The organism is Ancylobacter polymorphus, from assembly GCF_030813495.1.
GTDB classification, from domain to species: Bacteria; Pseudomonadota; Alphaproteobacteria; order Rhizobiales; family Xanthobacteraceae; genus Ancylobacter; species Ancylobacter polymorphus.
In genome coordinates this window covers 56,555-113,214 of the sequence record NZ_JAUSUI010000012.1, presented here as the reverse complement: position 1 = coordinate 113,214, position 56,660 = coordinate 56,555, and the positions used below count along the sequence as shown (strand labels likewise).

The window sequence follows — 56,660 nt, the reverse complement described above, 5'->3', positions numbered from 1 at the left end:
TCTCGCTCACGCTTTCGCTCACCGTATCGCCTTCCACTGCGGCCGGTGCCTTCTCGCGCACCGTCGAACGGCGGCGGCGGGGCTTGGGTTTCGCGTCGGCAGCTTCCGCCGCTTCGGCCGCCGGGGTTTCGACAGCCGGCGCTTCCACAGCCGGCGCTTCCGCGGCAGGGGCTTCGGCAGCCGGCGCTTCGGCTGCCTCCGTGCTGGCCTCGGCCGCCGCCGCCTTGGTGCGGCGTCCGCCGCCGCGACGGCCGCGACGCGGCTTCTCGTCCTCGACGGGTGCGGCTTCCGCCGCGGCCTCGGTCACGGCTTCAGGGGCCGGCTCCGCCGCAGCCATGTCCTGCGCCTCGGCCGGCGTGATCGCCGTGTCCTCGGGCAGAGCCTCGGCCGGCGCGTCGGTTGCCGGCACCTCGGCGACGGCTTCCGCAGTCACCTCGCCCGCGACCGCGGTGGTCTCTGCGGGCTCGTCGCCTTCGCCGTCCTCGCCGTCATCCTCGAACTCGACGCCGGACATGTCCGAACCGGCCTCGCCCTCGGCATGGCGCTCGCCATTCTCGCCATTGCCGCCACCGCCGCGCCGACGCCGGCGCCGGCGGCGCCGACGGCGTCCGCCTTCGCCGGACGTGTCGCCGGAGGCGGTGGGTGCCGGGTCGCGGGTCTCGCCGGCCTCGGGCTCGGCGGCGGCTTCAACCGGCGCCTCGGTCTCGACCTCGTCCTCGCTCTCCTCGCCGACGATCTCTTCCTCCGGCTCGAACACCAGCTCGGGCGGACGCGGCAGCGGGATCGGATTCGGCACCGCGTCGCCCTTGTCGATGGCGAACGGGGTGAGCCCGGTCAGCGACGGGTCGGCCGCGATGGTGATCAGGACACCGAAGCGCTCTTCCAGCTCGTGCAGATGCGCGCGCTTGTGGTTGAGCACATAGAGCGCGTTTTCAGCGCGGGTGCGGATGATGAGGTTATGCGTGTTGGAGCGCTGGAGAATGTCCTCGGCGCCGCGCAGCATCTGCAGCGCGACGGACGCGGACGAGCGCACATGGCCGGTGCCGCCGCAATGCGGGCAGACCTCGGTGGAGGATTCGAGCACGCCGGTGCGGATGCGCTGGCGGCTCATCTCCATCAGGCCGAAATGCGAGATGCGGCCGAGCTGGATGCGGGCGCGGTCGTTCTTCAGGCAGTCCTTGAGCTTGCGCTCCACCGCCCGGTTGTTGCGCTTCTCGTCCATGTCGATGAAGTCGATCACGACAAGGCCGGCGAGGTCGCGCAGGCGCAGCTGGCGGGCCACCTCCTCGGCGGCCTCCAGATTGGTCTTCAGCGCCGTGTCCTCGATATTGTGCTCGCGGGTCGAGCGCCCGGAGTTCACGTCGATGGAGACCAGCGCTTCGGTCGGGTTGATGACGAGATAGCCGCCAGACTTCAGCTGCACCTGCGGCAGGAACATCGCGTCGAGCTGGCTTTCCACCCCGAAGCGGGTGAACACCGGCTGCAGGTCCTTGTAGATCTTCACGTTCTTCGCATGGCTCGGCATGAGCATGCGCATGAAGTCCTTGGCCTCGCGGTAGCCATCCTCGCCGGCGACGAGAACCTCGTCGATATCCTTGTTGTAGAGGTCGCGGATGGAGCGCTTGATCAGCGAGCCTTCCTCATAGACCAGCGACGGTGCGGTGGAGCCCAGAGTAAGCTCGCGCACATTCTCCCACAGGCGCAGGAGATATTCGAAGTCGCGCTTGATCTCCGGCTTGGTGCGGTTGGCGCCGGCGGTGCGCAGGATGACGCCCATGCCCTCCGGCACTTCGAGGTCGGAGGCGACCTCCTTGAGCCGCTTGCGGTCCTCGGCCGAGGTGATCTTGCGGGAGATGCCGCCGCCGCGCGCGGTGTTGGGCATCAGCACCGAATAGCGGCCGGCGAGCGAGAGATAGGTGGTGAGCGCCGCGCCCTTGTTGCCGCGCTCTTCCTTGACCACCTGCACCAGCATCACCTGCCGGCGCTTGATCACTTCCTGGATCTTGTAGGTGCGGGCCCGGCCGCGCGGCGGGGCGCGCTCCGGCATTTCTTCCATGGCGTCGTCGGAGCCGACCTCGTCGACGATCTCTTCCTCGTCGGCGATCTCCTCGACCTCGCCGCCCTCGCCACCGCCCTCTTCATCGGACGAGCGGCGACGGCGCGAACGCCGCGCCGGGGCGGCGTCGCCCTCGGTCTCGCCGGACGTTTCGGTCGTGGCTTCCTCGGAAACGCTCTCGTCGCCCTCGGCGGACTTGGCGGCGCCGCGCGGCCGGCGGGGCCGGCCCTTGGGCTTGTCCTCGTTCTCGGCTTCGGCGTCGCGCCGCTGCTGGCGCTCTTCCTCGGCCAGCAGGGCCTGCCGGTCGGCGACCGGGATCTGGTAATAATCGGGATGGATCTCGCTGAAGGCGAGGAAGCCATGCCGGTTGCCGCCATATTCGACGAAGGCGGCCTGGAGGGAAGGTTCTACCCGCGTGACCTTGGCGAGGTAGATGTTGCCGCGCAGCGGCTTGCGATTGGCGGCTTCGAAGTCGAATTCCTCGACTCGGTTGCCGCGCACCACCACCACCCGAGTCTCCTCGGGATGGGTGGCGTCGATGAGCATCTTGTTGGCCATTGAACTCTCATATGGGGCAGCGGCCGCGTCGACGTCGCCAGCGACGCCGGACGGCTCGGACCGTGCCAGTAAGCGGAAACTGAAAGCGCGAAGGGGATGCGGCGGGCAGGACGGGGAGCCTCGCAGGCGGGGCGCCGACGCGGTGCGCAGGTCGCGGGCCTGCGGGCAGGTGCGCAGCGGTGAACCGCCTTGCGCACGAGACCCACACTTGCCGGCTGACGCATCATCGTTGGTTGCCGTCCTTACACGACCGAACAGGGCGAGCCGCGACCGCGCGCGGTCCGGCTCACGTCAGATGGCCGCGAAGACCGTGGAACACGACACGGCGAAAAGCACCGCGCGCAAGCCCCACGTCCAATCGTCCGTGAATGACAAAGCCGGACCGCGTTCCCCGGGCGCGCAGTCATGACGACCGCCGAGGCACGGCTACGGGTCCTGAACGGAAATCGCGCCTTGTGCCGGGCCCACCATCGCTGGATAGCCCTTCGCCGCAGGGGCCGCGAAAGCCGGACGTCGACGAGCGACCGGAATGCGAACCATATGCATGCTCTTAATAGCGGCACGCATGGCGATTTGGCAAGGATCGCGTCCGACATGCCGCGCGCCGGGCGTTGCCCGCCGGCCACGCCCGGCCGGCGAAACGGGGTTGGGCGCAAGGGCTGGTTAACCCTTCCTGCGTAATTCGCTAGAAAGGCGGGGCACGCGCTCCACCTTCATGGCGGACAACCGGGATATGAGGAGACACGGGCAGCCATGGCGTGGCCAAGGGGTATGCGGACGATCTGGCTCGCAGTGGCGCTCGCGCTGCTGCCGGCGTGGTTCTCCACGTCCCAAGCCGCCGGCGCCAGCGAGCCGGTGGTGGCGACCGATGCGCGTCTTGCCGGCGACGACCAGCGCACAAGGCTGGTGATCGATCTCTCGCGCTCGGTCCCGCTCGGCGCCTTCACGCTGGCCGATCCCTATCGCGTCGTCATCGACATTCCCGATGTCATCTTCGCCCTGCCGGCCTCGGCGGGGCAGGAGGGGCGGGGCCTCGTCTCGGCCTATCGCTTCGGCCTGTTTGCGCCGGGCAAGGCGCGCATCGTGCTCGACGCGACGGCGCCGGTGAAGGTGGACAAGGCCTTCGTGCTCGACCCCATGGACGACCAGCCGGCGCGGCTCGTCATCGATCTCGTCAAGACCGACCGCGCCAGCTTCCTGCAGGCCGCTGCGGCCCCGCAGCGCGCCGCGGAACAGCCGGACATGCCGAAGGCCGAGGCCGCCGTCGCGGGCGATACGCGCCCGGTCATCGTGCTCGACCCCGGCCATGGCGGCATCGACGCCGGCGCGGTCAACGCCAAGTTCGGCGTCAATGAGAAGCAGCTGGTGCTCGTCATCGCCCGCCAGCTGCAGCGGCGGCTTGAAGACACCGGCCGCTACCGCGTGCTGATGACCCGCACCAAGGACACCTATGTGTCGCTCGGCCAGCGCGTGCGCTTCGCCCGCGAAAACGGCGCCCGGCTGTTCATCTCGCTGCACGCCGATTCGCTCGGCTCGAAGGACGGCGATGTGCGCGGGGCGACGATCTACACCATCTCCGACCGTGCCTCCGACGCCGAATCGCAGCGCCTCGCGGATTCGGAAAACAAGGCGGATCTCATCGCGGGAATCGACCTTTCCGAGGAGCCGGCGGATGTCGCCGGCATCCTGTTCGACCTCGCCCAGCGCGAAACGCGCAATTTCTCCTCGCTTTTTGCCCGCAGCCTGGCGGGGAGCGTCAGCGGCGTGGCGCGGATGCACAAATCGCCGTTGAAATCGGCCGGCTTCAAGGTGTTGAAGGCGCCGGACGTGCCCTCCGTTCTGTTCGAACTCGGCTATCTCTCCAGCGCCAAGGACCTCGAACTCATGACATCGGCCGCGTGGCAGGCTAGTGTCACCGAGGCCATGGTCGTGGCGATCGATGCCTATTTCGCCGCTCAGGGATCCGTCGAGGGTACCCCCGTGGCTCTGCCGGTCAGCGCGGGCCGGACAGGCGGCGACCCCCTGGCCGCGACCGTGCCTTGAACGGTCGCGATTAGGCCATAGTTGCCGCGCACACGCTGCCCTTAGGGCGACGACGGACACTGGACTCGCATCGTGCTGGCGCGCGGTGGCGTCCTCAGCTTATGGGGGCCTGGCCGCATGCGGCTGCTTCTGCGGTTTCTGGGTTTCATGTTCGCGCTGGGCACGATCGTCTTCGTGGTCGGTGGCGCGGCGGCCGGCTATTTTGCGTGGAAATTCTCGCAGGACCTGCCAGACTACAGCCAGCTGCAGAATTACGAGCCGCCGGTCATGACCCGCGTTCACGCGGCGGACGGCTCGCTGCTGGCCGAATATGCCCGCGAGCGCCGGCTTTATCTGCCGATCCAGAACATTCCGCCGCTGGTGAAGGAAGCCTTCATCTCCGCCGAGGATAAGAACTTCTATTCCCATGGCGGCATCGACCTCACCGGCATCGGCCGTGCGGTCTATGCCTTCGTGCAGAATTACGGCTCCGGCCGCCGCCCGCAGGGCGCGTCGACCATCACCCAGCAGGTGGCGAAGAACTTTCTTCTCACCAACGAGGTCTCCATCGACCGCAAGGTGAAGGAGGCGCTGCTGGCGCTGCGCATGGAGCGCGCCTATTCCAAGGACAAGATCCTCGAACTCTATCTGAACGAGATCTATCTCGGCATCGGCTCCTATGGCGTCGCTGCCGCCTCGCTGCTCTATTTCGACAAGTCGGTTTCCGAGCTGACCATCGCCGAGGCCGCCTATCTCGCCGCCCTGCCCAAGGGCCCGAACAATTATCACCCGTTCCGCCGTCACGACGCCGCCGTCGAGCGCCGCAACTGGGTGATCGACCGCATGGCCGAGAACGGCTACATCACCGAGCAGCAGGCCGAGGAGGCGAAGAAGACCGACCTCGCCGTCACCGTGCGTCCGACCGGCGCCCACATCTTCTCCGCCGAATATTTCGCCGAGGAAGTGCGCCGCGAGATCTTCGAGCGCTATGGCGAGGACAAGCTCTATGGCGGCGGCCTGTCGGTGCGCACCACGCTCAACCCCAAGCTCCAGCAATATGCCAAGCAGGCGCTGCTCGACGGTCTGACCCGCTATGACGAGCAGCGCGGTTTCCGTGGCCCGGTGACCCGCATCGAGACCACGGGCGACTGGGGCGCGCGCCTCGCGGATGTGCGCACCTTCACCGACATTCCCTGGCGCCTCGCCGTGGTGCTCGATTCCGACGCCAAGGGCGCGCGCATCGGCCTGCAGCCGCAGCGCGACCGTTCCGGCGTGCTGAGTTCGCAGCGCGATGTCGGCATGATCACCGCCGACGGCGCCAAATGGGCGATCCGCAACGCCAAGGGCGGCGTCGCCGGCGTGCTCAAGCCCGGCGATGTCGTCTATGTCGAGCCGGTCGACGGCAAGCCCGACCAGTGGCGCCTGCGCCAGCAGCCGCAGATCGAGGGCGCGCTGGTGGCGATGGACCCTTCCACCGGGCGTGTGCTGGCCATGGCGGGCGGCTTCTCCTTCGACGAAAGCCAGTTCAACCGCGCCACCCAGGCGATGCGCCAGCCCGGCTCGTCCTTCAAGCCCTATGTCTATGCGGCGGCCATCGACAATGGCTACACGCCGTCCAGCGTCATCATGGACGCGCCGTTCGAACTCGCGCAGCAGGGGCAGGCGACGTGGCGGCCGGAGAATTATTCCGGCAAGTTCTACGGGCCGCAGACCCTGCGCTTCGGCATCGAGCAGTCGCGCAACGTGATGACGGTGCGGCTCGCCAATGATCTCGGCATGCCGCTGATCGTGGAATATGCCAAGCGCTTCGGCGTCTCCGACAATCTGCTCCCCGTTCTCTCCATGTCGCTCGGCGCCGGCGAGACCACGGCGCTGCGCATGGCCGGCGGCTATTCGATGTTCGCCAATGGCGGCAAGCGCATCAAGCCGACGCTGATCGACCGCGTTCAGGACCGATACGGCAAGACCATCTACCGCCATGACGAGCGCGAATGCCGCGGCTGCGACGCCGCCGGCTGGCAGGGTCAGAGCGAGCCGGTGCTGGTCGACCGCCGCGAGCAGGTGCTCGACCCGATGACCGCCTACCAGATCACCTCGATGCTGGAAGGCGTGGTGCAGCGTGGCACCGGCACGGCGCTGAAGGTGCTGGGCAAGCCGATCGCCGGCAAGACCGGCACCACGAACGAGGAAAAGGACGCCTGGTTCGTCGGCTACACCCCGGAACTGGTGGTGGCGGTCTATCTCGGCTTCGATACGCCCAAGCCCATGGGCAAGGGCTCGACCGGCGGCCTGATTGCCGCCCCGGTCGTGCGCGACTTCATGAAGCTCGCTCTGGCCGACCGTCCGGCGGTGCCGTTCCGCGTGCCGCCCGGCATCAAGCTGATCCGCATCAACCCGAAGACCGGCCTGCGCGCCGGGCCGGGCGAAGCGTCCATCCTCGAAGCCTTCAAGCCCGGCACCGCGCCGCCGGACAGCTATTCGATCATCGGCGCCACCGATGCGGCGGGCAACCCGATCGGCATCAACCCGGATGCCGACCGCGCGGTTGGTGCCAGTGGCACGGGCGGGCTCTACTGAGCCACGCCCGGCGGCGCCTCAGCCATCATAGGGCCACGCCTTGAACGCCTCCTGCGCCTCGGCGCGGGCGGCGAGCCGGGCGACGGCCGGGAAGGCGTCAGCCGGCATCACCTCGGGGATCATCCGTGTGGTGAAGGTCCAGGCGACGGCGGCGGTGATGTCGGCCTGCAGCGGGCTCGCCCCGAACAGCCAGCCTTCCGTGGTGCCGATCTCGTGTTCCAGCAGGCGATAGGCGGCGAAGAGCTGTTCCTTCACCCGGTCGAGCCAGGGCTGGTGCAGCTTCTCCGCCGGCCGTAGCTGATGCTCATAGACGATCTGCACGCTCTTCTCGCAGGCGGCGAGCGCCAGCCCGATGATGCGCTGCGCGCGGGCATGCTCGGCAAGATCGTTGGGCGCGAGCGAGCGGCCGGGCGCCGCCAGTTTCTCGGCATGTTCGAGGATGAGGGTCGAGTCCATCAGCACCACGCCGGCATCGGTCACCAGGGACGGGGCCTTCACCACCGGATTGATCTCCTGGAACCGGGGGTAATGACGGAACACCGACACGGATTCATGGGTGAAGGGCAGGCCGAGAGTGGTGAGCGACACCGCCACGCGGCGCACATAGGGCGAATCGAGCATGCCGACGAGGTGCATCGGACGTTCCTTGTTGCAACGGGGGCCACATCCTAGAACCGCCGCCGGCACCTGCAAGCCGCCCGCAACTCACGTGCAAGGCAGCCCTGAGCCGTCAAGCCGGGGCCGGGGCGTTTACACCTGGGGGCAACGCCTCTATTTTCCGCCGCCTTCAACGTCCTATCGAGAGTAGCCATTATGCGCGCCGAGCTCGCCGCGAGCGTCGACGAAATCCGGGAAGCCGCAAAGTTGCTGCGGCAGCACATCGATTTCGACCGTTCCAAGGCCCGCCTTGCCGAGCTGAACGCGCTCGCCGAGGACCCGAATCTGTGGAACGATCCCGAGCGCGCGCAGAAGCTGATGCAGGAGCGCGGCACGCTGGAGGACGGTCTCGGCGCGCTGGAGCGCATCGAGCGCGAACTGGCGGACAATGTCGAGCTGATCGAGATGGGCGAGGCCGAGGGCGACGCGTCCATCGTCGACGAGGCCGCCTCTGCCCTGGTCAAGCTGAAGGCCGAGGTCGCGCGCCGCCAGCTCGAAGCGCTGCTGTCGGGCGAGGCGGACGCCAATGACAGCTATCTCGAAGTCCATGCCGGTGCCGGCGGCACCGACAGCCAGGACTGGGCGCTGATGCTGCTGCGCATGTACACGCGCTGGGCGGAAGGGCGGGGCTTCAAGGTGGAGCTGGTGGACGAGCAGGCCGGCGAAACCGCCGGGCTCAAATCCGCGACCATTCTGGTGAAGGGCCACAATGCCTATGGCTGGATGAAGACCGAGGCCGGCGTGCACCGGCTGGTGCGTATCTCGCCTTTCGATTCCAATGCCCGCCGCCAGACCTCTTTCGCCAGCGTCGATGTGTATCCCGTCATCGACGACCGCATCGTCGTCGACATCAAGGAAAGCGACCTGCGCATCGACACGATGCGCTCCGGCGGCGCGGGCGGCCAGCACGTCAACAAGACCGAATCCGCCGTGCGCTTCACCCATATTCCCACCGGCATCGCCGTGGTGGCGCAGGGCGACCGTTCCCAGCACAAGAACCGCGCCACGGCGTGGGAGATGCTGCGTGCCAAGCTCTATGAGATCGAGCTGAAGAAGCGTGAGGCGCAGGCCGCCGCCGACCAGGCCGCCAAGACCGATATCGGCTGGGGCCACCAGATCCGCTCCTATGTGCTCCAGCCCTATCAGCTGGTGAAGGATCTGCGCACCGGCGTCACCTCGGGCACCCCGCAGGAGGTCCTCGACGGCGATCTCGATCCGTTCATGGAAGCGGCGCTGGCACAGCGCGCCTATGGCGGCGGGCCGGCCAGCGTCGAGGATGTGGACTGAGGGCGGAGGCGGGGCGCGCGCTGCGCCCCGCCGCGCCTCACAGTGCCCGCGCCGCCGCCAGAACCTCCTCGGCATGGCCGGCGACCTTCACCTTCGGCCAAAGGCGGGCGACCTTGCCCTCGGCGTCGATCAGCACGGTGGTGCGCTCCACGCCCATATACTTCTTGCCGTACATGGATTTCTCCGCCCACACGCCATAGGCTTCGAGCATGGCGTGGTCCTCATTGCCGGCGAGCGGGAAGGTCAGCCCCTCCTTGGCGCGGAACTTGGCGAGCGCCTTGTCCGGGTCGGGCGAGACACCGACGACAAGCGTGCCGGCCGCGTCGAAATCCGGCTTCAGCCGGTTGAAATCATGCGCTTCCACCGTGCAGCCGGAGGTGCCGGCCTTGGGGTAGAAATAAAGCACCAGCTTTCGGCCGCGGCAGCCGGCGAGCGACAGCACCTCGCCCGAATCGGTGGTCAGGGTGAAGTCAGGAGCGGGGGCGCCCACGGCAATCTCGGTCATGTGCCTTCCTTTCGGCGTGTTTGGGGGTGATCGGCAGGGGGGGAACGGTGCTGAGGGGGAGGGCCCATGACGCGCCGGACGCACATTGTGCCGGGCGATGAGCGGGATGTCAGCACGGGCGTGGATAAGCTGTCGCCGCCCGCCGCGCACACGGGCATTATGCCTCGAATTCAAGGATTCGTGCCGTAGATGAGAGAGCAGACGACGCACAGGTCGCCGACGGCCGGCAAGCGCCAGGTGAAGCGCCTTCGCGTCAAGCGACCGCCCAGGGTCTGCGCGGCGCCCGCGCGCCGGCGGCGCTGGTTGCGGCTGTGCGCCTGGTCGGGCGGCTCGGCCTTCCTCATCGCTGCGGCGACCATCGTCAGCGTCTATCTGCTGTTCAGCGCCGGCATTCTCACCGTCGACATGGCGCGGCCCTATGTCGAGCGCACGCTGGAGGCGCGTCTCGGCGCCGGGCGCACGGTGCAGATCGGCGCCATCATCGCCGAGCGGGCGAAAAGCGGCGGCATCGTGCTTCACGCCAACGACATCACCGTGCGCGACGACGATGGCGACCTCATTGCCACCGCGCCGCAGGCCGAAGTCGCGCTGCAGGACAGCTGGCTGCCCTGGCTGATGCAGCCGGAACGGGTCGATCTGGTCGGCGTGCGGCTGAACGTGTTCATCGACGCGGAGGGCCAGCTCGCCATCTCCACCGAGGCCAACGCCCCGGACGGGGCCCGCGCGCAGCCCAAACTCCTCGCCACCGTGCCGACGGACGAGCCCGCCGCGGCGGCGCCCGCCGAGGCGACGGCTCCGACCGATCCCGGCGCGGCGGACGCTGCCCCGCAAGCGCAGGTGGACACGCCGTTCGGCCCGCTGCGCATCGCCAGCCTTGCTGCGCTCGCCCGTCAGTTCGATCAAGGCGGGCTTGATGGCGGCACGCTGAGCGAGATCGGCCTCAAGGAAGGCATCGTCGTCATCCGCAACGAGGTCAGCGGCCGGGAATGGACGTTCGACGATATCGACCTGTCGCTGTCGCGGCCGGCGGAGGGGGGCGTTACCTTCGATATCAAAGCCGGCGGCATGGACGGGCCCTGGTCGGCACGCGCCACGCTCGGCGCGCTGGTCGAAGGCCGGCGCGACCTCGAACTGGACGTTCGTGACCTCGCGCCGCGCGATCTGCTGATCGCCGCCGGCAAGGCAGGCGCGGACATTCTCGCCGACTCGCCGCTTTCGGCGTACCTCGCCGCCACCATCGACGCGCGCGGCGTCGTGCTCGCCGCCAACGGCCGGCTCGCTGTCGGGGCCGGCGAATTGCAGCTTGGCTCCGACGAAGAAGGGCGGATGCTGATCGACGAGGCGTCGCTGGTCTTCACGCTCGATCCGGCGGCGCGGCGGATCAACCTCACCTCGGTGACGGCGCAGGCCGGTCCCTTCGCCATGGATCTCGCCGGCACGGTGGAGATTCCCGCCGATCGTGCCGGCCTGTGGCGGCTGCACACCCAGGCGGCGCGCGCCAGTTTCCTTGGTGGCGGGCCGCATCAGAACGAGGTGCCCCCCTTCGTGCTGGACGACATCGTGATCGATCTCTCCTTCGATCCGGTGGCGCAGCGCGCCAGCATCGACCGTGGCGACCTCAAGGGGCCGCAGGGCGGGATCACCCTTGGCGGGGCGCTGGAACTCGCCGGGCCGACACCCTCGCTGTCCATGAACGTCAATGCGACGCCCATGACAGCCACCTCGCTGATCCGGCTCTGGCCGGCCGTGGCCGCACCGGCACCGCGCAAATGGGTCTATGATCATCTGATCTCCGGCGATGTCAGCCAGGCCAGCATCTTCTTCAACGCGCCGCTGGATTCGATCGGCAAGAAGGACAACCCGCTCGCCGATGACGGGCTGAACATCGCCATCTCCGGCACCAAGGGGCGCTTCATCCCGGTGCCCGGCTTGCCGCCGGTCATCGATGCTGACGTCGTGGTCAAGATCACCGGCCGCACCGCGCATGTGTCGGTGGCGAAGGCGGCCATGGAGACGCCCGGCCAACGCCGGCTGGAAATCGCTGAAAGCATCTTCGACATCTCTGACACCGCTCCGCCCAAGCCGGAGGCGAAGGTCCAGGTCAAGGTGAGCGGTCCGGCGGCCGCGGCCATCGAACTGGCGGGCATCCCGCCGCTGCGCGGGCCGACCTATGTGCCGATCGATCCCCAGGCCGTTTCCGGTACGGTCGACGGTACGGCGCAGATCAGCGTGAAGCTGTCCGACAACATCCAGCCTTCCGATATCGACTATGCGTTCGACGCCACGCTGGAGGACTTCGCCGCCGCCAAAATGGTGTTCAACCAGAATCTCACCGACGCCACCGTGCGGGCTTTCGTGACCCAGGCGGCGACGGTGGCGCGCGGCGAGGGCAAGTTCGGCGGCGCGCCGGCCAGCTTCGAGTATAATCGCCCCGCTACGGGGGATGTCACTTTCGCCGTCGCCGCTTCGCTCGACGATTCCGCGCGGCAGAAGCTCGGTTTCGAACTGCCGGGCATGGCGGGCCCGCTCGGCGTCAAGCTTGCCGGCGTGGTCGGCGCCAAGGTGAAGACGGTGGATGTCGAGCTCGACCTCACCAAGACCAAGCTGGTCGACCTCGTGCCGGGTTGGACCAAGCCCGCCGGCAAGGCGGCCAAGATGACTGCCAAGGCCCACATCACCGACAAGGTCACCCGGCTCGACGATCTCGTGGTGAGCGGGCAGGGGGTCGACATACGCGGCACGGTTGATCTCGATCCCAAGGGTGGGGTGCTGAGTGCCAATCTGCCGACCTTCAAGCTCGCCGATGGCGACAAGGCCAATCTGAAGCTGGAGAATGTCGACGGTACCTATAAGGTCACCGTGCGCGGCGAGGTGATCGAGGCCCGTGCCTTCCTCAAGCAGCTGACCGACACGCCGCCCAGTGGTCCCGGCACGGCGCGGCCGCCCGATGTCGACCTCGACGTGAAGCTCGGCGTGGTCGCGGGCAATAATGGCGAGACCATGCGCGACCTCGTGCTGGTGCTCTCGCGCCGCGCGGGCGAGTTGCGCAGCTTTTCGCTTGGCGCGCTTGTGGGCCGTTCCGGCGGCGTGACCGGCGAGCTGAGAACGCAGGGCAATGGCCGCCCGCAGCTGCGCGTGGCCACCAGCGATGCCGGGGCGCTGCTGCGCTTCATCGATCTCTACCCGAAGATCCAGGGTGGCGACCTCTGGGTCGATGTCGACGCCCCCGGTGGCGGCCGGCCGCAGAGCGGCGTCATCAATGTGCGCGATTTCGTCATCCGTGGCGAAGCCGGCCTCGACCGGCTGATCGCCGCCGCGCCGCAGACCGTGCGCGACGGACGCCCGCAGCCGGGATCGGCCATCGCCTTCCGCAAATTGCAGGTCAATTTCCAGCGCTCGGCGCAGCAGATCACCCTGCGCGACGGCGCCATCTGGGGGCCGTCCATCGGCTCGACCTTCGACGGTACGCTCGATCTCGCCAATGACCGCGTGTCGGTGCGCGGCACCTATGTGCCGGCCTATGGTCTGAACAATCTGTTCAGCCGGCTGCCGGTCGTCGGCTTCTTCCTCGGCGGCGGGCCGAATGAGGGGCTGGTCGGCGTGACCTATGAGATCGTCGGCCCGGTGTCGGGCCCGACGCTGCGGGTCAACCCGATCTCGGCGGTGGCGCCGGGCTTCCTGCGCAAGATCTTCGAGTTCCGCCAGGCGCCAGACCCGACCCCGCCGGCGGTGGTGCCGACGCGGTAGGGATCGGTCCTACACCGCGCACGTCGTCATCCCGGCCGGAGGCGAAGCCGTAGAGCCGGGATCGATCTCCCAGCTGGGCGCGATCCCGGATCGGCCTATGGGCCGTCCGGGAGGACGCGTGGAGGCGAAGCCCTCACACCGGCTTCAGCAGCACATGCTTCTTCTTGCCGAGCGAGAGCTTGATGACGCCTTCGGGGGTGAGGTCGCGCTCGCTCAGCACCGCCTTGTCGTCGGTGACGGTGGCGTCGTTCACCTTCAGCCCGCCGCCCTTCACCTGGCGGCGTGCCTCGCCATTGGAGGCGACGAGGCCGGTTTTCTCGGCGAAGGCGGCGAGCACGCCGATGCCGCCCGCGAGTTCCGCCGCCGGCACTTCCACGGTCGGCAGGTCGGCGGCGATGCCGCCTTCCTCGAAGGTCTTGCGCGCCGTCTCCGCCGCCGCTTCCGCCGCCGCGCGGCCGTGGAGAAGGGCGGTAATTTCGGTGGCGAGCAGCTTCTTCACCTCGTTGATCGCCGAGCCCTTCGCCTCCTGCGCCAGCCGGGCGATCTCGTCCATCGGCAGGGTGGTGTAGAGCTTGAGGAAGCGCTCGACATCGGCGTCCTCGGTGTTGCGCCAGTACTGCCAGAACTCATAGGGGCCGAGCATGTCGGCGTTCAGCCACACCGCGCCATTGACCGACTTGCCCATCTTGGCGCCGGAAGCGGTGGTGAGCAGCGGCGAGGTCAGCGCGTAGAGCTGCTTGGTGCCCATGCGGTGGCCGAGGTCGATGCCGTTGACGATGTTGCCCCACTGATCCGAGCCGCCCATCTGCAGCCGCACATCGTAGCGCTTGGCCAGTTCGACGAAGTCATAGGCCTGCAGGATCATGTAGTTGAATTCGAGGAAGGACAGCGACTGCTCGCGGTCGAGCCGCGTCTTCACGCTGTCGAAGGACAGCATGCGGTTGACCGAGAAATGCCGGCCGACATCGCGCAGGAATTCGAGGTAGTTGAGCTCGCGCAGCCAGTCGGCATTGTTGATCATCCGCGCGTCGGTCGGGCCCTCGCCATAGGTGAGGTAGTTGGAGAACACGCGCTTGATCGAGGCGATGTTGGCTTCGATCGTCTCCACCGTCATCAGCTGACGGGCATCGTCCTTGAAAGAGGGATCGCCCACCATGCCGGTGCCGCCGCCCATCAGCGAGACGGCGCGGTGGCCGGTCTTCTGCAGCCAGTGCAGCATCATGATCTGAATGAGCCCGCCGGCATGCAGGCTCGGCGCCGTCGGGTCGAAGCCGATATAGGCCGTCACCGTTTCCTTGGCGAAGAGAGCGTCGAGCCCCTGTTCATCGGAGATCTGATGAATGAAGCCGCGCTCGCTGAGGGTGCGGAGGAAATCGGATTTGAAGCTGCTCATCTCGGGCCTGCGGACATCAACGCCATGTTAGGATTGGCCGGTCATGTATCAGCTTCCCGCCGCGAACGCACCCCGGACGGTGGGCGCAGGACGCGGGAGGACGCGCGGTGAAGGCGATCGGGCTGATGAGCGGCACCTCGCTCGATGGGGTCGACGTGGCGCTGATCGACACCGATGGCGAGGCTGTCGCCGCCTTCGGACCCGCGTCGACCTATCCCTATAGCGCGCAAGACCGCGCCCTGTTCGTCGCGGCGCTGGAGGGAGCGCGCGCGCTGACCGATCGTGACGCCCGTCCGGGTGTTCTCGCCGACGCTGAAGCGCTCCTCACCACGCGGCACGCGCAGGCATTGGCAGCCTTCCTCGCAGCCCATCCGCAGCATCGGGACGTGGCCGCCATCGGCTTCCATGGCCAGACCGTGTTGCACCGGCCGGAGATCGGGCTTACGGTTCAGATCGGCGACGGGCCGGCGCTGGCGCGGGCCGTGCGTGCGATGACTGTCGCGCCGGGGCCGGCACTGGTCTACGACCTGCGCGCCGCCGATGTCGCGGCGGGCGGGCAGGGAGCGCCGCTGGTGCCGGTCTATCACCGAGCGCTGGCGCGGGGGCTGGCGGAAAAGGGCCCGCTGCTGGTGCTCAATCTCGGTGGCGTCGCCAACATCACCTATCTCGACGGGGACGCCGACCCGATCGCCTGCGACACCGGCCCGGCCAATGCGCTGATCGACGATTTCATGCAGGCGCGCACCGGCGAACCGCTCGACCGCGATGGCGCGATGGCCGCCGCCGGCACGGCGGACGAGGCCGCGTTGGCCCGGCTGCTCGACCACCCCTTCTTTGGGCAGCGTCCGCCGAAATCGCTCGACCGTAACGCTTTCCGCGCCTGGGTGGCGGAGCGGGGCGGGGTTGAGGCGATGAAAACCGCCGATGGTGCCGCGACGCTGACGGCGCTAAGCGCCGCCTGTGTCGCCGCCGTGCTGCCGCATCTCCCGCGCCGGCCGGAACTCCTGATCGCAGCGGGGGGAGGGGCGCATAACCCGACGCTGCTGCGCATGCTCGGCGGGCGTCTCGGGCTGCGCGTGCTGACCGCGGAGGCCGTTGGCTGGTCGACCGACGCGTTGGAAGCGCAGGCCTTCGCCTTCCTCGCGGTGCGGGCGCTGCGCGGCCTGCCGCTGAGCTTTCCCACCACGACCGGTGTTGGGATCCCGCTGAGCGGCGGCCGGGTGATCGCGTCGGCGTGAAGAGAAGCTGAAGGCATAATTCAGAAAAACTGAATAGGCACACAGAATGTCGCAGTATTCCTGAAATGCAATGGTGCGATGCGCAATCTGATGATGCGGTGCACAATATTCCATGTAGTTTGAGGGCTCCCGGAAGTCCGGCTCGCCAGGCAGGCAGCTTCCTCTTCAACACGCCTGGACAGAAACTTTGGAGCCTTCGACATGCGCAGCCTCAGCCGCGATATCCTGCCGCTTGCCGTCGCCGGCGGCCTCATCGCCGTCGCCGTCATCGCCCCCGTCCGTGCCGCCGATAAGGCTGCCGGCCTGAAGCCGGCCACCGCCCAGACGATAAATATCGGCTATGTGAATGGCGTTGCGTATTACACCCCGCAGAATGACGGCTATCACGTCGTCGCGACGCTGAGCGTCGCCGGCGGCGCCCCCGTCCGCGTTGCCGCCACGCTCAAGCCCGACCAGGCGGTCAGCGTTTCTGTTCCCGGTGCCGTCGACACGGCGGCGAGCATCGTCGAGATCGCCCGCGAGGGCGACGTGGTCACGGTAACCAACCCGCCGCGCCTCGTGCTGAACTGATCCCCCACCGTCTCCCGCAAAAGCAAAAAGCCCGGCGCGTGCTGCGCCGGGCTTTTTCGTGTCCGGGCCGAGACCGACGCCTCAAGCGGCGCTGGTCTTCTTGGCGGTATCGGGCAGGCGCTTGTCGAGATAGGCGCCGACGACTTCCATCAGTTCCTCGGTCCGGCCGTCGAAGAAGTGGTTCGCGCCGGGCACGGTCTGCTGGTCGATGACGATGCCCTTCTGAGTCTTCAGCTTCTCGACGAGGCCGGTGACGGCGGAGAACGGCACCACCGCATCCTTGTCGCCATGCACGAACAGGCCGGAGGACGGGCAGGGGGCGAGGAAGGAGAAGTCGTAGAGATTCGCCGGCGCGGCGATGGAGATGAAGCCTTCCACTTCCGGGCGACGCATCAGCAGCTGCATGCCGATCCACGCGCCGAAGGAGAAGCCGGCGATCCAGCAGGCGCGCGCATCCGGGTTGATCGACTGCGCCCAGTCCAGCGCGGCGGCGGCATCCGCCAGTTCGCCCTGACCGTGGTCGAACGCGCCCTGCGAGCGGCCGACGCCACGGAAGTTGAAGCGCAGGGTCGAGAAGCCGCGGTTCACGAACTGGTAATAGAGATTGTAGACGACCGGATTGTTCATCGTGCCGCCGAACTGGGGGTGCGGGTGCAGGATGATGGCGATGGGCGCGTGGCGCTGCTTGGCCGGCTGGTAGCGGCCTTCCAGCCGCCCCTTCTCGCCGGTGAAGATGACCTCAGGCATGAAGTTCGAGACCTTGACTGCGGCGGGGCAAGGCGAAAGTGGTCCGGTGGGCCGCTGAACCCGTACCGGATTGCGTCCCGAAAGACCGCCTTACCGCATGCGCCTTGACGACCTGGGGCGGGAGCCCTAACTTATTAGAATAATTCTAAACATCTACGTCAAGTTGCGGTTGCGTCGCAGTCAACCAGCGCGCGACCGAAAGCCCAACGAAGAAGACGGGACGGTCAGCTATGACGGACGGCGCCTGAATTTGCAAGCATTAGCCGAAGGGAAGGGGCAGACGCCGCCGCGCCTTCCTATATAGGAGACGGAAAAGGAACTGCGAGCCTCCGAACCCATGAACGCACGCACCTATCTCGATCATAACGCGACCTCGCAAGTGCGCCCGGAAGCGCGGGAGGCCCTGCTGGCGGCACTCGACGCCACTGGCAACTGCTCCTCCGTGCATGCCGAGGGCCGCGCCGCGCGCGGCACGATGGATGCGGCGCGGGCACGGGTGGCGGCTCTGGTGGGGGCGAGTCCGGCGGGGGTGGTCTTCACCTCCAGCGGCACGGAGGCGGACGTGCTGGCGCTCACGCCCGACTACCGGCGCGGTGAAACGCCTCTCGTCTTCGACGCGCTGCTGGTGAGCGCGGTGGAACATGCCGCCGTTCTGCGCGGCCATCGCTTTGCGCCGGAGCAGGTCGAAGTTCTGCCCGTGGATGCGCGCGGAAGGCTTCGGCTCGACGGGCTCGATGCGGCCCTGGCGCGCCACGCCGCCGCCGGGCGTCGGGTGCTGCTGTCGCTGATGGTGGCGAATAATGAGACGGGCGTGTTGCAGCCGGTGGCGGAAGCCGCCCGCCGCGCCCATGAGCAGGGCGCCCTGGTTCATACCGATGCCGTGCAGGCGGCCGGGCGCATTCCGCTCTCCATGTCTGCACTCGGCGTCGATCTGATGTCGGTGTCTGCGCATAAGCTTGGCGGCTCGCCGGGGGCGGGGGCGCTCATCCTCGCCGAGCCGGATCTGCGCCCCGCCCCGCTCATTGGCGGCGGTGCGCAGGAGCGTGGCCGGCGGGCAGGCAGCGAGAACGTGCCCGCCATCGCCGCCTTCGGCGCGGCGGCCGAGCGCGCGGGCGCTTCTGTGGACGCCGACGGCGTGCGCATCAATGGCTTGCGCGAACGGCTTGAAGACGCTCTAAGGTGCGAGTTTCCCGAGCTTGTCCTGCTCGTGGGCGATGTCGACCGGCTGCCGAACACTTCGTGTTTCGCGCTGCCGGGCGTGCCGGCCGAGACCACCGTGATCGCCCTCGATCTCGCGGGCCTCGCGGTGAGCGCCGGTGCCGCCTGCTCGTCGGGCAAGGTCGCGGCCTCGCATGTGCTGGGGGCGATGGGCGTGCCCGAGCGCATTGCGCGTTCCGCGTTCCGCCTGTCCTTCGGCTGGTCGAGCGGGGAAGAGGATGTCGACCGGGCGCTCGGCGTGCTTCGCCGGGTGTTGCCCGGTCTTTTGCGTCGCCGCGCGGCGGCGTGAGGCAAGGCGCCGCCTGTGGGCGGCGAGACGGCGCGGGAGCGGCTTCGGCGGCTTCCGCGGAGTGGTTGACCTGACCCGCGGGCCTTGACCCCGCGTGGGAGAGGAGATGAGACGATGCCGGCCGTACAGGAGACAGTGGACCAGGTCCGCTCCCTTGATGTCGATCAGTACAAGTACGGGTTCTTTACCGAGATCGAGTCCGAAAAGGCCCCCAGGGGCCTGACCGAAGATACGGTCCGCTTCATCTCGGCGAAGAAGAACGAGCCCGAATGGCTGCTGGAATGGCGGCTCGACGCCTTCCGCCGCTGGCAGACCATGCGCGAGCCGGACTGGGCGCGGGTGAGCTACCCCCCCATCGACTATCAGGACCTCTATTACTATTCCGCGCCCAAGGCGAAGGAAGCGCTGTCGATCGACGATATCGACCCGGAGATTCTCGCCACCTACGAGAAGCTCGGCATTCCTCTGCGCGAGCGCGACGCGCTGCTCGGCATCGAGAGCGGCGCCACCAAGGTGGCGGTTGACGCGGTGTTCGATTCGGTCTCGGTGGCGACCACCTTCAAGGAGGAACTGGCCCGGGCCGGCGTCATCTTCATGCCGATCTCCGAGGCGGTGCGCGAGCATCCCGAGCTGGTGAAGAAGTATCTCGGCTCGGTCGTTCCGGTGACCGACAACTATTTCGCCACGCTGAATTCGGCGGTGTTCTCCGACGGGTCGTTCGTCTATGTGCCCAAGGGCGTGCGCTGCCCGATGGAGCTCTCGACCTATTTCCGCATCAATGAGCGCAACACCGGCCAGTTCGAGCGCACGCTCATCATCGCCGATGAAGGCGCCTATGTGAGCTATCTCGAAGGCTGCACGGCGCCGATGCGCGACGAGAACCAGCTGCACGCCGCCGTGGTCGAACTGGTGGCGCTGGACGACGCCGAGATCAAATACTCGACGGTGCAGAACTGGTATCCCGGCGACAAGGACGGCAAGGGCGGCATCTTCAACTTCGTCACCAAGCGTGGCGACTGCCGTGGCGACCGCTCGAAGATCTCGTGGACGCAGGTGGAGACCGGCTCGGCCATCACCTGGAAGTACCCGAGCTGCATCCTGCGCGGCGACAATTCGCAGGGCGAGTTCTACTCCATCGCCATCTCCAACGGGCGCCAGCAGGTCGATAGCGGCACCAAGATGATCCATCTCGGCAAGAACACGTCGAGCCGCATCATCTCCAAGGGCATCGCGGCGGGCTATTCCGACAACACCTATCGCGGCCTCGTCACCGCCCACCGCAAGGCCACCGGCGCGCGCAACTTCACCAATTGCGACAGCCTGCTCATCGGCGACAAGTGCGGGGCGCACACCGTGCCCTATATCGAGTCGAAGAACTCTTCCGCCCAGTTCGAGCACGAGGCCACCACCTCGAAGATCTCCGACGACCAGCTGTTCTACTGCCGCCAGCGCGGCCTCGATCCGGAAGAAGCGACGGCGCTGATCGTCAACGGCTTCGTCAAGGACGTGCTGCAGCAGCTGCCGATGGAGTTCGCGGTGGAAGCGCAGAAGCTGATCGCGGTGAGCCTTGAGGGCTCGGTGGGCTGACGCCCTTTCATCGTCATCCCGGACGCGGCGGCGCCGCGCTCCGGGATCGCTCGCAGATTTCAGCGCGCTCCCGGCTCACCGCTGCCGCCGGTCGACGCGCCCAGACACGGAACAGATGACATGGCTATGCTCGACATCGACAATCTCCACGCCAAGATCGACGGCGAACACGGCAAGGAGATCCTCAAGGGCCTTTCGCTCAAGGTGAACCCGGGCGAGGTGCACGCCATCATGGGGCCGAACGGTTCCGGCAAGTCCACGCTCTCCTACATCCTCGCCGGCAAGGAGGATTATGAGGTGACGGACGGCTCCGTCACTCTCGACGGCGAGGACCTGCTGGAGATGGAAATCGACGAGCGCGCCGCCAAGGGTGTGTTCCTCGCCTTCCAGTATCCGGTGGAAGTGCCCGGCGTCGCCACCATGACCTTCCTGCGCGCCTCGCTGAACGCGCAGCGCAAGAAGCGCGGCGAGGCGGAAATCTCCACGCCCGATTTCCTCCGCCTCGTCAAGGACAAGGCCGCTCATCTCGGCATCAACCAGGACATGCTGAAGCGCGGCGTCAATGTCGGCTTCTCCGGCGGCGAGAAGAAGCGTGCCGAGATCCTGCAGATGGCGATCCTGGAGCCGAAGATCTGCGTGCTCGACGAGACCGATTCCGGCCTCGACATCGACGCGCTGAAAGTCGTCTCCGAGGGCGTCAACGCCCTGCGCTCGCCCGACCGGGCGATGATCGTCATCACTCATTACCAGCGCCTGCTGAACCACATCGTGCCCGACTTCGTGCATGTGATGAACAAGGGCCGCATCGTGCGCTCCGGCGGCAAGGAACTGGCGCTGGAGCTCGAAGCCAATGGCTATGCCGAGTATCAGCAGGACGCGGCGTGAGGTGGCTGACATGAACGCAGACATCCGTCCGATCCGCACGCCGGCCGAACAGGCGATCCTCGCCTCGCTCGGCACCGTGCCGGAAGGCGGCGACCGGCTGGCCGATCTGCGCCGCGCCGCCGCCCGCGCCTTCGAGGAGAACGGCCTGCCGCATCGGCGGGTTGAGGAATGGAAATATACCGACCTGCGCAGCCTTATGCGCGAGGCGGTTCCTGTTGCCGGCGCGGCCGCTGTGGCCGAGGCGGATGCGCGCGCGCGCCTGCTGCGCGGCGTTGAAGCCCGCCGCATCGTCGTCGCCAATGGCGCCGTGGTGCCGGAACTGTCCGACCTCGCCGATCTGGAGTCCGGGCTTACCGTCACTACCCTGTCCGCCGCGATTGCGGCGGGCGACGAGGTGCTCAGCCGTCTCGGCGGCATCCAGCCGGGCCGCTATGATGCCGCGCTGGCGCTCAACACCGCGCTGGCCAAGGATGGCGTGGTGGTCACCGTCGCGCCGGGGGCGACAATCGAGCGGCCGCTGCATGTGGCGCATGTGTTCGCTGGCGCCCATGCGGCGGCGAGCTATGCCCGTTCGCTGGTCGTCGTCGGGGAGGGCGCCGCCTTCACCTATGCCGAGAGCTTCGAGGGGCCGGACGGGCTTGCCTATCAGGCGAACGCCGCCACCGAGTTCGTGGTCGGCGATGAAGCGCATCTCGACGTGGTGAGGCTGCAGGAGGATGGCACGGGCGCCTTCCACCTCGCGACGATGCTGTTCGCGGTCGGCCGGGAATCGAAAGTTCACACCTTCAGCTTCTCGCTCGGCGCCGGGGTGGCGCGGACCTCGCTCTATGCCACGCTGTCGGGCGAGAACAGCCATGTCGGCTTCAACGGCGCCTCGCTGCTGAAGAACCGTCAGCATGCCGACACCACGCTCTATGTCGACCATCAGGTGCCAGGCTGCGAGAGCCGGGAACTGTTCAAGCACGTGCTCGACGATTCCTCGCGTGGCGTGTTCCAGGGCAAGATTGTCGTCCGTCAGGCGGCGCAGAAGACCGACGGGCGGATGATGAGCCGCGCGCTGGTGCTCGGCGACGACGCAGAGATGGACAACAAGCCGGAGCTGGAGATCTTCGCCGACGATGTGCAGTGCGGCCATGGCGCCACCTGCGGCGCCATCGATGACGAACTTCTGTTCTATCTGCGCGCCCGCGGCATTCCGATGAAGGAGGCGCAGAGCCTTCTGGTGCAGGCCTTTGTCGGCGAGGCGGTGGAAACCGTCGAGCATGACGGCCTGCGCGAGGCGCTGGTCGAGCGCGCGGAAGCCTGGCTCGCTTCGCGGGCCTGAGGCGGATTGGACGGAGCGAGCATCCTTCGAGGCTCGCTTCGCTCGCACCTCAGGATGACGTTGCCTTTGTGCACCACGTCATCCTGAGGCGCCGGCCAGAGGCCGGCCTCGAAGGATGTTCGCCCGTGTGGCGCCAGAAAGGTCGACCGATGACCATCACCCTCCATCCCGCCGTCACCGACGGCACCTATGACGTTGCCCGCGTGCGGCAGGATTTTCCCATCCTGTCCAAGCAGATCTATGGCAAGCCGCTGGTCTATCTCGACAATGCGGCCTCGGCGCAGAAGCCGGTGCAGGTGCTGGACCGGATGCGCTTCGCCTATGAGAACGAGTATTCCAACGTTCATCGCGGCCTGCACTTCCTCGCCAATGCGATGACCGAAGCCTATGAGGAGGCGCGCGAACGCTGCCGCGCCTTTCTCAATGCCCCGACGCTGGACGAGGTGATCTTCACCCGCTCCGCCACCGGCGCGCTCAACCTCGTCGCCTCCTCGCTCGGCCAGTCGATCGGCGAGGGTGACGAGATCGTGCTCTCGATCATGGAGCACCATTCCAACATCGTGCCGTGGAACTATCTGCGCGAGCGCAAGGGCGCGGTCATCAAATGGGCGCCGGTGACCGAGGACGGCGCCTTCGACCTCGCCGCCTTCAAGGCGCTGCTTACCGAGCGCACCAGGATCGTCGCCATCACCCACATGTCGAACGTGCTCGGCACGGTAACGCCGATCAAGGAGATCGCGCGCCTCGCCCATGACGCCGGCGCAATGGTGGTGGTCGACGGGTCGCAGGCCGCCGTGCACATGCCGGTGGACGTGGTGGACCTCGATGTCGATTTCTACGCTGTCACCGGCCACAAGCTCTACGGGCCGACCGGCATCGGCCTGCTCTATGGCAAGCGGGCGCTGCTGGAGAAGATGCCCCCTTATGAGGGCGGCGGCGAGATGATCCGCACCGTCACCGAAGAGGGCGTCACCTATGGCGAGCCCCCGCACCGCTTCGAGGCCGGCACGCCGCCCATCGTGCAGGCGATCGGGCTCGGCGCGGCGCTGGCCTATATGGAAAGCCTCGGCCGCGACCGTATCGCCGCGCATGAGGCGTCTCTGGGCGCCTATGCCCGCGAGCGTCTGGCGCAGATCAATTCCGTGCAGGTCTATGGCGATGCGCCGGGCAAGGGCGCCATCTTCGCCTTCGACGTGAAGGGCGCGCATGCGCATGACATCGCCACCGTGATCGACCGCGCCGGCGTAGCGGTGCGCGCCGGCACCCATTGCGCGATGCCGCTTCTAGGGCGATATGGTGTGACGGCGACGTGCCGGGCGTCGTTCGCGCTCTACAACACGCATGAGGAAGTCGACATTCTCGCCGACGCCCTCATCAAGGCTCAGGATCTTTTCGCATGAGCGAAGCCCAGACCTCCGACACGCCGAACACCCCGGCTGTGAACGCCGCCATTCCGGAAGCGGAGCTTGAGCGCCTGACCGACGACATCGTCGCGGCGCTCAAGACCGTCTATGACCCGGAAATCCCGGTCGACATTTACGAGCTCGGCCTCATCTACAAGGTCGACATCGCCGACGACCGTCAGGTCGCGGTGGAAATGACGCTGACCACGCCCAACTGCCCCTCGGCGGCCGAACTGCCGGGCATGGTGGAAGGCGCGGTGGCCAGCGTCGGCGGTGTCGCCGGCGCGACCGTCAACCTCACCTTCGATCCGCCATGGGATCAGGGCCGCATGTCGGAAGAGGCGCGGCTGGCGCTGAATCTGTGGTAAGCGAAACGCCCGTCGCGCCGCCGCTGTCCGGCGTGCTGGAAACCGGTCTCTATGTCGACGACATGCCCCGCGCCCGCGCGTTTTATGAGCGGGTGCTGGGGCTGGAGCCGATGGTCGCCGATGACCGGTTCTGCGCCTATCGCGCCGGGCCGGGCAGCGTGCTGCTGCTGTTCCTGCGCGGCGCGACGCTGGAGCCGGTGGTGATGGCGGAGGGCACCATCCCGCCGCATGACGGCAGCGGCGCGCTGCATTACGCGCTGGCGATCCCCGAGAGCTCTCTGGCGCATTGGGAGCAGCATCTCGCCGCCCATCGCGTGCCGGTGGAAGGCCGGGTGAACTGGAAGGGGGGCGGGGTCAGCCTGTATTTCCGCGACCCGGACAATCACATGGTCGAACTCGCCACGCCCGGCCTGTGGCCGAATTACTGAAGCGGCTCGTTTGCGTTGGCGCCGTCATCCTGAGGTGCCCGGCCATGGGCCGGGCCTCGGAGGATGATCGGTTGGGTGCGCCCGAGCGACCATCCTTCGAGGCTCGCTTCGCTCGCATCTCAGGATGACGTGGCGTGACCCGGCGAAGCACCGCGCCTTCGCCCTTGCCGGGGCCCGGCGCATCCCCCACATTAGGCGGGACCGATCCGCCGGCCTTGAACCGGCGTCGATGTGGAGACAGTGAACATGACCCAGCCCCGCCCCCGCCCCAAGGTGATGACCTTGACCGACGCCGCCGCCGAGCGCGTGCGGCAGGTGATCGCGCGCTCGGAAAAGCCCGTTGCCGGGCTTCGCATCGGCGTCAAGAATGGCGGCTGCGCCGGCATGGAATACACGATGGAATTTGCCGAAGAGGCGGGCAAATTTGACGAGGTGGTCGAGGATAAGGGCGTGAAGGTGCTGATCGACCCCAAGGCGATCCTGTATCTTCTCGGCACCGAAATGGACTTCAAGGCCGACAAGTTCGCTGCCCAGTTCGTGTTCAACAACCCCAACCAGACCTCGGCCTGCGGCTGCGGCGAATCTGTCGCCATCACCCCCGTACGGCCCGAGACCGCCGGCGCCAGCGCCTGATCCCTCGCGGTGTGCGATGGGTGAGGCCGACATCGCCGATCTCTTCGCCTCGTTTGGGCCTGTGCGTACCCGCCGCCTGTTCGGCGGGCTTGGCCTCTATGCCGATGGCGTGATGTTCGGCCTCGTGATCGACGCGCGCATCTATCTCAAGACCGACGCGGCCTTCGCCGCTGATCTCGCCGCTGCGGGCGCCGAGCCGTTCACCTATTCCCGCAAGGACGGCAGGCAGGTGAGCGTGGGTTACTGGTCGCTGCCGGAGCCGGCGCTCGACGATGGCGAACTCGCCGCCGCGCTCGCCCATCGCGCTCTTGCCATCGCCCGCGCGGCCGGTGCTCCCGCCGCTCCGCGTCGTTCCAGCCGGCGCTGAAACACGTGCGCGGCGGGAACCCTCCCGCGTCGCATGTGTTTGCCGATGGTCCCGGCGGTGCCGGGCTCCCTGATGCGCACGGAGCGATGACCGATGGATCTCGACAGCTATCGCGGCCTGAACGGGCTGGGCGATCTCATTATTCTATACGGGCTGAACATGCTCTACGCCCTGGCGCTGCTCGTCATCGGCTGGTGGCTGGCGAGCGTGGTCGACCGGCTGGTGACCCGCGCCCTGAACGCCACGCATCGTGTCGACCCGACCATTGTCGGCTTCCTTTCCAGCCTCGCCCGCTACACTGTGCTGGTGTTCGTCGGGCTCGCCGTGTTGCAGCGCTTCGGCATTCAGACCACCAGCCTGATTGCGGTGCTGGGGGCCACCTCGCTGGCGGTGGGGCTCGCCTTGCAGGGCACGCTGTCCAATGTCGCCGCCGGGGTGATGCTGCTGCTGTTCCGCCCGTTCAAGGTCGGCGATTCCGTCGAAGTCGGCGGGCAGAGCGGCACGGTGAAGGCCATTACCCTGTTCACCACCGAACTTGCCGCCGGCGACAATGTGCAGGTGCTGATGCCGAACGGCCGGGTCTGGGGCTCGCCGATGGTCAACCGCTCGGTCTATGGCGCCCGCAGCTTCAGCTTCGCGCTGGAACTGAAGCCGGACGACGACATCGAGGGCGTGATGGAAAAGGGCCTGACCTTCCTGAAGAACGACCCGCGCGTGACGAAGGAACCCGGCCCATCCGCGTCCATCGCCAAGATGGCGCTGGACCGGGTGGAGATCGGCTTCTCCGGCTGGGCCGCGTCGGGCGATGCCGGCGGGGTGCGGGGCGACCTGATCAAGCGTCTGCGTGAGGCTGTCCGCGCGCCGGCCACGCCAATGGAGGCGCCGGCCGCGTTATCGCCGCGCCGCGTGCGCGCGGCGAAGCCCGTGGCGGCTGTGGATCGGGCGGAAGCCGCTTCCGCCCTTCCGCAGCCCAAGGCGGGCGAGCCGTTCAGCCGGCCTTGATCTTCACCGGCCGCAGCAGGAAGGCCGGCAGATGCGAGGTATCGGCCGGCTCGTCCATCGGCGCCCGGTCGGGGCGGCGATGGGTGAGCGGGGTAACCGGCGCGCGCGCCGGAGTGGGGGCTGCCTTCTCGCGACCACGCCCGCGCGGAGCGTTCGCCGGAGCCGAGGCCGCCACAGGTGGAGCGGCGGGCGCGACGGCGGCCGGAGCGGCTTCCGCTTCGGCCGCGCGAGAGCGGCGCCGTGCCGGCTTGGTCGGAGCCTCAGCCGCTACCTTCGTCTCGACAGCCTCGACCGGCGGGCTGGCCGGCTCGGCCTCGCGGCGGCGGGCGGGGCGGGCGCCACGGCTCTCGCCGCCATCTTCCCGCTCGCGATTGCGGCCGCCACGGCCCTTCTCGCGGGCAGGCTTCTCGCCACTCGTCTTTTCGCGGCCCGGCCGGGCGCGCGTCTCCACTGCCGGCACGGTGTCGAGGCCGGCACCGTCCTTCCAGTCGATCGGACGGCCGATCAGCTTCTCGATCGCCGCCAGCGACTTGACCTCGCCTGCGGTGACGATGGTGAAGGCCGCGCCCGCACGCCCGGCGCGACCGGTGCGTCCGATGCGGTGCACATAGTCCTCAGCGTGATGCGGCGTGTCATAATTGAACACATGGCTCACGGCGGGAATGTCGAGCCCGCGCGCGGCAACGTCGGACGCCACCAGCAGCGTGGCCTCGCCGGTGCGGAACTGGTCGAGCGCCTGCATGCGCGAGCGCTGGTCCATGTCGCCATGCAGGCACACCGCCTTGTAGCCATGGCGCAGCAGCGACTTGTGAACCACCGCGACTTCGCTCTTGCGGTTGCAGAAGATGATGCCGTTCTGCAGGTTCTCGGCGCTGTCGATCAGCCCCCGCAGGACCTCGCGCTTGGCGAAATCCTCCTTGGGAGAGGCGACCAGCAGCTGGGTGATGGTCGAGGCGGTGGAGGAGGGGCGGGAAGCCTCGATCTGCACCGGGTTTGACAGGAACTGCGCGACGAGGCGCTGGATTTCCGGCGGCATGGTCGCGGAGAAGAACAGCGTCTGGCGGGTGAACGGCACCAGCTTGCACACGCGCTCAATGTCCGGGATGAAGCCCATGTCGAGCATGCGGTCGGCTTCGTCGATGACGAGGATCTCGATGCCCGAGAGCAGCAGGCGGCCGCGCTCCACATGGTCGAGCAGCCGGCCCGGCGTGGCGATGAGGATGTCGACGCCGCGCAGCAGCTTGGCATCCTGGTCGCCGAAGGAGACGCCGCCGATCAGCAGGGCGACGTTCAGCTTGTGGTTCTTGCCGTAGCGCGTGAAGTTCTCTTCGACCTGCGCCGCGAGTTCGCGCGTGGGTTCGAGGATCAGCGTGCGGGGCATGCGGGCCCGGGCGCGCCCCTGCTCCAGCAGGGTCAGCATCGGCAGGGTGAAGGCGGCGGTCTTGCCGGTGCCCGTCTGCGCGAGGCCCAGCACATCGCGGCGCGCGAGCACATGCGGAATGGCCTGCGCCTGGATCGGCGTCGGCTCGGTGTAGCCGGTATCGGCAACGGCCGCGAGCACCTTGTCGCTCAGGCCCAGTTCGTTAAAAGGCATCTGGATCAATTCTGCGGCTGCGCACCGCACACCGAACCCCCGAGCCGTAACCGGGGATGGTTGCATCGTCGTCGCGCGGAGCGCCTCAGTCGGATATGGTATGACGACGCGTTGCACCATAGGCATAATGCCCGGAAAGTCAACGTATTCGGCCGCTGTCAAGGGCTTTTCGGCATGTTCCGGCCCGGCGCGGCCCCGCAGGGGAAGGCAGGTCGCGCGATGAGCCGCGCTTTCGTGAAAGAAGACAGCGGCGCGGATACGCTGCCCGAACGGCCCGTCAGCCCGAATCGCAACCTCGTCACCCGCCGGGGCCTCGCACAGATCGACGCCGAAATCGCCCGCCAGCGCGAGGCGCTGTCTGCCGCCGGGGCTCGGGGCGAGCGCGACGCCGTCGCCGCCGCCTCGCGCGAGCTGCGCTACTGGTCGGCGCGGCGTGCCAATGCCGAGCCGGTGGACCCGCCGCAGGAGGGCGAGGCCATCACCTTCGGCATGGCGGTGACGCTGGAGGATGAAAAGGGCGGCCGCCGTACCTTCCGCATCGTCGGCGAAGATGAGGCCGATCCGGCGCAGGGCCGTATCGGCTGGGTCTCGCCGGTCGCCCGTGCGTTGACCGGCAAGTGGATCGGCGACGAGGTGACGCTCCCGGGCGGGGTCATGGACATCATTGCCGTCGACCCGCGTCCCGAGGCGGCGGAGGGGTGAGCGCCATGCCGGTTTCGCTGGAAACGCTGCTGCTCTTCGTGCCGGCGGCGCTGGCGCTGAACCTCACCCCCGGCAATGACATGCTGTTCTGCCTCGGCCAGGGGATGAAGTCCGGTCCCCGCGCCGGCATCGCCGCCAGCCTCGGCATCGCTGCCGGTGGCTTCATCCATGTGTTCGCCGCCGCCCTTGGCCTGGCGGCGCTGCTCGCCGCGCATCCCGGCGCGTTCGAGGTGCTGCGCTGGGCCGGCGTTGCCTATCTCGTCTGGCTGGCGGTGCAGGCGCTGCGCAGCCCGGGTCTGGTGCTGGAGCCGGGTTCGGGCCGCCGGCACACGCCCTGGCGCGCCTTCCGCGAGGCGGTGCTGGTGAATGTGCTGAACCCGAAGGTGGCGGTGTTCATCCTTGCCCTCCTGCCGCAATTCGTCGATCCCGCGCGCGGCTCGGGCTTTGTGCAGTTCCTGCTGCTCGGCACGGTGTTCAATGCCGGTGGCACGGTGGTGAATGCGCTGGTCGGCGGCTTCGCCGGCCGGATCAGTGGCTGGCTTCGGACGCGCAAGCGGCTCGCCCGCGGCTTTCAGCGTCTCACCGGGCTGATCTTTCTCAGCCTCGCGGCCCGCCTCGCCTTCGAGCGGCGCTAGAGCCCGCGCCGATCAGTGCATCGCAAGCTGATCGGATCAGGCGGTAAAGCCCGCTCCGCTCAGATATCCAGCAGTTCTTCGCTCGCGAAGGCGGCACGCTCGGAAATGAAGGTGAAGCGGCTTTCCGGCTTGTTGCCCATCAGCCGCTCGACAATATCGGCCGTGGCCGCGCGTTCGGCTTCCTCCACGGTGATGCGCAGCAAGGTCCGCGTCTTGCGGCTCATCGTGGTTTCCTTCAGCTGCGCCGGCATCATTTCGCCAAGGCCCTTGAAGCGGCCGATCTCGACCTTGCCGCGCCCTGAGAATTCCGTACGCAGCAACTCGTCGCGATGCGCCTCGTCGCGGGCATAGAGCGTCTTGGCGCCCTGGCTGATGCGGTAGAGCGGCGGCACCGCAAGGAAGAGATGGCCGTTCTCGATCAGCTTCGGCATCTGCCGGTAGAAGAAGGTGACGAGCAGCGAGGCGATATGCGCGCCGTCGACATCGGCGTCGGTCATGATGATGACCCGCTCATAGCGCAAATCTTCCTCGCGATACTGCGCCCCGGTGCCGGCGCCGAGCGCCTGCACGAGGTCGCCGAGCTGCTGGTTGGCGGCGAGCTTGTCGCGGCCGGCGCTCGCGACGTTGAGGATTTTGCCGCGCAGCGGCAGCACCGCCTGGGTCTGGCGCTCGCGCGCCTGCTTGGCCGAGCCGCCGGCCGAGTCGCCTTCGACGATGAAGAGCTCGGACCCCGCCGCCGAATTGTTGGAGCAGTCCGCCAGCTTGCCCGGCAGGCGCAGCTTGCGCACGGCGGTCTTGCGGGAGATTTCCTTCTCCTGCCGGCGGCGCAGCCTTTCCTCGGCGCGCTCCACCACCCAGTCGAGCAGACGGTTGGCCTGCGCCGGATTGCCGCCGAGCCAATGGTCGAACGGATCGCGCAGCGCCGCCTCGACGATGCGGGTGGCTTCGGCGGTGGCGAGCTTCTCCTTGGTCTGGCCCTGGAATTCCGGCTCACGCACGAAGACGGAGAGCATCGCGGCGCAGCCGGCCATCACGTCGTCGGCGGTGACGATGGCGGCGCGCTTGGCCGCGCCGGTGCGCTCGGCATGGTCGCGCAGCCCCTTGAGCAGCACGGCACGCAGGCCGGTCTCATGCGTGCCACCTTCGGCGGTCGGGATGGTGTTGCAATAGGAGGAGATGCTGCCATCGGCATCGCCCAGCCAGGCCACCGCCCATTCCGCCGAGCCATGGCCGCCGGGGCGCTGGGTCTTGCCGGAGAAGATGTCGGGATGGACCAGCGTATGGCCGTCAATATCGGCGGCGAGATAGTCGCGCAGGCCGCCGGGGAAGCGGAACACCGCTTTCTCCGGGATGTCCGTGCCGGCGACGAGCGAGGCGTCGCAGCTCCAGCGTATTTCCACCCCGCCGAATAGATAGGCCTTTGAGCGGGCCATCTTGAACACGCGGGCCGGCTTGAAACGGGCATTCTCGCCGAAGATCTGCGCGTCCGGGTGGAAGCTCACCCGCGTGCCGCGGCGGTTGAGGATGCGCCCGACCTCCTGGATAGCACCCTGCGGCACACCGCGCGAATAGGTCTGGCGGTAGAGCGTCTGCCCGCGTGCGACCTCGACCACCAGCACGTCTGACAGAGCGTTGACCACGGAAACGCCGACGCCGTGCAAGCCGCCGGAGGTCTCGTAGACCTTGCTGTCGAACTTGCCGCCCGCGTGCAACGTGGTGAGAATCACTTCCAGCGCCGACTTGCCGGGATATTTCGGGTGTTCCTCGATCGGGATGCCGCGGCCATTGTCGGTAACGGTGAGGAAGCCATCCTCGGTCAGTTCCACCTCGATGAAACTGGCATGGCCGGCAACGGCCTCGTCCATCGAATTGTCGACCACTTCGGCGAAGAGATGGTGCAGCGCCTTCTCGTCCGTGCCGCCAATATACATGCCCGGCCGGCGCCGCACCGGCTCCAGCCCTTCCAGCACCTCGATATCGGCAGCCGTGTAGCCGGCCTCGCCGGGCGTGCCCTCGCGCGGCGCGGCGGGGCGCGCAGCGGCGCGCGGACGCGGGGCGGGAACAGCGGCGAAGAGGTCGTCAGAATTCGACATGGGCGCGGGCGGTCTCGTCAGAGTCAGGAACCGATTCGGTTTCCTTAGCACTATGACAGCGCCAGAGCGAAACCGGAACGCTCCGTGAACATGGGCGCCATGCGCGCAGCCGGCTCAACGCTTCAGTCGCTTGCGGTTGGCGCGCACCTTGGCGCCGTAAAGGGCGACGATCTCCGGCCCGACCGCACCCAGCCGCCCGGCAGCCGCCGCCTTCCACAGCCGGGCATTGACCTCACCCAGCGCCAGCGTCTTTTCCGTCATCATCCGCATCGCCTCGACGCCGGCGGCGGCGTCGCCGCGCGCGAGACGACTGAGCCGCTCGGTGATCACCACCTGCATGTCCATGCCGAGCCGCGTCATGGCGAGGCCGGTTTCAAACCAGGCGAGGGGGGCGTTCATGGCGTGGGCTCCGGCTGTCCGTGGAGAGGCCGGAGGAGAAGCGGCGGGGGTTCCATCCGGTTCCCGCCCGGCGCGCGCAGCCGCCATGCGTCAGCCGGGGACGCTCTTGTCTTTCGTCGGACATGCGAAAGGTGTAAGGGCGCAGCTCCATGCGCGCCCCCTGTCGTTCAGCGGGCGCGCCAGCAGGAAGGGTCGCCACCATGACGGACAGCAAGGCGCGGATCGCCATCCTCGGGGCCTCGGGCTACACCGGCTCGGAACTGCTGCGCCTGCTGCTGCGCCATCCCCGCGTCGAGATCGTCGCGCTGACTGCCGACCGCAAGGCGGGGCAGGCGGTGGCGGATGTGTTCCCGCAGTTCGCGCCGTTCAAGCTGCCGGATCTCATCACCATCGAACAGGTGGCGTGGAAGGACGTGGACCTGGTTTTCTGCGCCCTGCCGCATGGCACCACGCAGCTTGTCATCAAGAACGTGTTCGAGACCGCGCCGCATGTGAAGGTGGTCGATCTCTCCGCCGATTTCCGGCTGCGCGACGATGGCGCCTATGAGCGCTGGTACGGCCATCCGCACCAGGCGCTGGAGCTGCAGCAGGAAGCCGTCTACGGCGTCGTCGAGCTGTACCGCGACGACATCCGCAAGGCGCGGCTGGTCGCGAACCCCGGCTGCTACACCACGACAGCCATCCTGCCCGTGGTGCCGCTGATCGAGGCCGGCGCCATTGAGTCCGAGCATATCGTCATCGACGCCAAGAGCGGCGTGACCGGGGCGGGCCGTTCGGCGAAGGAGAACCTGCTGTTCACCGAGGTGACGGAGGGCATGCACGCCTATGGCGTCGGCAGCCACCGCCACATGGCCGAATTGGATCAGGAATTCTCCAAGGCCGCCGGCCGCAGCGTGGCGCCGAGCTTCACCCCGCACCTCGTGCCGATGACGCGAGGCATCTATGCCACCATCTACCTCAAGACCGGCGCCGGCGTCGGTGCGGAGGGCGTGCACCGCGTGCTGGCGGATTTCTACAAGAGCGAGCCCTTCGTGCATGTGCTGCCGCTCGGCCAGGTGCCGCAGTCGCGCTTCGTGAAGGGCTCCAATATGGCCTTCATCGGCGTGGTGAAGGACCGCGCGCCGGACCGGGTGATCGTGATCTCCACCACCGACAATCTGGTGAAGGGCGCCTCCGGCCAGGCGGTGCAGAACATGAACCTCGTGCTCGGCTATCCCGAGACGCTGGGTCTGGAGCAGATCGCGCTGTTCCCGTGAGGGGGCGGCGTGCCTGCGGGAGCCACAGTTTTATCCGTCCGGGACCGCGGAGCGATCATGTGGCGCGAATTGACAGCCTTCCCTGCCGCGTTGCAGAGGCGTCGGATTGAGTCGATCGACGTGCTGCGTTGCGTCAGCGTTCTCTACATTGTCGCGTTCTGGCATCTCGGGAATTACATCTCCAACGCCAGCTATCAGAATGCCATCACCACCCATCTCACCGTCGGGGCGTTGGCGCTTTTTTTTCTGATCTCCGGTTACATGGTGTCGCCCGCGAAAAAGGTGTCGGGCCTGGAAAGTGGCGGTACGTTCCGTTTCCTTGCCGAGCGGTTCATTAGAATCTATCCGCCGTACCTGGTTGCATCGATTTTCTTCCTGATTCTTAATCTTGAAAGCATTGGCGTTTTTATACGAAGTGTATTTTTGATATCAATGTTCGCGAAGCCGGCTCCGATGACTTTGTGGTTCATAACTGCTCTGATTATATGCTACTGCACTGTCCCTGTATTGGCTAAATTTCGCAGAGATACTATTTTGTATGTATTTGTTTGTTTTTCATTCATGGTTTCTGGATATTTATACAATTTTGCCACGGGGCGACTGGATGTCAGGCTGCTGATCTACTTCCCTTCTTTCGCAGCCGGCGTATTCATGGCTGGCCGCGTCCTGTCAACCGGTGCTGCGCTGCCGATCGCGGTCGGCGTTGGAACACTGGCCGCGCTTGTTCTTTCAACGCGTTCCGATTTTACCGAATTGGAGACGGATTTGCGTGCGACGCCCTTCGCCCTCTTTTTTGCGTCATTGGTCTTTGCGGTCACGGTGACGAGGGTGCGGGCCGTGAAATTCGCGACGTTGTTTCGATATGTGGCCTATGCCAGCTTCTTCATGTATCTCGGGCACAGAATTGTATTCTTGGTTGTAAAGTATATTTATTTTCCGGAAGCTCCCGCGATGCAGATCGTTTATATGCTGGCAGCGGTCGTATTTCTTATCTTCCCGCTCTCTTTCGCCGCTCAGTGCGGCTACGACAATGTGGTTGGTGTGCTGAATGCCAGGCGGTGCAGAACATGAACTTCGTGCTCGGCTATCCCGAGACGCTGGGTCTGGAGCAGATCGCGCGGTTCCCGTGAGGATCAGCCGACCGGCCGCAGTGTCGCCCGCTTGTAGCGCGCGAACAGCTTGCGCGTGTTCGAGAAGCGGTAATGGTCGATATAGCCCCACAGCGCGGCGCGCTTGAGCGCGGCGAAGTGGCTGAGCGAAGCCGACGGGATCTCGCCCATGAGGTCGAGCCAATAGGCGAAGTGGGTCTCGAAATCCTCGGCTGAGATCACGTCGCGCTCGATCAGCGTCTCGATGCGTTCGAGCCGGTCAAGAAAACGGTCGAAAATACTGCGGATCGCGGTTTCTTCGAGTGTGAAGCCGGGGCCCCTGCGGGCGATCTCGGCGAGGCGGCGGCGATCATCGTCCGGTAGCCAGGGCCAGCCCCCAGGCGCCGGCGCCTGGCTGGAGCGGAGGGCCGCGATGAAAAGGTCGCTGTCGACCCGCACCGCCCGTGACGTGCCGTCGGCCAGGGCGAGCTGGAGCACTGGCGGGTCCCAGTCGAGCATCGCCAGCGCGTTCTTGACGGAGGGGTCCTGTCCGAAAACTTCCATCTCGTTGGCCGCGACCACGGCCTTGTCGCGCCGGTCACGGCGCCGGCTCTCCAGGCTGTTGCGGCGATACTGCCAGAGCGCGGCGAGCACGCCGACAGCGGTGCTCGCCGCGCCGACGGCAGAGATGGTCAGGGCGAGCCACTCGTCCACGTCAGGCTCTTGGCCGGCGCGCCGCGCGGCGGGTGTGGGCGGAGGCGGTGGCCCGCATCACGAGCGCACCTTCACATAGCTGCCCGGTGCGTCCTCGATCGCCTTGTAGGGCCCCTCGCCCGGGATGCGGGTGCTGGCGGGCACGCGTGCGCTACCGCGTTCCTCGATCCAGCCGCGCCAGTCCGGCCACCAGGAGCCGGGGTGCATTTCGGCCTTGGCGATCCAGTCCTCCAGCTTTCCCGCTGCCGGCCCGCCGGTCCAGTACTGGTACTTGCCGCGCGCCGGCGGGTTGATGACACCGGCAATATGGCCGGAGCCGGCCAGTACGAAGCGGCCGGGCCGGGCGAATTTCTGCAGGCCGAGGAACACCGAGGCCGCCGGGGCGATGTGGTCCTCGCGCGTCGCTACGCTGTACATCGGCAGGTCGATGGCCTTCAGGTCCAGCGTCTTGCCGGCCAGCATCAGGCTACCCTGCGCCAGCTTGTTGTCGAGATAGCAATTGCGCAGATAGAAGGAATGGTTGGCCGCCGGCAGCCGGGTCGAATCCGCGTTCCAGTAGAGAATGTCGAACGGAAACGGTGCCTGCCCCTTGAGATAGTTGTTCACCACATAGGGCCAGATAAGATCATTGGCACGCAGCATGTTGAAGGCATTAGCCATCTTGCTGCCTTCCATAACCCCCGCTTCCAGCATCTTGCGTTCAAGGCTGGCGACCTGCTCCTCGTCGATGAACACTTTGAGGTCGCCGGCATAGGTGAAATCGACCTGGGTGGTGAGGAAGGTGGCGCTGGCGAGGCCGGGCTTGGCACCGGTGGCGGCCAGCCAGGCCAGGGTCATCGCCAGCATGGTGCCGCCGACGCAATAGCCCACCGCGTGGAAGTCCTTGGCGCCTGTCGCCTTCTTCGCCACGTCGAAGGCGGTGAGCACACCGTCCTTCATATAGTCCTCGAAGCCCTTGGCGGCGAGTTCGGGGCCGGGATTGACCCAGGACACCATGAAAACGGTGAGCCCGCTTTCCACCGCCCAGCGTACGAAGGATTTCTCCGCCGTCAGGTCGAGCACGTAGAACTTGTTGATCCAGGGCGGGATGATCACCACCGGCGTCGCCAGCACGCTTTCGGTCTGCGGCGCGTACTGGATGAGCTGCATCAGCTCGTTCTGGAAAATCACCTTGCCGGGCGTGACCGCGAGATTCTCCCCGACACGGAACTTGGAATCGTCGGTCTGGCGGATCTTCAGGTCGCCGCCGCCGGCCTCGATGTCCTCGGCCAGCATCTTCATGCCGCGCACGAGGTTCTCGCCATTCGAGGCGAGCGTGGTGCGCAGCAGCTCCGGATTGGTCAGGACGAAATTGGAGGGCGAGACCGCGCCGGCGATCTGGCGCACATAGAACTCCGCCTTGTGCTTCGTGCGAGCGTCGATCTCGGCCTCTTCCACCATGTCCGCCGCCCAGTTGGCGGTGAGGAGATAGGCCTGCTTGAGCGCATCGAAGAATGGATTCGAGTTCCACTCCGGGTCGGCGAAGCGCGAGTCGCGGGTGGCGGGCTCCACCACTGGCCGGGTCTTCTCGCCGCCGAGGCGTTTCAGCGCCGTGGTCCAGAGTTCGAGATAACCGCCGATCAGCCGTGACTGCGCTTCCACCGTGCGCTGCGGATCGGCAAGCCAATATTCCGCGACATTGCCAATGGTCTTGGCGACCTCGGTCAGTTCTTCCGCCACATCGTCGCGAATGCGGCCTTCCTCGCGCGGGCGCAGATAGGCGGCCATGGCCCGCCCACCTTCCTCCATCATCCGCGCGAGATTGGCGGCGAAGGCTTCGAGATCGATCGCGCCGGGGCGCGGCGTCTCCGGCGCGGCGGCTTCCGGGGCCGGTTTGGATGGCGAGGGCTTTGACGCAGAAGGTTCGGCCTGGGAGGAGGGGGCCGCCGCTTCCGGCGCCTTGGGGGGCGGGGGCGGCGCTGCGGAAACTGGCTTCGGCGCGGCGCCGCCAGCCTTCACCGGTCGCGTGCGGGGCACGGTGGCCGTCGCGGACGTTTCGGCGGCGATGGCGGTGAGCGGCTTTTTCCGTGCGGGCGTGCGCGCCGGAGTTGCTGTCGCCGGCTTTTCGACCGCCACCTTAGGCTGCGCCGGGCTCTTGGCGGCCGGGCTCTTGGCGGCCGGTTTTTTCGCCGCCGGTTTTTTCGCCGCCGGTATTTTCGCCGCTACGTCCGGGGTCGACGCCTTTGGCGCCGCCGCCGCCGGTGCGGGTACGGTCGGCTGTGCCGCCGCGACCGTTTTGGTCACACGCTTGCGCGCCGCCGGCTTCGGCGGAGCCGCCAGCGCGTCGGCCGGCGCTGTGCGCTGCGCCTCAATCGTTTTCGCCGGCGTGGATTTTGCCGGGGCGGACGGTATCGATCTGCTGCGTCGGCTGCTCACCGCTTGTCCCCGCGGGTTGGTACGTTCATAGGTGGCCATAATAGACGCGCCATCCGGTGCTAGCGAGTGCGTAACGGCCGGTTCCGCGCGGCAGCGGGAGATGGCCGACGCCTGAGGGGAGGGCATGGTGGATCACGGGCAGGGCAGGCAGGGCGGCACGTCCGTCGCGCGCACATTTCTTCTCGCTGGCGCCGCGCTTGCCGCGCTGGCGCTTGCCGGCTGTGCTTCGCTGGAAAGGTCCACCAGTGGGCCCGGCGCGGCGGAGACCTCGGGATCGGGCGAATCGGCGGCAGCCTCGGCGGATTCCTCGCGGGCCGCGCCAGCTCCGGTCGGTCGCCAGAAGCTGCCGGAGCCGGCCTATCCGACTTTCGGGGCCCCGGCGCAGATCGGCGACCGGCCGGTGATGACCCCGCAACAGCAGCAGGCAATGCAGAAGAACCTCGAAAATCTCGCCAGCCAGCGCGAGAAGGAGATGCTCCGCCAGATCGAGGACGGACAGGACGGGCAGGCCGGCCAGTAAGCGCGCCGCGGGGCGCGCGATTACCATCCTTCTGCCCCTTTAGTCTGACATCCCTCGCTGTGCGGGCGCGCGAGAGGTGATATGAAGCGCGCGTGACGCCGTCTCCTAGGAACGGGGCGGCCTGGAGCTTGAGACCCATGACCGATTTCCATCGCATTCGCCGGCTGCCGCCTTACGTGTTCGAGCAGGTCAACCGCGTGAAGGCTACCGCCCGCAATGGCGGCGCCGACATCGTCGATCTCGGCATGGGCAATCCGGACCTCGATGCCCCGGACCATGTGGTGGAAAAGCTCAAGGAGACGATCGGTCGCCCGCGCACCGACCGTTATTCCGCCTCCAAGGGCATTCCCGGCCTGCGCCGCGCCCAGGCGGCCTATTACGAGCGCCGCTTCGGTGTGAAGCTGAACCCCGACACCCAGGTGGTGGCGACGCTCGGCTCTAAGGAAGGCTTCGCCAATATGGCGCAGGCCATCACCGCCCCCGGCGACGTGATCCTGGTGCCGAACCCCAGCTACCCCATCCATGCCTTCGGCTTCCTGATGGCCGGCGCCGCGATCCGCTCCGTGCCCTGCGAGCCGGGCCCGGAATTCTTCCACGCGCTGGAGCGCGCGGTGGCGCATTCGATTCCCTCGCCGCTGGCGCTGGTGCTCTGCTATCCCTCGAACCCCACCGCTCAGGTGGCGGACCTCGACTTCTACCGCGATGTCGTCGCCTTCGCGAAGAAGCACGATCTGATCGTGCTCTCCGACCTCGCCTATTCCGAGGTCTATTTCGACGACAACCCGCCTCCCTCGGTGCTGCAGGTGCCGGGCGCGATGGATGTGACGGTGGAATTCACCTCCATGTCCAAGACCTTCTCCATGGCCGGCTGGCGCATGGGCTTCGCGGTCGGCAATGACCGGCTGATCGCGGCGCTGGCGCGGGTGAAGTCCTATCTCGATTATGGCGCCTACACCCCCATCCAGGTGGCCGCCACCGCGGCGCTGAACGGCCCGCAGGACTGCATCGCCGAGATGCGCAGCGTCTACAAGAAGCGCCGCGACGCGCTGGTGGACAGTTTCGGCAAGGCGGGTTGGGACATTCCCGTGCCCACCGCCTCCATGTTCGCCTGGGCGCCGATTCCGCCGAAGTTCCGTCATCTCGGCAGCCTCGAATTCTCCAAGCTTCTGATCGAGAAGGCGGATGTCGCCGTCGCGCCGGGTGTCGGCTTCGGCGAGCATGGCGACGAGTATGTGCGCATCGCCCTTGTGGAGAATGAGCAGCGCATCCGCCAGGCCGCGCGCAACATCCGCCGCTTCCTTGAAACCGGCGCGGAAACATTGCACAACGTCGTCCCTCTCGCCGCGGCGCGCTAAAGGCCCGGCCCTTTCGGGCGGCGCCGCATTCGGAACGTTTGTTGAGTTCGGACACATTATGGCGCCGCCGCTGAAAATTGGCATCGCCGGCCTCGGTACGGTCGGCGCGGGTGTGGTGCGCATGCTGGCCCGCCGCGCGGAAGCGATCGCCGCGCGGGTGGGACGGCCGGTCGAAGTGGTGGCTGTCAGCGCCCGCGACCGTTCGCGCAACCGGGACTGCGACCTTACCGGCCTTCGCTGGTACGACGACGCGGTCGAACTGGCGCGCGACCCCGACATCGACGTGTTCGTCGAGCTGATCGGCGGCCCGGACGGCATCGCCAAGACGGCGGTGGAGGCGGCGATTGCCGCCGGCCATTCCATCGTCACCGCCAACAAGGCGCTGCTCGCCCATCACGGCGTGGAACTCGCCCGCGCGGCGGAAGCCGCGGGTGTCGCCATCCATTTCGAGGCGGCGGTCGCCGGTGGCATTCCCGTCATCAAGACCCTGCGCGAGGCGCTGCTCGGCAACGAGATCGCCCGCGTCTCCGGCATTCTCAACGGCACCTGCAACTACATCCTCACCCGGATGCAGGAAGAGGGGCTGTCCTTCGACACCTGCCTCGATCAGGCGCAGAAGCTCGGCTATGCCGAGGCTGATCCGACCTTCGATGTCGACGGCTTCGACACCGCCCACAAGCTCGCCCTTCTGGCCTCGCTTGCCTTCGGCGTGAAGCCGGACCCGGAGGCGATCCATATCGAGGGTATCCGCTCGATCACGCTGGCCGACATCGAGGCGGCGGACGAGCTCGGCTATCGCATCAAGCTGCTCGGCGTCGCGGCCCGCATCGGCACCGAGGTGGAACTGCGCGTGCACCCGACCATGGTGCCGAAGCACTGGCCGATCGCGCAGGTCTCCGGCGTCACCAATGCGGTGGCGATCGACGGCGATGCCGTCGCGCTCACCCTCGTCGGGCCGGGTGCGGGCGGCGACGCCACCGCCTCGGCGGTGGTGGCCGATCTCTGCGACGCGGCCGCCGGCAAGGCCGGCGCGCCCTTCGGCTGGACGGCCGAGAGCCTGCAGCCGGCGGAAAAGGCCGCCATCCGGCGCCATGAGGGCGGCTATTACATCCGCCTCGCCGCGGTCGACCGCCCGGGAACGGCCGCCGCCATTGCCCGCCATATGGCCGAGCAGAACATCTCGCTCGAGTCCATAATGCAGCACCGTCGCGGCCGTCCCCATGGGGGCGACCGGGCGGAGAGCGCGGAGGATCCGGCACCGGTGGTGCTGATCACCTACGCCACCAATGAGGACGCGGTGCGCCGCGCGATCGCCGCCATCGAGATCGATGGCGTCATCGCCTCGCCGCCGCAGGTGATACGGATCGAGAAGGACTGAGGGGGCAGGGACGATGTCGGGGATCACGGTCAAAGAGGACCAGGTGCTGGAGCGCATTCTGACGCTCGAGCTGGTGCGGGTCACCGAGCGGGCGGCGGTGGCGTCGGCCAGCCTTCGCGGCCGGGGCGACGAGAAGGCGGCGGACAAGGCGGCGGTGGACGCCATGCGCCGCGAACTGAACCGCCTGCCCATCGCCGGCCGCATCGTCATCGGCGAGGGCGAACGCGACGAGGCGCCGATGCTGTTCATTGGCGAGGAAGTCGGCACCGGCAAGGGCCCGGCGGTGGACATCGCCGTCGATCCGCTGGAAGGCACCACGCTCTGCGCCAAGAACATGCCCGGCTCGATCGCCGTGATGGCGATGGCCGAGGGCGGCACGATGCTCTACGCGCCCGACGTCTACATGGACAAGATCGCCATCGGCCCCGGCTACCCCAAGGGCACGATCGACATCGACGCCAGCCCCGAGGACAATATCCAGTCGCTGGCCAAGGCGAAGGGCGTGAAGCCTTCGGAGATCAGCGCGCTGATCCTCGACCGTCCGCGCCATGCCGCCATCATCGAGGCGGTGCGCCGCACCGGTGCCGCCGTGCAGCTCATCACCGATGGCGACGTGGCCGGCGTCATCCACACCACCAACCCGGACGAGACCGGCGTCGACATCTATCTCGGCACGGGCGGCGCGCCCGAGGGCGTGCTGGCGGCGGCGGCGCTGCGCTGCATCGGCGGGGAGATGTACACCCGCCTCATCCTCGACAGCGAAGCCAAGCGCGAGCGCGCCAAGAAGATGGGCGTCACCGACCCCAAGAAGATCTACACCATCACCGACATGGTGCGCGGCGACTGCCTGATCGCGGCCACGGGCGTGACCACCGGCAATCTGCTCAAGGGCGTGAAGTATGAGAAGGGCGTGGTGAAGACCCACACCGTCGTCATGCGCTCCGCCACCGGCACGGTGCGCTGGATCGAAGCCGAGCATCGCGACCTCTCCAAGTTCCATCTCGGCTGAGTTTTCGAGACGCGGATGACACATGGACGGGGCGCTCAGGCGCCCCGTTTTCGTTTCGCCCGGCGCGCGGGGGCTGCGCTCCGCTGGTGTCAACTGCGCGCTTTGGCGTCAGCCCGGTGTGTTGTATACCAGAGCCGTGCGCAGGCGCGCCCGTCAGGGGCGCCCCGCACCCGAACGCCAAGCCAATTGCCAAGGGAACGACCCATCATGACCGCTCCTCATTCGCTGCTTCCGCCCCTGCTGTCCCAGATCGACGCGCTGATCGCCGCCGAGAAGTACCAGGAGGTCGCCGAGGCCTATACGGCTTTCGTGAAGGAGCACCCGACCACCAACTATCTCGCTTCCGAGCCGATCCCGTTCAAGCTGAACGTGGCGTTCTCGAAGAAGTACGGCTCCTCGGCCACCAACACCTTCACCCTGCGCAACACCACCTGGGCGTCGGACGTCAAGGCCGCGCTGAAGGCGGGCCCCGCCGAGTTCGCTGCCAAGGTCGCGACCTATGAGGGCGAAGTGGCCGAGATCGCCAAGACCGCTAAGAAGGTGGCGTGAGCCGCGAGAGCACGCGCCGATCAGCTTGCATCGCAAGCTGACCGGATCGCACTCTCAGGCTGCGCATGTTCTGCGGAAAGGCCGGCATCTTGCCGGCCTTTTTCGTCAGGGCAGGGCCGCTTCCGGCTTCACCGCAGGCGGTCATCGGAGACATCCGTCCGTCATCCCGGCCGAAGCGCAGCGGGGAGCCGGGATCGCCCGAGACCGGCTTGCGATGCCGGATCGGCCTTAGGCCTCCGGGATGACGCGGGAGCGTGGCCGCTCACGCCGCCTTTGCCACATCCTTCAGGAAATGGTCGACACCGAGCTGCACCATGTCCGGCTGCGAGGCGTGCGGGCCGGGGTGCTCGACATAGGTCAGCTCATAGCCCGCCGGGCGCAGCTTGGCGGCGTGTGAGCGGCCGGCGGTTGCGATCGGCGTCTGGGTGTCGTTCTGGCCGTGGGCGATGAACACTTTCGGCGCGCCTTCCTGCGCCAGCACGGTCATGAAGCCGGCGGAGAAGGCGAGGATATGGGTGACGATCCGCCCATTGCTGAGCCCGGTGGAAAGCGAGTAGCTGCCGCCATCCGAATGGCCGGCAAAGGCGAAATGGGTGGGGTCGAGCGCAAAGCGCGCCGCCACCTCGGCCAGCGCCGTGTCGAGCCGCTCCAGGTCCGGCCCGTTGCCGGCGATGACGATGTCCCAGGTCGGCAGCAGCGATTGCGGCACCAGCAGCAGGAAGCCGCGTTCCTCCGCGTGCCGCCGCAGCATGGGCAGGATTTTCTCGGCGCTGCCGCCGCCGCCGTGGAACAGCGTCACCAGCGGCGTCGGGCGGGCGGGGTCGAGGCCCTCCGGCACGATCAGCACGGCATCGCGAGTCTCGAACAGGCCGAGATCGTGACGGCCGGGCGGCAGCGCGGGCTTCGACGGCGCGGCATGGGAGAAGGAGAGGCGACCAAGCAGGGACAGGTTCAGCATGGCGCGCACCATAATGGGCCGGCGCGCCGGTGCAAGCCGGTGGCGGCCGGCGTCATGAGAGCGGCGCAGGGCAGGCATGGCCGGCCGGGACTTTGCAGCGTCACGGCTGTGGCCTATCAGCGAAAGGGCCGGCGACTCGCTGGCGCCTCCTGCCCGTTTCCGGGTCGTCTCTCCGCTCCTGCCGTCCCGGTCCCATGCCGTTCAAGCACAAGCTGCTCGCGCTCACCGTCATTTGCGTGTGGGCCCTCAACATGATCGTCATCAAGCAAGGCATCGCGGAAATTCCGCCGATGCTGATGAGCGCGCTGCGCTTCACGCTGGTGGCGGCGCTGCTGTGCCCGGTGCTGCATTTGCGCCGCGACCAGGTGCCGGGCGTGCTGCTGGTGTCCTTCACCTTCGGCACCGTGCATTTCGGCCTGCTCTTCGCCGCGCTGGCCGATTCGGAGGCCGGCACCAGCGCCGTCATCATTCAGCTCGGCGCGCCGATCGCCACGCTGCTCGCCTGTCTCGTGCTGAAGGAGCCGCTCGGCCGGGTGCGCCTCGCCGGGCTGGCCGTGTCGGTCGCCGGCATCTTCGTGCTCGCGCTCGGTCCAACCCTGCCGCCGCCGCTGGCGCTGTTTCTGCTCGTGGTGAGCGCCACCGGCTGGGCGGTGACCAATCTCATCATCAAGCAGCTCAAGGACATCACGCCGATGACCATCATGGGCTGGTCGTCGCTGTTCGCGATTCCGCAGATCCTTCTAATGTCGTGGTTCTTCGAGGGTGACCGCTGGGGCATGGTGGCGACGGCAGGCTGGCATGGCTGGTTCTGCGTCGCCTACAGCGCCATCGCCTCGTCGATCCTCGCCTATGGCATCTGGTACTGGCTGCTGCAGCGCCACTCGATCAATGCCGTCGTGCCCTATTCGATGCTCAACCCGCTGCTCACCGTCGCCTTCGGCATCCTGCTGATCGGCGACGATCCTTCGCTGCTGAAGGTCATAGGCGGCCTCATCATGGTGGCGGGCGTCGCGCTCATCCTGCGCCGGCCGCGCAACCTGCCCGACCCGACCTTGCCCGATACCGCGTGAGCGAGGCCCGGCCGGAGCGTCGCCGCCCCGGCCGGTCTTTCGTCGCTCGGCTTACTTGGCCTTCAGGAACTCGCCCACTTCGAGCAGGATCAGCTCATTGTCGTCCGCCTTCGCGGGATCGCGCGAGGAGGAGAAGGGCAGGTTGTTGTCGTTGCCGACCACGATGTGGGTGGCGTCGACCACGTCGACATTCTCGATGGTGAAGAACGGGAAGGTCAGCACGCCGTCATTCAGCGGCTTGCGCGCCTTCTTGTCCGGGTCGGCGATCTTCATCAGGTCGATATGGCCGATCTTGCGCACGCTCTGGCCGGCATTGGCGTCGGTCAGCTCGATCTTGTAGATGCGCTTGAACTTGGCGAGGTCGTGGAAGCAGTCCGGCCCCTTGGTCCCGGCGGCGCAGGCCTTGTCGGCCGTGCCCTCGCCATTGTCGCGCTCGATGATCAGGCCGGTGGTGCCGTCGATCATGTTGAAGTCGCCGATAGCATTGCCGTTCTGCTCCAGAACGTACTGCCACATGCGGCCCGTCCACTTCTGGTTCGCCACGTCGAATTCGAGGATCGGCAGGAACTCCTTGCCGTCCGCGGTCTTCTGCCAGTCCTTCTTCTCCGCGTCCCACAGCGGGCCTTCGAGCAGGGCGTAGAGATATTTGCCGTCCTTGGAGGCGGCCATGCCCTCATAGCCCTTGGAGCGGCGGGCGTTGAAGGCGGCCGGCGCGTTCGGCGCGGCTTGGGAGGCGACGGCGTAATGGTCGGGCGAGCGCACCGGCGTCTCGCCGGCAACGGTCTCGAACAGGCCGAGCACCTTGCCGGTCTTGTCGGCCTTGATGAGATAGGGGCCGAATTCCTCGCCGATCCAGATGTGGTCGCCGATGATCTGGAAGCTCTCAATGTCGAAATCGGCGCCGGTGAGATAGCGCTTCTGCGTGCCTTCATGAACGATGCGGAACGGCACCTTCTTGTCGGGATCGGTGAGGAACACCGTCTCGATCGGCTGGAACGTGCCGGTGGCCCAGTCCACCGTGTAGTGGCGCAGGAACAGCGCCGCGTCCGGGCTGTTGGCCTTGGAGCCGAAGCCGTTGTCGGTGATGATCCAGAAGCTGCCGTCCGGCATCACCTTGATGCCGGAGTGGCCCTGCACCGGCTGGCCCTTGAAGGGCAGCTTCACGCCGGTAGGGCGGCCGGCGGACTTGCCTTCCACCGTGCCGACGGCATCGACGCGCGTGCCGGTCGTGAACTTGCCGGACACTTTGAGGTCCTCCGGCGCGTCCTCCGGCATGGCGATGAAGGTTTCCGCCGGCAGCACGGCATGGCCGGCGAGGGTGGCGGGATAGGTCTGGTCGGCGCGGGCGTCGGTGGCGAGCAGCGCGAGCGCGGCGCCGGCGAGCAGGGACAGGCGGAGGCGGCGATTCATGGGGGGCTCCTTGTCAGCAGCATGCGGCGCGAGGCCGGAGCCCGCCTTCTGCCCGCCACCCATGTCCCTCGCGTTACGGCGGCGTGACGGCGCGATGACGCCCCCGCGTCCCTCTTTGCGTGCGCGGCTCTCGACGCGGGCGCGTTGTTCGGGCTTATCCTGCGCGCCATGAGTCTCGTCCTTCCCACCGCCGCCCCGCCGCCGCGTCCGTTTCTCGGCGTGACCCGTTCGGCCACCGGTCGCTTCTGGCGCGAGCGGCTCGACGTGCGCGGCGCCCAGACCACGCTCGCCATCGTCCAGCGCCATGGTGTGCCGGAGATCCTCGCCCGCATTCTCGCCGGGCGCGGCGTCGCCATCGACGAGGTCGAGGCCTGGCTCGACCCGACGGTGAAGCGCCTGCTGCCCGATCCCGACACGCTGACCGACATGCCGGCCTGCGTCGCCCGCCTCGCCGATGCGGTGATGGCGGGCGAGAAGGTGGCGGTGTTCGGCGATTATGATGTCGACGGCGCCACGGCCACTGCCCTGCTGGTGGAAGTGCTGCGCGCCGGCGGGCTCGACCCTGCTTTCCACATTCCCGACCGCATCTTCGAGGGCTACGGGCCGAACATTCCCGCTATCGAGGCGCTGGCCGAGCGCGGCTCCACGCTGCTGGTGACGGTCGATTGCGGCACGATGAGCTTCGAGCCTTTCGCCCGTGCCCGCGCCATCGGGCTGGACGTGCTGGTCATCGACCATCATCAGGCCGGCGAGGCGCTCCCCGAGGTGGCGGCGCTGGTGAACCCCAACCGCGCCGACGATCTTTCCGGCCTCGGCCATCTCTGTGCCGTCGGGCTGGTCTTCGTCGTTGCCGTCGGGCTGCTGCGCGAACTGCGCAACCGCGGCTGGTGGACCAAAGAGCGCCCGGCGCCGGATCTGCTCGCCAGCCTCGATCTCGTCGCGCTCGGCACGGTGGCGGATGTGGTGCCGCTGCTTGGGCTCAATCGCGCCTATGTCACCAAGGGGCTGATCCAGCTGCGCAAGCGCGAGCGGCCGGGGCTCACCGCGCTGATGGACGCGGCGCGCCTCTCCGGCCCGCCCAAGGCGTGGCATCTCGGCTTTCTGCTCGGCCCGCGCATCAATGCCGGCGGGCGCATCGGCAATGCGACGCTCGGCACCAAGCTGCTGCTGACCCGCGATCCCATCGAGGCGCAGGCCATCGCCGCCGAGCTCGACCGCCTCAACACGGAGCGCCAGCAGGTGGAGCGCGCCATCGTCGCCGAGGCCGAGGCGGAGGCTGACGCCGCGCTGGGCCTCGCCGGCGCGGGCGCGGTGGTGCTCTCCAGCGGGCAGGGTTGGCATCCCGGCGTGGTCGGGCTGGTGGCGGCGCGGCTGAAGGAGAAGTTCGGCCGCCCCGCCTTTGCCATCGCCTTCACCGGCGAGACCGGCGCCGGCTCGGCCCGCTCCATCCCCGGCGTCGATGTCGGGCGGGCGGTGCGCGGCGCGGTGGAGGCCGGCATTCTGGTGAAGGGGGGCGGCCATGCCATGGCAGCCGGCCTCACCGTGGCGCGTGAGCGGCTGGGCGAATTGCGCGCCTATCTCGAACAGGCGCTGGCGGCCACGGTGGAAGAGGCGCGGGCGGTGGATGAACTGCTGATCGACGGCGCGCTGTCCGCCGCTGGGGCGACGCCGGAACTGGTGGAGCTGGTCGAGCGCGCGGGACCGTTCGGTGCCGGCAACCCGCAGCCCATCTTCGCCTTTCCCGCCCATCGCGTCGTCTATGCCGAGCCCGGCAGCGCCGGGCAGATGCGGGTGCGGCTGCGCGGCAGCGATGGCGCGGTGATTTCCGCCGTCGCCTTCCGTGCGGTGGATACCCCGCTCGGCGCCGCGCTGCTGGAGGCGCGGGGGCAGTTGCTCCATGTCGCCGGCACGCTCGACCTCGATTCCTGGCAGGGCCGCACGCAGGTGAGCTTGCGCATCACCGATGCCTGCGCGCCGGAAATCGGGTGAAGGATCATGAGCTTGGGCGGCCTTCCGGAGTCGGATCGCGAATGGGACGGTGGAACGCCGCCCGCGCTGAATCGGGCTGTCAGCCGGTGACCGCAGAGTCCTGCCGCGACTCGGCAATTCCCCATATCGCCATCATCGGCGCCGGCCCCGCAGCGCTGATCGCCGCCGAGGGGCTGGCGCAGGCCGGCTGTCGCGTCTCGCTGTTCGAGCGCATGGCCTCGCCGGCGCGCAAATTCCTCATTGCCGGGCGCGGCGGTCTCAACCTTACCCATTCGGAGGCCCGTTCGCCTTTCCTCGCCCGCTATGGCGACGCTGCCGACTGGCTGGCGCCGATGCTCGACGCTTTTCCTCCCGCCCGTCTGCGCGACTGGGCGGAGGGGTTGGGCGAGCCGACCTTTGTCGGCTCCTCCGGCCGCGTCTTCCCGCGCAGCTTCAAGGCGTCGCCCCTGCTGCGCGCGTGGCTGGCGCGGCTCGACAGGCTCGGCGTCACGTTGAACCGGAATCATCTTTGGCGCGGCTGGAGCGAAGCCGGCGCGCTGCGCTTCGCCACGCCGACGGGCGAGGTGGAGGTGGTGGCCGACGCCGTGCTGCTCGCGCTCGGCGGCGCCAGCTGGCCGCGTCTCGGCGGCGATGGCGGCTGGGTGGAGATTCTGAGCGGGCAGGGGGGGGAGGTCGCGCCGCTGCGCCCGGCCAATAGCGGCGCCCGCATCGCCTGGTCGGAACCGTTCCGCACCCGCTTCGCCGGCGCGCCGCTCAAGCGCATCGCGCTGTCGCTCGGCACGCGCCGGGTGCGGGGCGAGGCGATGATCGACACCGCCGGGCTGGAGGGCGGCGCGGTCTATGCGCTCTCCGCCGCGCTGCGCGAGGCGATCGCCGCTGAGGGCCGCGCGGCGCTGCTTGTCGACCTGCGGCCGGATATGAGCGAGGCCGCGCTTGCCGCGCGCTTGGCCGCCGCCCGCAAGGGCGAGTCCCTGGCGAACCGCCTGCGCAAGGCGGCCGGCCTTTCGCCCGCCGCTGCCGGCCTGCTGCGCGAGGCGGGCCCGCTTTCGCCGGAACCGGCCGCGCTGGCGGCGCGGATCAAGGCCGTGCCGCTCAACGTCGCCGCCATGGCCGGTCTGGAACGGGCGATTTCCACGGCCGGCGGCGTCAGGCGGGATATGGTCGATGATCGGCTGATGCTGCGCGCGTGCCCGGGCGTATTCGTCGCTGGCGAGATGCTGGATTGGGAGGCGCCGACCGGCGGCTATCTGCTGCAGGCCTCGTTCGCCACCGGCCATGCGGCGGCCTGCGGCGTGCTCGCCCATCTCGGCCTGCCGACGCCGGCGCTTTGGGACGGAACATGGGAGGCGGGGGAGACGGCGGCTCCCGCCGCGGAGGAGACGCGGGACGACGGCTGAGGGAGCGCGTGCCGTCGTCCCGCGTGGTTCACGAGACCTGCCGGGAAGTGGCCTCGCGAAATCGTCACCGCACGTCGTGGCGCGTCATGTATTCGCGTCTCATCTGCGGTGTTGTGAGTGTGGATACTCTTGTTCCGTTCGGCTCACAACATTTATCTTCCGGTATTGTTACAGTTCTAAACTAGACGTATCGACTTTTACTTGCGAAGTGCGTCCCGCTGCCAGCGCCGCTTGCGCCGCCTGGCAAGCGGGCTTACCTGCTGTGACGCGAGCCTGCCGGGGGATGCAACGGGGCCGCAGGGAGTGACGATGGCACGTCTGTTTTTTCGCCGTGGCGCCAGCGCGGAATCCGCGCCCGATGCCGCACGGGAACTCGCCGCCAAGGCGCGGGCAATTCTCGGGGTGGGCGAAGACACCACCATTTCCATCAGCGAGATCGCCTGTGGCGACCCCGCCTGCGGTGGTGCGGAGACCGTGGTGCTGGTGATGCGTCCCGGCCGCCGCACCGAAGCTGCCAAGCTGATGAAACCGCTGGCCACCGTCACCGACGCCGAACTCGCCGACGCCTTGCAGCCGCTTCATGACGTTGCGTCATCCGCGGCGGGTTGAAAATAAGTATTCTCCCGCGCGCCTGGGTCGGATGATGAGATTTGGATTGTTGTTTCAAAGTGAAACAATTCCAATCTGCGACCGAACACTTGCAGGTGATTTCGGCCGTGGCGTAGGAGTCTCCCGCTGAGGCGCCCTGGGGCGCGGGAGGAGACCAACGATGCGAGTCAGATCACTGTTCGCCACGCCGCTCGTCGCGGCCATCGCGCTGGGAGCGGCTTTCGCCGTCGGTCCCGCCGCTGCCGATACCCCGGCGCCGAAGGTGCGCGACATCGTCGCCACCTATGCCGACATCGCCGAGGCGATGTACACGGACAGCCTGACCACCGCCAAGGCGCTGCAAAGCGCGGTGAACACCCTCATCGCCACGCCGACCGAGGCCAATCTCGACGCCGCCAAGGCCGCCTGGAAGGCCGCCCGCGTGCCCTACCAGCAGACCGAAGGCTTTCGCTTCGGCAATCCCATCGTCGATGAATGGGAAGGCCGCGTGAATGCATGGCCGCTGGATGAAGGCCTGATCGACTATGTCGACAAGAGCTATGGCGATGCGTCCGACGAGAACCCGCTCTACACTGCCAACGTGATCGCCAACACCAAGATCCGCGTCGGCAAGAAGACCATCGACGCCACCACCATCACGCCGAAGCTGCTCGACAGCCTGCAGGAGGCCGGCGGCGTCGAATCCAACGTCGCCATCGGCTATCACGCGATCGAATTCCTGCTCTGGGGCCAGGACCTCAACGGCACCGGCCCCGGTGCCGGCAAGCGCCCGGCGACCGATTACGACACCAAGAACTGCAGCAACGGCCATTGCGAGCGCCGCGCCGCCTATCTCAAGGCCGCCACCGATCTTCTGGTGAGCGACCTCGCGGACATGGCGAAGTGGTGGGGCAAGAAGGGCAAGGCCCGCGCCGCCGTGGTGAAGCAGAAGGACAAGACCGCGCTCGCGACCATTCTCACCGGCCTCGGCTCGCTGTCCTATGGCGAACTGGCGGGCGAGCGGATGAAGCTCGGCCTCATCCTGCACGACCCCGAGGAGGAGCATGACTGCTTCTCCGACAACACCCACAATTCGCACTATTACGACGAGGTCGGCATCGCCTCGATCTATCGGGCCAAGTACACCCGCGTCGACGGTTCGGTGGTCGAGGGCGCGTCCATCGCCGCCTATGCGAGCGCCAAGGCGCCGAAGGCTGCCGCCGAGGCCGAGGCCAAGATCGACGCCGCGCTCGCCGCGCTCAAGGCGATCAAGGACGAGGCCGACAGCGGCAAGCAGGCCTATGACCAGATGATCGGCGAGGGCAATGCCGAGGGCAACGCGCTGGTGCAGAAGGGCGTCGATTCGCTCGTCGCCCAGACCCGCGCCATCGAGGGCGTCGTCGGCGCGCTCAAGCTGAAGATCAAGGTCGAAGGCTCCGACAGCCTCGACGACCCGTCCAAGGTCGGCGAGTGAGACGGCCATGACCAACGGCGGCGCGGGTCTCTCGCGCCGCGCCTTTCTGGGCGCGGGCGTGGCGTTCGGCGGCATGGCGCTTCTCGCGCCGAGCCGTACCGGCGCCGCGCGCGCGCCTTTCGACGTTTCCGCCTTCAAGCCGACGCAGGAAGTGACGCTGACCGCCGGCGAGATGGAGCTGAAGCTCCTCGGCCCGGAAGGTCCAGCGACGCGCATCCTCGCCTATGACGGCACGCCCTTCCGCACCCTGCGCATGCCGCGCGGCACGCGGCTGAAGGCCACTTTCGTCAACGGCATCGACGAAGGCTCGACCCTGCATTTCCACGGCATCCGCATGCCGAATGAATTTGACGGCGTGCCCACCCTGACCCAGCCGCTGGTGCAGCCGGGCGGGCGCTTCGTGCATCTGCTGCCGCTGGACGATCCCGGCACCTTCTTCTTCCATCCGCATTGCGACGAGACCGGACAGGCCGGCAAAGGCCTCGCCGGCGTGCTGATCGTCGAGGATTCGCGCGACCCCGTCTTCGATGCCGAGCATGTGCTGTGCCTGAAGGACTGGCGGCTGAAGGAGGACGGAAGCTACCTGCCGCTCTCCGAGCCGGACGGTGCCTCCAAGGCCGGCACCTTCGGCGCCACCCGCACGGTGAACGGCGCGGCCTCGGTTGAGTTGAAAGCGCCTGCGGGCGGCCACGTGCGCCTGCGCATCCTCAACATCGACTCCACCCGCATCATGGATATCGGCGTGGAGGGCGGCGAAGCTTGGCTCATCGCCGTCGATGGCCATGCTTTGCCTCCGGTCCGGCTCGACGATCTGCCAGACGGCATCTGGCGCATGGGCCCGGCCCAGCGCATCGACCTCGACATCCGCATGCCGGCCGACGGCTCCCCGGTGACGGTGGGCGATTATCGCGCCGCTGACATTTACCAGTTCGCCACCCTCACCGCCGCCGGCAAGGTGGGCAAGTCGCGCAAGGGGCCGCTCGCTTTGCCCAAGGCTGAACTGCCGAAGCCGGCGCTGAAGCAGGCGACGCGGTTTTCCTTCACCCTGCAGCAGGCCACCGACCAGGCGGTGAAGGACATTGCCCTGCCGCCGGACGATCCGCTCGCCAAGGCGCTGATCGACAGCCTGTGCGTCGGCTCCACCACCTATTGGGGCATCCAGTCGGAATCCTGGCCCACCGGCACACGCCGCAATCTGCCGCCGCCGCTGGCGCGGATGGAGGAGGGCGCCTCCTATGTGGTGGAGATCAAGAACGAGACGCGCTTTCCCCACCCCGTCCATCTGCACGGCCACGCTTTCGAGGTGATGTCCTCCAGCCTCGGCCGCCTGCCGCGCCATTTCGCCGACACCGTGCTGGTGCAGCCGGGCGAGGCGGTGGAGACCGCCTTCGTCGCCGCACGCGGCGACTGGGTGTTTCACTGCCACATCCTGGAGCATATGGAGACCGGGATGATGGGCTGGTTCCGGGTGGTGTGATGGACGCACGCGCGCCGGATCGCGGCAAAGGTTCAGAAGCGCTGCCGTGCCGTCATCCCGGCGGCAGGCGCAGCCGGAGAGCGGGGATCGCGTCCCACATCCGGCTTGCGATCCCGCATCGCCCTCCAGGCGTCCGGGATGACGACTTGAATGTGACCGGACAAGCGGCGCGCAGCGCGGCGCCGATCCGGGACCCAGGAAAGACTCCGCGCAGCGGCCTCATTGGCCACGTCGTACTCCTCGGCGCCCTGCTCATTGCCCCCTGCATGCCCGCCACGGCCGACGACGCCCGGCTCGACGCCGCCATCGGCAAGGCGCTGTTCGAGCGGCCCTGGGTGCCGGCGCCGAGCTCCACCCGCGCCAATGACGGGCTCGGTCCGCTGTTCGATGCGCGCTCCTGCTCGGCCTGCCACCCCGCCGGTGGCGGCGCCGGGACGACGGCGCTGGACGCCGCCGGCCGGCCGCAGGGGCTAGGGCTTGTGCTGGCCCTGTTCCGCACCGACGGCGGCGGCGATCCCGTCTATGGCCACCGGCTGGAGACCATGACGCTGCCCGGCGTGCCGGCCGAGGGCGCCTTCGCGGTGGCGGTCCAGAACGGCCGGCGCTTTCCGCACGTGGAATCGCCGGGTTACGGGCCGCTCGACCCCGCCACCCACATGTCGCTGCGGGCGGCGCCGGATCTGCGCGGGCGCGGCAAGCTGGAACTGGTGGACGACGCCGCAATCCTGGCGCTGGAAGACCCCGAGGACCGCGACGGCGACGGCGTGCGCGGCCGGGCCCGGCGGTTCGAGACGCCAGAGGGCGGCTCGTTCCTTGGCCGTTTCGGCTGGAAGGCCAGCCACCCCACGCTTGCCGGTCAGGCGTCGGAGGCCTTTTCGCTCGATCTCGGCCTGTCGACGCCGCTGCGGCCCGAACCGTGGGGCGATTGCACCGAGGCGCAGACCGCCTGCCGCAACGCCCCGCATGGACGCGAGGGCGAAGGCGAGCCGGAGATTTCGCAGGCCATTGTCGGCCGCCTCGTCGTCTATCTCCGGGCGCTGAAGGTGCCGGGGCACGAGCCGGATACTGGCGGCGCGCGGCTGTTCGCCGCCACCGGCTGTGCCGCCTGCCATCGCCCGTCGCTGCCAACCCGCGACGGCGGCACGGTGGCGCTGTTCACCGATGTCCTGCTGCACGACATGGGCGACGGGCTCGCCGACCCCGCCGGCGTGCCGGGCGCGGCGGCCGGCGAATGGCGCACCGCCCCGCTGGCTGGCGTTTCCGCCATGCTGGAGCGGGGCGTCGGCCTGCTGCATGACGGCCGCGCCGCCAATGTCGCCGAGGCGGTACGCTGGCATGGCGGAGAGGCGTCCGGCGCCCGCGCGCGTTTTGACGCGCTGGGGCCGGCCGAACGCGCCCGGCTGATCGACTATGTCTCTTCTCTCTAAAGCGAGGCCCTGCCCATGAGCCGATCCCCCTTCGCCGTGGCCCTGGCACTGGCGACCCAGATCGCGCAGGCGGCGCAGGGCATGCCGGCGGTCGCCGCTGCCGGCTCCCTGCTCACCACCCTGTTCGTCGGCCGCGCTCATGCCGCGCCGGTTTCCGCCCCTGATGTGGTGGAGAGCTGGCTGCTGCCGCGCTACGATGCGCTGCTCGCGGCTGCCAAGGCGCAGCAGGCGGCATGGGACGGCTTCTGCGCCGCGCCATCGGCCGCGGGTGTGGCTGAACTGAAGGCACGCTTCGTCGCCGCTTCCGAGGCCTGGTCGGCGGTGGAGTTCGTCACCTTCGGCCCGATCATCCTGTCGCTGCGGCCGGACCGCTTCAACCTGTTTCCGGAGCGACGTAACGCCGTCGGGCGCTCCGTCGCCGAACTGATCGCCGATCCGACGGATGAGCGGTTGCAGCCGCAGCGCTTCTTCCGCCTCAGCGCCGCCGCGCAGGGCCTGCCGGCGCTGGAGCGCATCCTTTACGACGAGGGGGCGGAGGCCGCGCTGGTGGCGGGGCCGGAATCGGGGCGGCGCTGCGCGCTCGGCCGTGCCGTCGCGCTCAACCTCGCCACCATCGCCGGTGAACTCCGCGCCGGATGGGGCAGCCGCAGCGACGGGCTGCTGGCGCAACTCATCGCCGGCAAGGCCGATCCGGTCTATTTCCCCGATCCCAAGGCGCTGCTCAGCCAGATCGTCACCGACCTCGCCGGGGCCTATCAGCGCGTGGTCGATCAGCGCCTGCTGGTGGTGCTCGGCAAGAGCGCCGACGAGGCCAAGCCGCTGCTCTCCGACCGCCGGCGCAGCGGGCTTTCCAAGGAGACCATCGTCGCCATTGTGACCAGTGCCAGCGCGCTCGGCGAAGCGCTCAGCGCCGGCCTCGATCCCAAGGACCGCGCCAGCTTCCAGGCGACGCTGCAGGCGGCGCAGACGACGGCGCAGGGCCTGCCGGAGGATATCGGCGCGGCGGCGACCACGCCTGAGGGCCGCAAGGCGCTGCAGGCGGCGGTGACGGTGTTCAAGGCGGCGCAGGCGGGTGTCGCCCGGCCGCTGGCCGCCGGCCTCGGCGTGCCGATCGGCTTCAACGCGCTCGACGGCGACTGAGGGAGGGGCGGATGGGCCTCGTCGATCTGACCCGACGCTCACTGGTCGGGGCGCTGGGGGCCCTCGCGGCCGGTCCGCGTGTGCTGTTCGCCAGCGTTGCCGCGCATGCGCGCGATCATCTGCTGGAGGCGGAATGGCTCGCGACGGCCGGGGTGGAGGGCGGCTTCGCGCCCGTCGTCGTCGCCCCGGACTTCGCCGCCACGCCGGTCGGTTCCGGCGCGCAGCGCCTGCACTGGGTGGAGCCGAGTCCGGACGGGCGCACCGCCATCGCCGTCGCCCGTCGGCCCGGCACCTGCGCGGTGCTGTTCGACCGCCGTGCGGGCGCGGTGCTGGCGACGTTCGAGCCTGGCGAGGGCCGGGTGTTCTCCGGCCATGGCCGCTTTATCGACGGCGGAGCGCGCTTTCTCGCGGTGGAGATCGCCCGCGCGGACGGTCGGGGCGTCGTCACCCGGCGCGTGGTGGAGGCGGGCTTCGCGGTGGAGGCGGAGTGGGCCTCCGCCGGCATCGGCCCGCACGACATGCTGCCGGCTGCCGGGGCGCTTGTTGTCGCCAATGGCGGTATCGAGCCGCACACGCCGGAAGCACTCGGCGCCGAGGTGGCGGGCGCCAGTATCGCCCTGCTCGATCCTGTGAGCGGCGCGGTGCGCTCGGTGGCGGAATTGAGCGAAGACCTCGCCTCGCTGTCGCTACGCCACCTTACCTCAGGTGGAGATGGATTCACCGTGGCGGCGGCGCAGGACCTGCTTGCCGACGGCGTCGCCCGCCCGCTGCTCTACGCGGTGGAGGGGGAGGGCTTACGGGCCTTCGACGCGCCGGACGAGGCGTGGCGGGGGCTGCGCACCTATGTCGGCTCGGTGGCGCTGGATGCCTCGGGCGCCTATGTCGCCGCCGCCAGCCCGCGCGGCAACCGGGTGGCGCTGTGGCGGCGCGACGGGCGCTATATCGGCTCGCTGCCGCTGGTCGATGGCTGCGGCCTTGCCCCGACGCGGGAGGCCGGGCAGTTCCTTGCCACCAGCGGCCTCGGCGAGACGGTGCTGCTCGCCACCGATGGCGAGGGCGTCGGCGTCGTCGCCCGCCGCTCCGGTGGCCCGCGCTACGACAATCACGCGGTGCTGGTGGGGTGAGCCCCGCCAGCGGCGACGTGATCAGAACCGGACGACGG

Annotated in this window: 48 protein-coding genes (2 of these 48 running past the window's edge); 35 read left to right on the top strand and 13 right to left on the bottom strand. The window is 68.0% G+C overall.

The window, feature by feature from the left end:
• On the bottom strand, positions 1–2,614 hold the 5' portion of the coding sequence (locus J2S75_RS21400) for an Rne/Rng family ribonuclease (protein ID WP_307023112.1). It extends 209 nt beyond the left edge of the window; 2,614 of the gene's 2,823 nt are visible here — the first part of the coding sequence; the start codon lies at positions 2,612–2,614; the stop codon falls past the left edge of the window.
• Positions 2,615–3,367: 753 nt separating this feature from the next.
• Here J2S75_RS21400 and J2S75_RS21395 point away from each other — a divergent pair.
• The gene (locus J2S75_RS21395) at positions 3,368–4,657 is read left to right on the top strand and encodes an N-acetylmuramoyl-L-alanine amidase (RefSeq protein ID WP_307023111.1); all 1,290 of its coding nucleotides are present in this window, start codon (positions 3,368–3,370) and stop codon (positions 4,655–4,657) included.
• 117 nt (positions 4,658–4,774) lie between these two features.
• Positions 4,775–7,213, top strand: a complete 2,439-nt coding sequence (locus tag J2S75_RS21390) for a penicillin-binding protein 1A (protein WP_307023109.1) — start codon at positions 4,775–4,777, stop codon at positions 7,211–7,213.
• A gap of 18 nt (positions 7,214–7,231) precedes the next feature.
• Here the strand turns inward: J2S75_RS21390 and J2S75_RS21385 are convergent, their stop codons facing one another.
• Complete coding sequence (locus tag J2S75_RS21385) at positions 7,232–7,849, bottom strand: glutathione S-transferase (RefSeq protein WP_307023107.1); 618 nt, start codon at positions 7,847–7,849, stop codon at positions 7,232–7,234.
• Between the two features lie 177 nt (positions 7,850–8,026).
• On the opposite strand from J2S75_RS21385, the gene prfB reads away from it, so the two are divergent.
• Positions 8,027–9,157 (top strand): peptide chain release factor 2, encoded by a 1,131-nt coding sequence (gene prfB, locus J2S75_RS21380; RefSeq protein ID WP_307023105.1) that lies wholly within the window; start codon positions 8,027–8,029, stop codon positions 9,155–9,157.
• A 37-nt stretch (positions 9,158–9,194) separates the two neighbouring features.
• Here prfB and J2S75_RS21375 read toward each other — a convergent pair whose 3' ends face one another.
• Entirely contained in the window at positions 9,195–9,662 is a 468-nt protein-coding gene (locus J2S75_RS21375; protein ID WP_307023102.1) for a peroxiredoxin, read from the bottom strand.
• A gap of 189 nt (positions 9,663–9,851) precedes the next feature.
• Between J2S75_RS21375 and J2S75_RS21370 the strand changes: the two genes are divergently transcribed.
• Positions 9,852–13,409 carry an AsmA-like C-terminal region-containing protein gene (locus J2S75_RS21370; protein WP_307023100.1) on the top strand — a complete coding sequence of 1,186 codons (3,558 nt, stop codon included), beginning with the start codon at positions 9,852–9,854 and terminating at the stop codon, positions 13,407–13,409.
• Between the two features lie 133 nt (positions 13,410–13,542).
• Here the strand turns inward: J2S75_RS21370 and tyrS are convergent, their stop codons facing one another.
• Positions 13,543–14,802 (bottom strand): tyrosine--tRNA ligase, encoded by a 1,260-nt coding sequence (gene tyrS / locus J2S75_RS21365; RefSeq protein WP_307023098.1) that lies wholly within the window; start codon positions 14,800–14,802, stop codon positions 13,543–13,545.
• A gap of 107 nt (positions 14,803–14,909) precedes the next feature.
• Here tyrS and J2S75_RS21360 point away from each other — a divergent pair, with 107 nt between their 5' ends.
• On the top strand, positions 14,910–16,040 hold the full coding sequence (locus J2S75_RS21360; RefSeq protein WP_307023096.1) for an anhydro-N-acetylmuramic acid kinase: 1,131 nt from the start codon (positions 14,910–14,912) through the stop codon (positions 16,038–16,040).
• 201 nt (positions 16,041–16,241) lie between these two features.
• The gene (locus J2S75_RS21355) at positions 16,242–16,610 is read left to right on the top strand and encodes a hypothetical protein (RefSeq protein ID WP_307023094.1); all 369 of its coding nucleotides are present in this window, start codon (positions 16,242–16,244) and stop codon (positions 16,608–16,610) included.
• 81 nt (positions 16,611–16,691) lie between these two features.
• Here the strand turns inward: J2S75_RS21355 and J2S75_RS21350 are convergent, their stop codons facing one another.
• Positions 16,692–17,357, bottom strand: a complete 666-nt coding sequence (locus tag J2S75_RS21350; protein ID WP_307023092.1) for an alpha/beta hydrolase — start codon at positions 17,355–17,357, stop codon at positions 16,692–16,694.
• 337 nt (positions 17,358–17,694) lie between these two features.
• Here J2S75_RS21350 and J2S75_RS21345 point away from each other — a divergent pair, with 337 nt between their 5' ends.
• The 10 genes from J2S75_RS21345 to J2S75_RS21300 all read left to right on the top strand — a co-directional run bounded on the left by J2S75_RS21345 (position 17,695) and on the right by J2S75_RS21300 (position 26,861).
• The gene (locus J2S75_RS21345; RefSeq protein ID WP_307023089.1) at positions 17,695–18,864 is read left to right on the top strand and encodes a cysteine desulfurase family protein; all 1,170 of its coding nucleotides are present in this window, start codon (positions 17,695–17,697) and stop codon (positions 18,862–18,864) included.
• Positions 18,865–18,978: 114 nt separating this feature from the next.
• Positions 18,979–20,451 carry a Fe-S cluster assembly protein SufB gene (sufB, locus tag J2S75_RS21340; protein WP_307023087.1) on the top strand — a complete coding sequence of 491 codons (1,473 nt, stop codon included), beginning with the start codon at positions 18,979–18,981 and terminating at the stop codon, positions 20,449–20,451.
• A 126-nt stretch (positions 20,452–20,577) separates the two neighbouring features.
• Positions 20,578–21,336: a Fe-S cluster assembly ATPase SufC gene (sufC, locus tag J2S75_RS21335; RefSeq protein ID WP_307023177.1), complete on the top strand. Its 759-nt coding sequence runs from the start codon at positions 20,578–20,580 to the stop codon at positions 21,334–21,336.
• Positions 21,337–21,346: 10 nt separating this feature from the next.
• Positions 21,347–22,660 carry a Fe-S cluster assembly protein SufD gene (gene sufD, locus J2S75_RS21330; protein WP_307023085.1) on the top strand — a complete coding sequence of 438 codons (1,314 nt, stop codon included), beginning with the start codon at positions 21,347–21,349 and terminating at the stop codon, positions 22,658–22,660.
• A 149-nt stretch (positions 22,661–22,809) separates the two neighbouring features.
• Positions 22,810–24,060 carry a cysteine desulfurase gene (locus tag J2S75_RS21325; RefSeq protein WP_307023083.1) on the top strand — a complete coding sequence of 417 codons (1,251 nt, stop codon included), beginning with the start codon at positions 22,810–22,812 and terminating at the stop codon, positions 24,058–24,060.
• Entirely contained in the window at positions 24,057–24,431 is a 375-nt protein-coding gene (locus J2S75_RS21320) for an SUF system Fe-S cluster assembly protein (protein WP_244377049.1), read from the top strand. Before J2S75_RS21325 ends, J2S75_RS21320 begins: the two co-directional genes overlap by 4 nt.
• Positions 24,425–24,859 (top strand): VOC family protein, encoded by a 435-nt coding sequence (locus tag J2S75_RS21315; protein ID WP_307023081.1) that lies wholly within the window; start codon positions 24,425–24,427, stop codon positions 24,857–24,859. The genes J2S75_RS21320 and J2S75_RS21315 overlap by 7 nt, the downstream gene beginning before the upstream one ends.
• A 246-nt stretch (positions 24,860–25,105) precedes the next feature.
• Entirely contained in the window at positions 25,106–25,492 is a 387-nt protein-coding gene (gene sufA, locus J2S75_RS21310; RefSeq protein WP_307023079.1) for a Fe-S cluster assembly scaffold SufA, read from the top strand.
• Positions 25,493–25,508: 16 nt separating this feature from the next.
• Complete coding sequence (locus tag J2S75_RS21305) at positions 25,509–25,859, top strand: TfoX/Sxy family protein (protein ID WP_307023076.1); 351 nt, start codon at positions 25,509–25,511, stop codon at positions 25,857–25,859.
• Positions 25,860–25,952: 93 nt separating this feature from the next.
• Positions 25,953–26,861, top strand: a complete 909-nt coding sequence (locus J2S75_RS21300) for a mechanosensitive ion channel family protein (protein WP_307023074.1) — start codon at positions 25,953–25,955, stop codon at positions 26,859–26,861.
• Here the strand turns inward: J2S75_RS21300 and J2S75_RS21295 are convergent.
• Positions 26,848–28,455 carry a DEAD/DEAH box helicase gene (locus J2S75_RS21295; RefSeq protein WP_307023072.1) on the bottom strand — a complete coding sequence of 536 codons (1,608 nt, stop codon included), beginning with the start codon at positions 28,453–28,455 and terminating at the stop codon, positions 26,848–26,850. The genes J2S75_RS21300 and J2S75_RS21295 overlap by 14 nt on opposite strands.
• A 219-nt stretch (positions 28,456–28,674) precedes the next feature.
• Between J2S75_RS21295 and J2S75_RS21290 the strand changes: the two genes are divergently transcribed.
• Both J2S75_RS21290 and J2S75_RS21285 read left to right on the top strand, forming a co-directional pair.
• The gene (locus tag J2S75_RS21290; RefSeq protein WP_307023070.1) at positions 28,675–29,157 is read left to right on the top strand and encodes a GreA/GreB family elongation factor; all 483 of its coding nucleotides are present in this window, start codon (positions 28,675–28,677) and stop codon (positions 29,155–29,157) included.
• Positions 29,158–29,162: 5 nt separating this feature from the next.
• Positions 29,163–29,792 carry a LysE family translocator gene (locus tag J2S75_RS21285; protein ID WP_307023068.1) on the top strand — a complete coding sequence of 210 codons (630 nt, stop codon included), beginning with the start codon at positions 29,163–29,165 and terminating at the stop codon, positions 29,790–29,792.
• A gap of 59 nt (positions 29,793–29,851) precedes the next feature.
• Here J2S75_RS21285 and parE read toward each other — a convergent pair whose 3' ends face one another.
• Together parE and J2S75_RS21275 are read right to left on the bottom strand one after the other, a co-directional pair.
• Positions 29,852–31,885: a DNA topoisomerase IV subunit B gene (gene parE / locus J2S75_RS21280; RefSeq protein WP_307023066.1), complete on the bottom strand. Its 2,034-nt coding sequence runs from the start codon at positions 31,883–31,885 to the stop codon at positions 29,852–29,854.
• Positions 31,886–31,999: 114 nt separating this feature from the next.
• The gene (locus J2S75_RS21275) at positions 32,000–32,284 is read right to left on the bottom strand and encodes a hypothetical protein (protein WP_307023063.1); all 285 of its coding nucleotides are present in this window, start codon (positions 32,282–32,284) and stop codon (positions 32,000–32,002) included.
• 200 nt (positions 32,285–32,484) lie between these two features.
• Between J2S75_RS21275 and argC the strand changes: the two genes are divergently transcribed.
• Both argC and J2S75_RS21265 read left to right on the top strand, forming a co-directional pair.
• Positions 32,485–33,540 carry an N-acetyl-gamma-glutamyl-phosphate reductase gene (argC, locus tag J2S75_RS21270; protein ID WP_307023062.1) on the top strand — a complete coding sequence of 352 codons (1,056 nt, stop codon included), beginning with the start codon at positions 32,485–32,487 and terminating at the stop codon, positions 33,538–33,540.
• Positions 33,541–33,597: 57 nt separating this feature from the next.
• Positions 33,598–34,611, top strand: a complete 1,014-nt coding sequence (locus tag J2S75_RS21265) for an acyltransferase family protein (protein WP_307023060.1) — start codon at positions 33,598–33,600, stop codon at positions 34,609–34,611.
• 62 nt (positions 34,612–34,673) lie between these two features.
• On the opposite strand, the gene J2S75_RS21260 is transcribed toward J2S75_RS21265, so the two are convergent.
• Positions 34,674–35,342, bottom strand: a complete 669-nt coding sequence (locus J2S75_RS21260; protein WP_307023058.1) for a hypothetical protein — start codon at positions 35,340–35,342, stop codon at positions 34,674–34,676.
• A 57-nt stretch (positions 35,343–35,399) separates the two neighbouring features.
• The gene (gene phaC, locus J2S75_RS21255) at positions 35,400–37,109 is read right to left on the bottom strand and encodes a class I poly(R)-hydroxyalkanoic acid synthase (protein ID WP_307023056.1); all 1,710 of its coding nucleotides are present in this window, start codon (positions 37,107–37,109) and stop codon (positions 35,400–35,402) included.
• On the opposite strand from phaC, the gene J2S75_RS21250 reads away from it, so the two are divergent.
• From J2S75_RS21250 to J2S75_RS21225, 6 genes are all read left to right on the top strand, one after another.
• Complete coding sequence (locus J2S75_RS21250; RefSeq protein ID WP_307023054.1) at positions 37,108–37,788, top strand: hypothetical protein; 681 nt, start codon at positions 37,108–37,110, stop codon at positions 37,786–37,788. The two genes, phaC and J2S75_RS21250, sit on opposite strands and share 2 nt — an antisense overlap.
• A gap of 93 nt (positions 37,789–37,881) precedes the next feature.
• A complete protein-coding gene (locus J2S75_RS21245; protein WP_307023052.1) occupies positions 37,882–38,277 on the top strand; it encodes a hypothetical protein in 396 nt (131 codons plus the stop codon).
• A 137-nt stretch (positions 38,278–38,414) separates the two neighbouring features.
• Positions 38,415–39,632, top strand: a complete 1,218-nt coding sequence (locus J2S75_RS21240) for an LL-diaminopimelate aminotransferase (protein ID WP_244377025.1) — start codon at positions 38,415–38,417, stop codon at positions 39,630–39,632.
• 58 nt (positions 39,633–39,690) lie between these two features.
• Positions 39,691–41,010: a homoserine dehydrogenase gene (locus J2S75_RS21235; RefSeq protein ID WP_307023049.1), complete on the top strand. Its 1,320-nt coding sequence runs from the start codon at positions 39,691–39,693 to the stop codon at positions 41,008–41,010.
• Positions 41,011–41,023: 13 nt separating this feature from the next.
• Positions 41,024–42,019, top strand: coding sequence for a class II fructose-bisphosphatase (gene glpX, locus J2S75_RS21230; protein ID WP_244377021.1), 996 nt, complete (start codon positions 41,024–41,026; stop codon positions 42,017–42,019).
• Between the two features lie 207 nt (positions 42,020–42,226).
• On the top strand, positions 42,227–42,568 hold the full coding sequence (locus tag J2S75_RS21225) for a hypothetical protein (RefSeq protein WP_244377019.1): 342 nt from the start codon (positions 42,227–42,229) through the stop codon (positions 42,566–42,568).
• A 262-nt stretch (positions 42,569–42,830) separates the two neighbouring features.
• On the opposite strand, the gene J2S75_RS21220 is transcribed toward J2S75_RS21225, so the two are convergent.
• Complete coding sequence (locus tag J2S75_RS21220) at positions 42,831–43,526, bottom strand: alpha/beta hydrolase (RefSeq protein ID WP_307023047.1); 696 nt, start codon at positions 43,524–43,526, stop codon at positions 42,831–42,833.
• A gap of 194 nt (positions 43,527–43,720) precedes the next feature.
• Between J2S75_RS21220 and J2S75_RS21215 the strand changes: the two genes are divergently transcribed.
• Positions 43,721–44,596, top strand: a complete 876-nt coding sequence (locus tag J2S75_RS21215; protein ID WP_307023045.1) for a DMT family transporter — start codon at positions 43,721–43,723, stop codon at positions 44,594–44,596.
• A gap of 51 nt (positions 44,597–44,647) precedes the next feature.
• Here J2S75_RS21215 and J2S75_RS21210 read toward each other — a convergent pair whose 3' ends face one another.
• A complete protein-coding gene (locus J2S75_RS21210; RefSeq protein WP_307023043.1) occupies positions 44,648–46,006 on the bottom strand; it encodes an esterase-like activity of phytase family protein in 1,359 nt (452 codons plus the stop codon).
• A gap of 168 nt (positions 46,007–46,174) precedes the next feature.
• On the opposite strand from J2S75_RS21210, the gene recJ reads away from it, so the two are divergent.
• The 8 genes from recJ to J2S75_RS21170 all read left to right on the top strand — a co-directional run bounded on the left by recJ (position 46,175) and on the right by J2S75_RS21170 (position 56,622).
• Entirely contained in the window at positions 46,175–47,995 is a 1,821-nt protein-coding gene (gene recJ / locus J2S75_RS21205) for a single-stranded-DNA-specific exonuclease RecJ (RefSeq protein ID WP_307023175.1), read from the top strand.
• An 86-nt stretch (positions 47,996–48,081) separates the two neighbouring features.
• Positions 48,082–49,392 carry a TIGR03862 family flavoprotein gene (locus tag J2S75_RS21200; RefSeq protein ID WP_307023041.1) on the top strand — a complete coding sequence of 437 codons (1,311 nt, stop codon included), beginning with the start codon at positions 48,082–48,084 and terminating at the stop codon, positions 49,390–49,392.
• A gap of 309 nt (positions 49,393–49,701) precedes the next feature.
• A complete protein-coding gene (locus tag J2S75_RS21195) occupies positions 49,702–50,001 on the top strand; it encodes a hypothetical protein (protein ID WP_307023039.1) in 300 nt (99 codons plus the stop codon).
• Between the two features lie 160 nt (positions 50,002–50,161).
• Positions 50,162–51,454: an imelysin family protein gene (locus J2S75_RS21190; RefSeq protein WP_307023037.1), complete on the top strand. Its 1,293-nt coding sequence runs from the start codon at positions 50,162–50,164 to the stop codon at positions 51,452–51,454.
• A 7-nt stretch (positions 51,455–51,461) separates the two neighbouring features.
• Positions 51,462–52,931 carry a multicopper oxidase family protein gene (locus tag J2S75_RS21185; protein ID WP_307023035.1) on the top strand — a complete coding sequence of 490 codons (1,470 nt, stop codon included), beginning with the start codon at positions 51,462–51,464 and terminating at the stop codon, positions 52,929–52,931.
• 266 nt (positions 52,932–53,197) lie between these two features.
• Complete coding sequence (locus J2S75_RS21180) at positions 53,198–54,358, top strand: di-heme oxidoredictase family protein (protein ID WP_307023033.1); 1,161 nt, start codon at positions 53,198–53,200, stop codon at positions 54,356–54,358.
• A 15-nt stretch (positions 54,359–54,373) separates the two neighbouring features.
• Positions 54,374–55,498, top strand: coding sequence for an imelysin family protein (locus J2S75_RS21175; RefSeq protein ID WP_307023031.1), 1,125 nt, complete (start codon positions 54,374–54,376; stop codon positions 55,496–55,498).
• A gap of 11 nt (positions 55,499–55,509) precedes the next feature.
• Entirely contained in the window at positions 55,510–56,622 is a 1,113-nt protein-coding gene (locus tag J2S75_RS21170) for a DUF1513 domain-containing protein (protein WP_307023030.1), read from the top strand.
• Between the two features lie 21 nt (positions 56,623–56,643).
• Here the strand turns inward: J2S75_RS21170 and J2S75_RS21165 are convergent, their stop codons facing one another.
• A protein-coding gene (locus J2S75_RS21165; protein WP_307023029.1) for an endonuclease/exonuclease/phosphatase family protein crosses the window boundary here: on the bottom strand, positions 56,644–56,660 show its final stretch. It continues 943 nt past the right edge of the window; 17 of the gene's 960 nt are visible here — the last part of the coding sequence; its start codon lies beyond the right edge, outside the window — the gene reads right to left on this strand; its stop codon occupies positions 56,644–56,646.

What these genes read in the sequence shown, in the direction of transcription:
- J2S75_RS21395 (WP_307023111.1), top strand. Translation starts at nt 3,368, where the DNA reads ATGGCGTGGCCAAGGGGTATGCGGACGATCTGGCTCGCAGTGGCGCTC.
- J2S75_RS21390 (WP_307023109.1), top strand. Translation starts at nt 4,775, where the DNA reads ATGCGGCTGCTTCTGCGGTTTCTGGGTTTCATGTTCGCGCTGGGCACG.
- J2S75_RS21385 (WP_307023107.1), bottom strand. Translation starts at nt 7,849, where the DNA reads ATGCACCTCGTCGGCATGCTCGATTCGCCCTATGTGCGCCGCGTGGCG.
- prfB (WP_307023105.1), top strand. Translation starts at nt 8,027, where the DNA reads ATGCGCGCCGAGCTCGCCGCGAGCGTCGACGAAATCCGGGAAGCCGCA.
- J2S75_RS21375 (WP_307023102.1), bottom strand. Translation starts at nt 9,662, where the DNA reads ATGACCGAGATTGCCGTGGGCGCCCCCGCTCCTGACTTCACCCTGACC.
- J2S75_RS21370 (WP_307023100.1), top strand. Translation starts at nt 9,852, where the DNA reads ATGAGAGAGCAGACGACGCACAGGTCGCCGACGGCCGGCAAGCGCCAG.
- tyrS (WP_307023098.1), bottom strand. Translation starts at nt 14,802, where the DNA reads ATGAGCAGCTTCAAATCCGATTTCCTCCGCACCCTCAGCGAGCGCGGC.
- J2S75_RS21355 (WP_307023094.1), top strand. Translation starts at nt 16,242, where the DNA reads ATGCGCAGCCTCAGCCGCGATATCCTGCCGCTTGCCGTCGCCGGCGGC.
- J2S75_RS21350 (WP_307023092.1), bottom strand. Translation starts at nt 17,357, where the DNA reads ATGCCTGAGGTCATCTTCACCGGCGAGAAGGGGCGGCTGGAAGGCCGC.
- J2S75_RS21345 (WP_307023089.1), top strand. Translation starts at nt 17,695, where the DNA reads ATGAACGCACGCACCTATCTCGATCATAACGCGACCTCGCAAGTGCGC.
- sufB (WP_307023087.1), top strand. Translation starts at nt 18,979, where the DNA reads ATGCCGGCCGTACAGGAGACAGTGGACCAGGTCCGCTCCCTTGATGTC.
- sufC (WP_307023177.1), top strand. Translation starts at nt 20,578, where the DNA reads ATGCTCGACATCGACAATCTCCACGCCAAGATCGACGGCGAACACGGC.
- sufD (WP_307023085.1), top strand. Translation starts at nt 21,347, where the DNA reads ATGAACGCAGACATCCGTCCGATCCGCACGCCGGCCGAACAGGCGATC.
- J2S75_RS21325 (WP_307023083.1), top strand. Translation starts at nt 22,810, where the DNA reads ATGACCATCACCCTCCATCCCGCCGTCACCGACGGCACCTATGACGTT.
- J2S75_RS21320 (WP_244377049.1), top strand. Translation starts at nt 24,057, where the DNA reads ATGAGCGAAGCCCAGACCTCCGACACGCCGAACACCCCGGCTGTGAAC.
- sufA (WP_307023079.1), top strand. Translation starts at nt 25,106, where the DNA reads ATGACCCAGCCCCGCCCCCGCCCCAAGGTGATGACCTTGACCGACGCC.
- J2S75_RS21305 (WP_307023076.1), top strand. Translation starts at nt 25,509, where the DNA reads ATGGGTGAGGCCGACATCGCCGATCTCTTCGCCTCGTTTGGGCCTGTG.
- J2S75_RS21300 (WP_307023074.1), top strand. Translation starts at nt 25,953, where the DNA reads ATGGATCTCGACAGCTATCGCGGCCTGAACGGGCTGGGCGATCTCATT.
- J2S75_RS21295 (WP_307023072.1), bottom strand. Translation starts at nt 28,455, where the DNA reads ATGCCTTTTAACGAACTGGGCCTGAGCGACAAGGTGCTCGCGGCCGTT.
- J2S75_RS21290 (WP_307023070.1), top strand. Translation starts at nt 28,675, where the DNA reads ATGAGCCGCGCTTTCGTGAAAGAAGACAGCGGCGCGGATACGCTGCCC.
- J2S75_RS21285 (WP_307023068.1), top strand. Translation starts at nt 29,163, where the DNA reads ATGCCGGTTTCGCTGGAAACGCTGCTGCTCTTCGTGCCGGCGGCGCTG.
- parE (WP_307023066.1), bottom strand. Translation starts at nt 31,885, where the DNA reads ATGTCGAATTCTGACGACCTCTTCGCCGCTGTTCCCGCCCCGCGTCCG.
- J2S75_RS21275 (WP_307023063.1), bottom strand. Translation starts at nt 32,284, where the DNA reads ATGAACGCCCCCCTCGCCTGGTTTGAAACCGGCCTCGCCATGACGCGG.
- argC (WP_307023062.1), top strand. Translation starts at nt 32,485, where the DNA reads ATGACGGACAGCAAGGCGCGGATCGCCATCCTCGGGGCCTCGGGCTAC.
- J2S75_RS21265 (WP_307023060.1), top strand. Translation starts at nt 33,598, where the DNA reads ATGTGGCGCGAATTGACAGCCTTCCCTGCCGCGTTGCAGAGGCGTCGG.
- J2S75_RS21250 (WP_307023054.1), top strand. Translation starts at nt 37,108, where the DNA reads ATGGCCCGCCCACCTTCCTCCATCATCCGCGCGAGATTGGCGGCGAAG.
- phaC (WP_307023056.1), bottom strand. Translation starts at nt 37,109, where the DNA reads ATGGCCGCCTATCTGCGCCCGCGCGAGGAAGGCCGCATTCGCGACGAT.
- J2S75_RS21245 (WP_307023052.1), top strand. Translation starts at nt 37,882, where the DNA reads ATGGTGGATCACGGGCAGGGCAGGCAGGGCGGCACGTCCGTCGCGCGC.
- J2S75_RS21240 (WP_244377025.1), top strand. Translation starts at nt 38,415, where the DNA reads ATGACCGATTTCCATCGCATTCGCCGGCTGCCGCCTTACGTGTTCGAG.
- J2S75_RS21235 (WP_307023049.1), top strand. Translation starts at nt 39,691, where the DNA reads ATGGCGCCGCCGCTGAAAATTGGCATCGCCGGCCTCGGTACGGTCGGC.
- glpX (WP_244377021.1), top strand. Translation starts at nt 41,024, where the DNA reads ATGTCGGGGATCACGGTCAAAGAGGACCAGGTGCTGGAGCGCATTCTG.
- J2S75_RS21225 (WP_244377019.1), top strand. Translation starts at nt 42,227, where the DNA reads ATGACCGCTCCTCATTCGCTGCTTCCGCCCCTGCTGTCCCAGATCGAC.
- J2S75_RS21220 (WP_307023047.1), bottom strand. Translation starts at nt 43,526, where the DNA reads ATGCTGAACCTGTCCCTGCTTGGTCGCCTCTCCTTCTCCCATGCCGCG.
- J2S75_RS21215 (WP_307023045.1), top strand. Translation starts at nt 43,721, where the DNA reads ATGCCGTTCAAGCACAAGCTGCTCGCGCTCACCGTCATTTGCGTGTGG.
- J2S75_RS21210 (WP_307023043.1), bottom strand. Translation starts at nt 46,006, where the DNA reads ATGAATCGCCGCCTCCGCCTGTCCCTGCTCGCCGGCGCCGCGCTCGCG.
- recJ (WP_307023175.1), top strand. Translation starts at nt 46,175, where the DNA reads ATGAGTCTCGTCCTTCCCACCGCCGCCCCGCCGCCGCGTCCGTTTCTC.
- J2S75_RS21195 (WP_307023039.1), top strand. Translation starts at nt 49,702, where the DNA reads ATGGCACGTCTGTTTTTTCGCCGTGGCGCCAGCGCGGAATCCGCGCCC.
- J2S75_RS21190 (WP_307023037.1), top strand. Translation starts at nt 50,162, where the DNA reads ATGCGAGTCAGATCACTGTTCGCCACGCCGCTCGTCGCGGCCATCGCG.
- J2S75_RS21185 (WP_307023035.1), top strand. Translation starts at nt 51,462, where the DNA reads ATGACCAACGGCGGCGCGGGTCTCTCGCGCCGCGCCTTTCTGGGCGCG.
- J2S75_RS21180 (WP_307023033.1), top strand. Translation starts at nt 53,198, where the DNA reads ATGCCCGCCACGGCCGACGACGCCCGGCTCGACGCCGCCATCGGCAAG.
- J2S75_RS21175 (WP_307023031.1), top strand. Translation starts at nt 54,374, where the DNA reads ATGAGCCGATCCCCCTTCGCCGTGGCCCTGGCACTGGCGACCCAGATC.
- J2S75_RS21170 (WP_307023030.1), top strand. Translation starts at nt 55,510, where the DNA reads ATGGGCCTCGTCGATCTGACCCGACGCTCACTGGTCGGGGCGCTGGGG.